The organism is Streptomyces sp. NPDC020489 (assembly GCF_044386545.1).
GTDB lineage: Bacteria > Actinomycetota > Actinomycetes > Streptomycetales > Streptomycetaceae > Streptomyces.
In genome coordinates, this window is sequence record NZ_JBIRUZ010000007.1 from 334,935 (window position 1) to 391,138 (window position 56,204).

General features: G+C 71.4%; 52 protein-coding genes, 1 tRNA gene and 1 riboswitch (2 of these 54 cut by a window edge). Of the genes, 26 read left to right on the forward strand and 27 right to left on the reverse strand.

Annotated features, from left to right (window positions below):
* Both ACH41F_RS21250 and ACH41F_RS21255 read right to left on the reverse strand, forming a co-directional pair.
* A protein-coding gene (locus ACH41F_RS21250; RefSeq protein ID WP_391233507.1) for a low molecular weight protein-tyrosine-phosphatase crosses the window boundary here: on the reverse strand, window positions 1–17 show its beginning. Its footprint begins 481 nt before the window's first position; only the first 17 of its 498 coding nucleotides appear in the window; the start codon lies at window positions 15–17; the stop codon falls past the left edge of the window.
* Between the two features lie 7 nt (window positions 18–24).
* A complete protein-coding gene (locus ACH41F_RS21255; protein ID WP_391233508.1) occupies window positions 25–402 on the reverse strand; it encodes a phage holin family protein in 378 nt (125 codons plus the stop codon).
* A 60-nt stretch (window positions 403–462) separates the two neighbouring features.
* On the opposite strand from ACH41F_RS21255, the gene ACH41F_RS21260 reads away from it, so the two are divergent.
* From ACH41F_RS21260 to ACH41F_RS21275, 4 genes are all read left to right on the forward strand, one after another.
* A complete protein-coding gene (locus tag ACH41F_RS21260) occupies window positions 463–780 on the forward strand; it encodes a cupin domain-containing protein (RefSeq protein ID WP_391233509.1) in 318 nt (105 codons plus the stop codon).
* A gap of 181 nt (window positions 781–961) precedes the next feature.
* Window positions 962–1,174, forward strand: coding sequence for a DUF5326 family protein (locus ACH41F_RS21265; protein WP_190071059.1), 213 nt, complete (start codon window positions 962–964; stop codon window positions 1,172–1,174).
* A 523-nt stretch (window positions 1,175–1,697) separates the two neighbouring features.
* A complete protein-coding gene (locus tag ACH41F_RS21270; protein ID WP_391233664.1) occupies window positions 1,698–2,432 on the forward strand; it encodes an IclR family transcriptional regulator C-terminal domain-containing protein in 735 nt (244 codons plus the stop codon).
* 95 nt (window positions 2,433–2,527) lie between these two features.
* Window positions 2,528–2,965, forward strand: coding sequence for an SsgA family sporulation/cell division regulator (locus ACH41F_RS21275; RefSeq protein ID WP_391233510.1), 438 nt, complete (start codon window positions 2,528–2,530; stop codon window positions 2,963–2,965).
* A gap of 277 nt (window positions 2,966–3,242) precedes the next feature.
* On the opposite strand, the gene ACH41F_RS21280 is transcribed toward ACH41F_RS21275, so the two are convergent.
* Window positions 3,243–5,111, reverse strand: coding sequence for a YibE/F family protein (locus tag ACH41F_RS21280; RefSeq protein WP_398836937.1), 1,869 nt, complete (start codon window positions 5,109–5,111; stop codon window positions 3,243–3,245).
* Between the two features lie 71 nt (window positions 5,112–5,182).
* A riboswitch (TPP riboswitch) is annotated at window positions 5,183–5,372 on the forward strand.
* On the opposite strand from ACH41F_RS21280, the gene thiC reads away from it, so the two are divergent.
* On the forward strand, window positions 5,365–7,170 hold the full coding sequence (gene thiC, locus ACH41F_RS21285) for a phosphomethylpyrimidine synthase ThiC (RefSeq protein WP_398836939.1): 1,806 nt from the start codon (window positions 5,365–5,367) through the stop codon (window positions 7,168–7,170). Its footprint overlaps the riboswitch before it by 8 nt.
* Window positions 7,171–7,348: 178 nt before the next feature.
* On the opposite strand, the gene ACH41F_RS21290 is transcribed toward thiC, so the two are convergent.
* The 3 genes from ACH41F_RS21290 to ACH41F_RS21300 all read right to left on the reverse strand — a co-directional run bounded on the left by ACH41F_RS21290 (window position 7,349) and on the right by ACH41F_RS21300 (window position 10,799).
* Window positions 7,349–8,215: a hypothetical protein gene (locus ACH41F_RS21290; protein WP_391233513.1), complete on the reverse strand. Its 867-nt coding sequence runs from the start codon at window positions 8,213–8,215 to the stop codon at window positions 7,349–7,351.
* A 193-nt stretch (window positions 8,216–8,408) separates the two neighbouring features.
* Window positions 8,409–9,485 (reverse strand): metallophosphoesterase, encoded by a 1,077-nt coding sequence (locus ACH41F_RS21295; RefSeq protein WP_391233514.1) that lies wholly within the window; start codon window positions 9,483–9,485, stop codon window positions 8,409–8,411.
* A 201-nt stretch (window positions 9,486–9,686) separates the two neighbouring features.
* On the reverse strand, window positions 9,687–10,799 hold the full coding sequence (locus ACH41F_RS21300; RefSeq protein ID WP_391233515.1) for a substrate-binding domain-containing protein: 1,113 nt from the start codon (window positions 10,797–10,799) through the stop codon (window positions 9,687–9,689).
* Window positions 10,800–11,196: 397 nt separating this feature from the next.
* On the opposite strand from ACH41F_RS21300, the gene hisC reads away from it, so the two are divergent.
* Window positions 11,197–12,276: a histidinol-phosphate transaminase gene (gene hisC / locus ACH41F_RS21305; protein WP_391233516.1), complete on the forward strand. Its 1,080-nt coding sequence runs from the start codon at window positions 11,197–11,199 to the stop codon at window positions 12,274–12,276.
* Between the two features lie 77 nt (window positions 12,277–12,353).
* On the opposite strand, the gene ACH41F_RS21310 is transcribed toward hisC, so the two are convergent.
* Window positions 12,354–12,728, reverse strand: coding sequence for a cyclophilin-like fold protein (locus ACH41F_RS21310; protein ID WP_391233517.1), 375 nt, complete (start codon window positions 12,726–12,728; stop codon window positions 12,354–12,356).
* 151 nt (window positions 12,729–12,879) lie between these two features.
* Here ACH41F_RS21310 and ACH41F_RS21315 point away from each other — a divergent pair, with 151 nt between their 5' ends.
* From ACH41F_RS21315 to ACH41F_RS21335, 5 genes are all read left to right on the forward strand, one after another.
* Window positions 12,880–14,394 (forward strand): cytochrome ubiquinol oxidase subunit I, encoded by a 1,515-nt coding sequence (locus ACH41F_RS21315; protein WP_391233518.1) that lies wholly within the window; start codon window positions 12,880–12,882, stop codon window positions 14,392–14,394.
* Window positions 14,395–14,412: 18 nt separating this feature from the next.
* The gene (cydB, locus tag ACH41F_RS21320) at window positions 14,413–15,420 is read left to right on the forward strand and encodes a cytochrome d ubiquinol oxidase subunit II (RefSeq protein ID WP_391233519.1); all 1,008 of its coding nucleotides are present in this window, start codon (window positions 14,413–14,415) and stop codon (window positions 15,418–15,420) included.
* 110 nt (window positions 15,421–15,530) lie between these two features.
* Window positions 15,531–19,193 carry a thiol reductant ABC exporter subunit CydD gene (cydD, locus tag ACH41F_RS21325; RefSeq protein WP_398836943.1) on the forward strand — a complete coding sequence of 1,221 codons (3,663 nt, stop codon included), beginning with the start codon at window positions 15,531–15,533 and terminating at the stop codon, window positions 19,191–19,193.
* A gap of 145 nt (window positions 19,194–19,338) precedes the next feature.
* Window positions 19,339–21,039: a GAF domain-containing sensor histidine kinase gene (locus ACH41F_RS21330; protein ID WP_398836944.1), complete on the forward strand. Its 1,701-nt coding sequence runs from the start codon at window positions 19,339–19,341 to the stop codon at window positions 21,037–21,039.
* A gap of 285 nt (window positions 21,040–21,324) precedes the next feature.
* On the forward strand, window positions 21,325–22,380 hold the full coding sequence (locus tag ACH41F_RS21335; RefSeq protein ID WP_391233522.1) for a peptidoglycan DD-metalloendopeptidase family protein: 1,056 nt from the start codon (window positions 21,325–21,327) through the stop codon (window positions 22,378–22,380).
* An 83-nt stretch (window positions 22,381–22,463) separates the two neighbouring features.
* Here ACH41F_RS21335 and ACH41F_RS21340 read toward each other — a convergent pair whose 3' ends face one another.
* On the reverse strand, window positions 22,464–23,333 hold the full coding sequence (locus ACH41F_RS21340; protein ID WP_391233523.1) for a Cof-type HAD-IIB family hydrolase: 870 nt from the start codon (window positions 23,331–23,333) through the stop codon (window positions 22,464–22,466).
* A 622-nt stretch (window positions 23,334–23,955) separates the two neighbouring features.
* On the opposite strand from ACH41F_RS21340, the gene ACH41F_RS21345 reads away from it, so the two are divergent.
* Window positions 23,956–24,858, forward strand: a complete 903-nt coding sequence (locus tag ACH41F_RS21345; RefSeq protein ID WP_391233524.1) for an LLM class flavin-dependent oxidoreductase — start codon at window positions 23,956–23,958, stop codon at window positions 24,856–24,858.
* A 285-nt stretch (window positions 24,859–25,143) separates the two neighbouring features.
* Here ACH41F_RS21345 and ACH41F_RS21350 read toward each other — a convergent pair whose 3' ends face one another.
* From ACH41F_RS21350 to ACH41F_RS21360, 3 genes are all read right to left on the reverse strand, one after another.
* Window positions 25,144–25,299, reverse strand: coding sequence for a hypothetical protein (locus ACH41F_RS21350; protein WP_391233526.1), 156 nt, complete (start codon window positions 25,297–25,299; stop codon window positions 25,144–25,146).
* A 304-nt stretch (window positions 25,300–25,603) separates the two neighbouring features.
* On the reverse strand, window positions 25,604–25,840 hold the full coding sequence (locus tag ACH41F_RS21355; protein ID WP_391233527.1) for a hypothetical protein: 237 nt from the start codon (window positions 25,838–25,840) through the stop codon (window positions 25,604–25,606).
* Window positions 25,841–25,857: 17 nt separating this feature from the next.
* Window positions 25,858–26,463, reverse strand: a complete 606-nt coding sequence (locus ACH41F_RS21360; RefSeq protein ID WP_391233528.1) for a DUF5994 family protein — start codon at window positions 26,461–26,463, stop codon at window positions 25,858–25,860.
* 373 nt (window positions 26,464–26,836) lie between these two features.
* On the opposite strand from ACH41F_RS21360, the gene ACH41F_RS21365 reads away from it, so the two are divergent.
* The 5 genes from ACH41F_RS21365 (at window position 26,837) to ACH41F_RS21385 (ending at window position 29,983) form a co-directional block, all read left to right on the forward strand.
* The gene (locus ACH41F_RS21365) at window positions 26,837–27,274 is read left to right on the forward strand and encodes an STAS domain-containing protein (RefSeq protein WP_391233529.1); all 438 of its coding nucleotides are present in this window, start codon (window positions 26,837–26,839) and stop codon (window positions 27,272–27,274) included.
* Window positions 27,271–28,020, forward strand: a complete 750-nt coding sequence (locus ACH41F_RS21370; protein WP_391233530.1) for an ANTAR domain-containing protein — start codon at window positions 27,271–27,273, stop codon at window positions 28,018–28,020. The genes ACH41F_RS21365 and ACH41F_RS21370 overlap by 4 nt, the downstream gene beginning before the upstream one ends.
* Complete coding sequence (locus ACH41F_RS21375) at window positions 28,017–28,787, forward strand: GAF domain-containing protein (RefSeq protein WP_391233531.1); 771 nt, start codon at window positions 28,017–28,019, stop codon at window positions 28,785–28,787. Before ACH41F_RS21370 ends, ACH41F_RS21375 begins: the two co-directional genes overlap by 4 nt.
* Window positions 28,788–29,022: 235 nt before the next feature.
* Window positions 29,023–29,274: a hypothetical protein gene (locus ACH41F_RS21380; RefSeq protein ID WP_391233532.1), complete on the forward strand. Its 252-nt coding sequence runs from the start codon at window positions 29,023–29,025 to the stop codon at window positions 29,272–29,274.
* Between the two features lie 157 nt (window positions 29,275–29,431).
* Entirely contained in the window at window positions 29,432–29,983 is a 552-nt protein-coding gene (locus ACH41F_RS21385) for a DUF5994 family protein (RefSeq protein ID WP_391233533.1), read from the forward strand.
* A gap of 219 nt (window positions 29,984–30,202) precedes the next feature.
* Here ACH41F_RS21385 and ACH41F_RS21390 read toward each other — a convergent pair whose 3' ends face one another.
* The 4 genes from ACH41F_RS21390 to ACH41F_RS21405 form a co-directional block, all read right to left on the reverse strand.
* Entirely contained in the window at window positions 30,203–30,646 is a 444-nt protein-coding gene (locus ACH41F_RS21390) for a hypothetical protein (RefSeq protein WP_391233534.1), read from the reverse strand.
* A gap of 25 nt (window positions 30,647–30,671) precedes the next feature.
* Window positions 30,672–31,220, reverse strand: a complete 549-nt coding sequence (locus tag ACH41F_RS21395) for an RNA 2'-phosphotransferase (RefSeq protein ID WP_391233535.1) — start codon at window positions 31,218–31,220, stop codon at window positions 30,672–30,674.
* Between the two features lie 122 nt (window positions 31,221–31,342).
* Window positions 31,343–32,290 (reverse strand): MerR family transcriptional regulator, encoded by a 948-nt coding sequence (locus ACH41F_RS21400; RefSeq protein ID WP_391233536.1) that lies wholly within the window; start codon window positions 32,288–32,290, stop codon window positions 31,343–31,345.
* Between the two features lie 343 nt (window positions 32,291–32,633).
* Window positions 32,634–34,361 (reverse strand): SDR family oxidoreductase, encoded by a 1,728-nt coding sequence (locus ACH41F_RS21405; RefSeq protein ID WP_398837049.1) that lies wholly within the window; start codon window positions 34,359–34,361, stop codon window positions 32,634–32,636.
* A gap of 340 nt (window positions 34,362–34,701) precedes the next feature.
* On the opposite strand from ACH41F_RS21405, the gene ACH41F_RS21410 reads away from it, so the two are divergent.
* The 6 genes from ACH41F_RS21410 to ACH41F_RS21435 all read left to right on the forward strand — a co-directional run bounded on the left by ACH41F_RS21410 (window position 34,702) and on the right by ACH41F_RS21435 (window position 38,924).
* Window positions 34,702–35,676, forward strand: a complete 975-nt coding sequence (locus tag ACH41F_RS21410; protein WP_391233666.1) for an ATP-binding cassette domain-containing protein — start codon at window positions 34,702–34,704, stop codon at window positions 35,674–35,676.
* Window positions 35,666–36,574, forward strand: coding sequence for an ABC transporter permease (locus tag ACH41F_RS21415; RefSeq protein ID WP_391233537.1), 909 nt, complete (start codon window positions 35,666–35,668; stop codon window positions 36,572–36,574). The genes ACH41F_RS21410 and ACH41F_RS21415 overlap by 11 nt, the downstream gene beginning before the upstream one ends.
* Window positions 36,571–37,482, forward strand: coding sequence for an ATP-binding cassette domain-containing protein (locus ACH41F_RS21420; RefSeq protein ID WP_391233538.1), 912 nt, complete (start codon window positions 36,571–36,573; stop codon window positions 37,480–37,482). The genes ACH41F_RS21415 and ACH41F_RS21420 overlap by 4 nt, the downstream gene beginning before the upstream one ends.
* A gap of 10 nt (window positions 37,483–37,492) precedes the next feature.
* A complete protein-coding gene (locus ACH41F_RS21425) occupies window positions 37,493–38,212 on the forward strand; it encodes an ABC transporter permease subunit (protein ID WP_391233539.1) in 720 nt (239 codons plus the stop codon).
* Window positions 38,213–38,344: 132 nt separating this feature from the next.
* Window positions 38,345–38,578, forward strand: a complete 234-nt coding sequence (locus tag ACH41F_RS21430; protein ID WP_391233540.1) for a hypothetical protein — start codon at window positions 38,345–38,347, stop codon at window positions 38,576–38,578.
* Window positions 38,579–38,839: 261 nt separating this feature from the next.
* Window positions 38,840–38,924 (forward strand) — tRNA-Ser (locus ACH41F_RS21435).
* Between the two features lie 91 nt (window positions 38,925–39,015).
* Here the strand turns inward: ACH41F_RS21435 and ACH41F_RS21440 are convergent.
* The 9 genes from ACH41F_RS21440 to ACH41F_RS21480 all read right to left on the reverse strand — a co-directional run bounded on the left by ACH41F_RS21440 (window position 39,016) and on the right by ACH41F_RS21480 (window position 49,327).
* Window positions 39,016–39,819, reverse strand: a complete 804-nt coding sequence (locus ACH41F_RS21440; RefSeq protein ID WP_391233541.1) for a Cof-type HAD-IIB family hydrolase — start codon at window positions 39,817–39,819, stop codon at window positions 39,016–39,018.
* Window positions 39,816–41,093 carry a serine--tRNA ligase gene (gene serS, locus ACH41F_RS21445; RefSeq protein ID WP_391233542.1) on the reverse strand — a complete coding sequence of 426 codons (1,278 nt, stop codon included), beginning with the start codon at window positions 41,091–41,093 and terminating at the stop codon, window positions 39,816–39,818. The genes ACH41F_RS21440 and serS overlap by 4 nt, the downstream gene beginning before the upstream one ends.
* A 639-nt stretch (window positions 41,094–41,732) precedes the next feature.
* Window positions 41,733–42,665, reverse strand: coding sequence for a prephenate dehydratase (gene pheA, locus ACH41F_RS21450; protein WP_391233543.1), 933 nt, complete (start codon window positions 42,663–42,665; stop codon window positions 41,733–41,735).
* Window positions 42,666–42,891: 226 nt separating this feature from the next.
* Window positions 42,892–44,184 carry an iron uptake transporter deferrochelatase/peroxidase subunit gene (gene efeB / locus ACH41F_RS21455; protein ID WP_391233544.1) on the reverse strand — a complete coding sequence of 431 codons (1,293 nt, stop codon included), beginning with the start codon at window positions 44,182–44,184 and terminating at the stop codon, window positions 42,892–42,894.
* Window positions 44,185–44,190: 6 nt separating this feature from the next.
* Window positions 44,191–46,380 (reverse strand): copper resistance protein CopC, encoded by a 2,190-nt coding sequence (locus ACH41F_RS21460; RefSeq protein ID WP_398836951.1) that lies wholly within the window; start codon window positions 46,378–46,380, stop codon window positions 44,191–44,193.
* A 13-nt stretch (window positions 46,381–46,393) separates the two neighbouring features.
* Window positions 46,394–46,852, reverse strand: a complete 459-nt coding sequence (locus ACH41F_RS21465) for a copper chaperone PCu(A)C (RefSeq protein WP_391233546.1) — start codon at window positions 46,850–46,852, stop codon at window positions 46,394–46,396.
* Window positions 46,849–47,502 carry an SCO family protein gene (locus tag ACH41F_RS21470; protein WP_391233547.1) on the reverse strand — a complete coding sequence of 218 codons (654 nt, stop codon included), beginning with the start codon at window positions 47,500–47,502 and terminating at the stop codon, window positions 46,849–46,851. Before ACH41F_RS21470 ends, ACH41F_RS21465 begins: the two co-directional genes overlap by 4 nt.
* 93 nt (window positions 47,503–47,595) lie before the next feature.
* The gene (locus ACH41F_RS21475) at window positions 47,596–48,339 is read right to left on the reverse strand and encodes a DUF1775 domain-containing protein (protein WP_391233548.1); all 744 of its coding nucleotides are present in this window, start codon (window positions 48,337–48,339) and stop codon (window positions 47,596–47,598) included.
* Between the two features lie 160 nt (window positions 48,340–48,499).
* A complete protein-coding gene (locus ACH41F_RS21480) occupies window positions 48,500–49,327 on the reverse strand; it encodes a hypothetical protein (RefSeq protein WP_391233549.1) in 828 nt (275 codons plus the stop codon).
* Between the two features lie 232 nt (window positions 49,328–49,559).
* On the opposite strand from ACH41F_RS21480, the gene ACH41F_RS21485 reads away from it, so the two are divergent.
* From ACH41F_RS21485 to ACH41F_RS21495, 3 genes are all read left to right on the forward strand, one after another.
* A complete protein-coding gene (locus ACH41F_RS21485; RefSeq protein WP_391233550.1) occupies window positions 49,560–50,009 on the forward strand; it encodes an ATP-binding protein in 450 nt (149 codons plus the stop codon).
* Between the two features lie 101 nt (window positions 50,010–50,110).
* Entirely contained in the window at window positions 50,111–51,046 is a 936-nt protein-coding gene (locus ACH41F_RS21490; protein WP_391233551.1) for an intradiol ring-cleavage dioxygenase, read from the forward strand.
* Between the two features lie 11 nt (window positions 51,047–51,057).
* Window positions 51,058–51,900, forward strand: a complete 843-nt coding sequence (locus ACH41F_RS21495) for a triphosphoribosyl-dephospho-CoA synthase (RefSeq protein ID WP_391233552.1) — start codon at window positions 51,058–51,060, stop codon at window positions 51,898–51,900.
* Here the strand turns inward: ACH41F_RS21495 and ACH41F_RS21500 are convergent.
* The 3 genes from ACH41F_RS21500 to ACH41F_RS21510 all read right to left on the reverse strand — a co-directional run.
* Window positions 51,872–53,179: an MFS transporter gene (locus tag ACH41F_RS21500; RefSeq protein ID WP_398836955.1), complete on the reverse strand. Its 1,308-nt coding sequence runs from the start codon at window positions 53,177–53,179 to the stop codon at window positions 51,872–51,874. The genes ACH41F_RS21495 and ACH41F_RS21500 overlap by 29 nt on opposite strands.
* 67 nt (window positions 53,180–53,246) lie before the next feature.
* Window positions 53,247–54,596, reverse strand: a complete 1,350-nt coding sequence (locus ACH41F_RS21505; RefSeq protein ID WP_398836957.1) for a PLP-dependent aminotransferase family protein — start codon at window positions 54,594–54,596, stop codon at window positions 53,247–53,249.
* A 133-nt stretch (window positions 54,597–54,729) separates the two neighbouring features.
* On the reverse strand, window positions 54,730–56,204 hold the 3' portion of the coding sequence (locus tag ACH41F_RS21510) for an aminopeptidase P N-terminal domain-containing protein (protein WP_391233555.1). It continues 16 nt past the right edge of the window; 1,475 of the gene's 1,491 nt are visible here — the last part of the coding sequence; its start codon lies beyond the right edge, outside the window; it ends in the stop codon at window positions 54,730–54,732.

The window sequence follows — 56,204 nt, forward strand, 5'->3', positions numbered from 1 at the left end:
CAGACCCGATATGTCATGGAGAGCTCAGTCACCGTCGGGCAGAACGACGTTGAGCGCCCAGGACACGATCGAGATGATCAGGCCGCCGAGGACAGCGGTCCAGAAGCCGTCGACGTGGAAACTCAGGTCGACCTTGTCGGCCAGCCACGAGGTCAGCAGCAGCATCAGCGCGTTCACGACCAGGGTGAACAGGCCGAGCGTCAGGATCAGCAGCGGAAGGCTGAAGAGCTGTACGACCGGCTTGACCAGGAAGTTCACCACTCCGAAGATCAGCGCGACGAGGATCAGGGTGGCGATCTTCTTGCCCGTGCTGTCACCGGTCAGGGTGATCTTGTCCAGCAGCCAGACGGCGACCGCCAGGGCGCCCGCGTTGGCGATCGTCTTGACTACGAAATTCTTCATGTGTCTGATCGTGGCAGACGAGATCGGTTACGAGCAGTGCGACAGAGGCGGACGAGGGCGATGAAGGCATTCCGGCTGGACGAACTGGAGGCGGAGCGCGCCGCGAACGAGGGCGCCTACCTGCAGTTTCTGCGGGAACGGAACATGTCGGTCGGCCTGTACGCGCTGGACGCCGGCGAGCATGATCCACAGAAGCCGCACAATCAGGACGAGGTCTACTTCGTGGTGAGCGGCCGCGCGGCGATCACCGTGGGCATGGAGACCACCGAGGTCGCGCGCGGCAGCGTGGTCTATGTCCCGGCCGGGGTCGCCCACAAGTTCCACCACATCAGCGAGGATCTGCGGGTCCTCGTGGTGTTCTCTCCGCCCGAGAGCTGAGCCGCCACCCCGGGATTCCCTAGGGGATCAGTCAGGGGAGGACAAGGGGTGCGAGGCCCCCGCCGGGGTACCTCCCGGACCTAGCATCGAGTGCAGGACAACAGAGGGATCCGGCATCACGAGCCCGGGTCTTCGACCGGACCCGGCACGAGCGACGGGCGGAGAGGTAAGGACGAGAGCAATGGGAGAGATCTTCGCGGGACTGCCCTGGTGGGTGAAGTGGATCGCGGTGCCGGTCATCGCCCTGGTCGTGTTCGGCGGGCTGATAGCCAGCGTCGTCGGCTTCGTCATCGGCCTGCTCTTCAAGCTGCTGGTCTTCGTGGCCCTGGTCGGCGGACTGATCTACGTGGTGCGGAAGTTCATGTCGAGCTCGTCGTCGCGCAGCGACTGGTGACGGGTGGGGGACGGGTGGGGTGTCCGGCGGGGTGCGGTGACACCCACGAGCGTGTCGCCGTATGACGTCCCGACCTCCCCACGCCCCCACGCCCGGCGTCCGACGTCCCGGCGTCCGACGCCGCGGGACCGGCGATCGGTAACAGGAATCACCGGTTCCCTCGGGCGGGGGAAGTTTTCGGCACAGGCTGAGTGCGAGCGGTGACGGACGGTTAAAGTCCGGAATTCGACGCGGGGACGATCCCCCGTGAGCGGCGCACACCCCTCCCGTGTCCCCCCGCGCGGGCGGCCCCCTCGCGCTTCGGGAGTGACCCTTGGCCACGGTTGACACCGCACCCGCACAACCCCTCACGGCACCCACAACATCCCTCACGGCACCCGGCCCGGCCCGGGCTCCCGCCCCGTCATCGACTTCCCGCCCCCGGCCCCCGGAGCAGCCTGTACGCGCGAGTCGGCCCCGCCCGGAGACGCCTCCGTCGCCGACGCGGACCGACGCGCCAGAGGCACCGCACCCTACGACCCTCATCGGGTCCGTGCAGCGCGCCATGCGCCTGCTGGAGTCCGTCGCCGGCCACGAACACGGCGCCCCGGCCAAACAGCTGGCCCGCGAGACCGGCCTCGCCCTGCCCACGGCCTACCACCTGCTGCGCACCCTGGTCCACGAGGGCTATCTGCGCCGGGAGAAGGGGCTGTTCTTCCTCGGTGAGGCGGCGGAGCGGCTCGGCAGCAGCGGAGCCCGGCAGAAACGTCGCAGCACGGTCGCCGAGACACTGGCCCACTGGCGCGACGCCCTCGGCGTGCCCGTGTACTACGCGCTCTACCGGGACGGCGAGATCGAGGTCATGTGCGTCTCCGACACCCCCGGCAACCCGGCGGTCGAGGAATGGGCCGACTTCCGTGAGACCGCGCACGCGCACGCCATCGGACAGTGCCTGCTGTCCCAGCTGGACGAGCAGGCCCGGCGCGACCACCTGGAGCGCTACCCCGTGCAGGCCATCACCCCGTACACCGTGCGGGACGACCACACGCTGCTGCGGCGCCTGGACCGGACGCCGCGCATGGAGCCGGTCTTCGAGCGGCAGGAGTACGCGCTCGGGACGGTGTGTGCGGCGATTCCCCTCACCGTGGGCACCACCGCCGCGACGATGGCCATCTCCCTGCCCGTCCATCAGGCCGACCGGCTGCCCGAGGCCGCCCGTCAGCTACAGAGCGAGGTGGGGCGGCTCCTGGGGTCGTTGGCGATCTCTATCAGTATCTGAAAACTCACTCCTTGTGATCTCTCGTGTACGTTAAGCAAACTTCGACCACAGTCAGAGGGATCATTCCCGGCCAGCGGCAGATGACGGGGTAGACGATGGGTGAGTCCGTACAGGCAGAGGTCATGATGAGTTTTCTCGTCTCCGAGGAGCTCTCCTTTCGCATCCCGGTGGAGCTGGGTTACGAGACCCACGATCCCTACGCCGTGCGGCTCACCTTCCATCTGCCCGGAGACGCGCCGGTGACCTGGGCGTTCGGGCGTGAGCTGATGATCGACGGCGTGGGGCGCCCGTGCGGCGACGGTGACGTGCGCATCGCGCCGGCCGAGGTGGACACGCTGGGTGAGGTCCTGATCCGTCTTCAGGTAGGCGCCGACCAGGCCCTGTTCCGCTCCTCGGCGGCGCCCCTCATCGCCTTCCTCGACCGCACCGACAAGCTGGTGCCGCTCGGCCAGGAGGGTGCGCTCGCGGACTTCGACGCGCACCTCGAGGAGGCGCTGGACCGGATCCTGGCGGAGGAGCAGAGCGCCGGCTGAAGCGTTACGGCACGGAGGGGGCGTAACGCTTCAGCGCGGGCGTGGGGCTCGCGCAGGAACGCTTCTCCTTCGGCGGGGCCTGGGTCTGCCTCGGCCGGGGGCGGGGCCCCTCCGGCGCGGTCGGAGCGGGCCCCCTCCGGCGCGGCCGGCCGTGCCTTGAAGTCGCCCAGGGCCGCGCCATGGTTGCTGCTTCGAGGAGGCTCCTTCGGGGTGCTCTTCCCGGCGGCTGGCACGGCGGCCCTACGGTGCCCCCCGCACGGCAGTCCGGTCAGTCCGGTCAGCGCTTGCGCCGTCGGCCCCGTCCGCCTCGCACCACCGGGATCGGCTGGGTGCCCGACGAGCCCGGCCGGACTCCCGCCGCACTCAGGTCGCCACCCGCGGGGGCGGTCGGGGCGCCCGGAGCGGAACCCGACCCGGACCCTGACCGGTCGGCCGAGACCACCAGCGCCGCGAGGGCGGTCGTGACCGGCACCGATGCGACCAGGCCGATCGAGCCGACCAAGGTGCGCACGATCTCCTCCGCGACCAGCTCGCTGTTGGCGACCGTCCCGACGCTGCTCTGTGCGATGGAGAACAGCAGCAGCAGCGGTAGCGCGGCGCCCGCGTAGGCGAGGACGAGCGTGTTGACGACGGATGCGATGTGGTCGCGGCCGATACGGATGCCTGCGCGGTACAGACCTCGCCAGCCCATCGACGGGTTGGCCTCGTGCAGCTCCCAGACCGCCGACGTCTGAGTGACCGTCACGTCGTCGAGGACACCGAGCGATCCGATGATGACGCCGGCGAGCAGGAGGCCGCTCATGTCGATCGACGGGTACAGGCCATGGATCAGACCGGTGTTGTCGTCCGTGTTGCCGGTGAGCGCGGCCCAGCCGATGAAGAGCGAGCCGAGAATGCCGATCAGCAGCAGTGAGATGAGTGTGCCCAGCACCGCCACGGATGTTCGCGCGGACAGTCCGTGGCACAGGTACAGGGCGATGAGCATGATGGCGCTCGCCCCGACCACGGCCACGACCAGCGGGTTCGAGCCTTGCAGGATCGCGGGCAGGATGAAGAAGTTCAGGATCAGGAAGCTGATCGCCAGCGCGACCAGCGCCATGAGACCTCGCAACCGCCCGACGACCACGACGGCGAGCGCGAAGATACCGGCGAGCAGCCCCATGGGGAGCCTGCGGTTGACGTCGGTGACCGAGTACTGGAGGTCCTTGGGCGCGGAGGGCTCGTACGCGACCACGACTTCCTGGCCCTGACGCAACTGCCGCGACTGGTCCGGCTGCACGATCTCGGTGAACGTACGGCCCTTGTCCTTGCCGGTGTCGACCCGGATCGTCGCCTTCTTGCAGTCGCCCTCAGCCTGCTGCTGGGCGGAGGACCCCTCGGCGGTGGAGGTGTCGCCGGTCGGGGTCTCGCCAGAGGCGTTCACCGACTTGCAGCTCACGCTCACGACCTTGGTGACCGTGGCCTGTTGGGTCTGCCGGTCGAAGCCGACGCCGGTGCGCTCGTGTCCCGGCGCACCCCCCGGCCACAGCACGGCGAGCCCGACGATCACGGCGACACCGAACGGGATGAGGACGGCCGCGATGACCTTGCGCAGATGCTGGGAGACGGGGGCCGCGGGTCCGTGACTGTGGCTGTGGGAGTGACCGTGCCCGCCACCGCCCCGGCCGATACCGTCGCCGCCCCGGCCGCCATCGCCACCGTCACCGCCCCGGCCGCCGCCACCCGAGCCGCCGCCGGAACCTGAGCCGTCACCGGAACCCGAGCCACCGCCGAAACCCGGGCCACCCCTCTGCCCATGCCCCGGGCCGCCGTGCCCGTCTCCCCGATCGTGCCCATGCCCATGCCCATGCTCACGCCCACCACCGGCGTCGTGCCCGTGCCAGTCGTCAGAACCGGAACCGGAACCGGAGCCGTACCCGGCGCCGGAGCCGTACCCGGCAGGACCGAACCCAGGCGCCTGGTCGTACCCAGGTCCTTGGCCGCCCCCAGGCGCCTGGCCACCCCCGGCTCCTTGGCCACCCCCCGGCCCACGGCCGTACCCCGGCTCCGGCCGGCCCCCCGGTCTCGGGCCGTTGCCCGGCCCGCTTCCGGGGCCGGGCCTGCGCGGGGGCTCGGGTGGGTACGGGGGCTGAGGTGTCGTGGTCACCGACCGATCATCGCAAGAACGACAGGGGCCCTCTGTTCACCGCGCCCGAATTGACGCTAGCGTGGGGGCACCTTTGTACACGCGGGAGCTCGGAGCACCGGGCTGAGAGGGCGCTGACCTCCGTCCCAGCGATGTTTCACGTGGAACATCGTCACCAGCGAGTGACGTTCCACACGAAACGTCGGCAGACGGAAGCCGCTGCGTCGACCGCCGAACCTGTTACCGGGTAATGCCGGCGTAGGGAGTAGGTCTCATGACCATCGAGGACGCACGCACGCCTGCCTCCAGCCAGGACGAAGCGCTCATTCAGGGTGAAACGTCAGCAGAAGGCGGGAAGTCCATCGGCTGGCACAAGGCGTATGTCGAGGGCTCGCGCCCCGACCTGCGGGTGCCGGTCCGTCAGGTGCATCTCACCAACGGGCAGTCGGTCACGCTGTACGACACATCGGGCCCGTACACCGATCCCCTGGTCGATACCGACGTCCGCCGTGGCCTGGCGCCGTTGCGGGAGAACTGGATCATCGCCCGGGGTGACACCAAGGAGTACGCGGGCCGTCCTGTCCGCCCCGAGGACGACGGCATCAAGCACACCTCGCCGCGCGGCGGCAATCTGCGCAACCTCGACGCGGTCTTCCCGGGGCGCCCCCGGCTGCCGCGTCGCGGCCGCGACGGCGTGGCGGTCACGCAGCTTGCCTACGCCCGCCGCGGCGAGGTCACGCCGGAGATGGAGTACGTGGCTCTCCGGGAGAACGTGTCCCCCGAGGTCGTCCGGGAGGAGATCGCGGCCGGCCGCGCGGTGCTCCCGGCCAACGTCAACCACCCGGAGATCGAGCCGATGATCATCGGCAAGCGGTTCCTGGTGAAGGTCAACGCCAACATCGGCAACTCGGCGGTCACCTCCTCCATCGAGGAGGAGGTCGAGAAGATGACCTGGGCGACCCGCTGGGGCGCCGACACCGTGATGGACCTGTCCACGGGGCGCAACATCCACACCACCCGCGAATGGGTGCTGCGCAACTCCCCCGTGCCCATCGGCACGGTGCCGCTCTACCAGGCGCTGGAGAAGGTCGACGGCCGCGCCGAGGAGCTGACCTGGGAGATCTACAAGGACACGGTCATCGAGCAGGCCGAGCAGGGCGTGGACTACATGACGGTCCACGCGGGCGTCCGGCTGCCGTACGTCCCACTGACGGCGAACCGCAAGACCGGCATCGTCTCGCGCGGCGGCTCGATCATGGCCGCCTGGTGCCTGGCCCACCACAAGGAGTCGTTCCTGTACGAGAACTTCGAGGAACTCTGCGAGATCCTCGCCGCCTACGACGTCACGTACTCGCTCGGCGACGGCCTGCGGCCCGGTTCGATCGCGGACGCCAACGACGAGGCGCAGTTCGCGGAGCTGCGCACGTTGGGCGAGCTCAACACGATCGCCAAGAGCTTCAACGTACAGACCATGATCGAAGGCCCGGGGCACGTCCCGATGCACAAGATCAAGGAGAACATCGACCTCCAGCAGGAGATCTGCGAGGAGGCGCCGTTCTACACCCTCGGCCCGCTGACCACGGATGTCGCCCCGGCGTACGACCACATCACCTCGGGCATCGGCGCCGCGATGATCGCGTGGTGGGGCACGGCGATGCTCTGCTACGTCACGCCCAAGGAGCACCTGGGCCTGCCCAACCGTGACGACGTGAAGACCGGCGTGATCACCTACAAGATCGCGGCCCATGCGGCGGACCTCGCCAAGGGGCACCCCGGCGCACAGGAGTGGGACGACGCGCTGTCGGACGCCCGCTTCGAGTTCCGCTGGGAGGACCAGTTCAACCTGGCCCTCGACCCCGACACGGCCCGCGAGTTCCACGACGAGACCCTGCCCGCCGAACCGGCCAAGACAGCCCACTTCTGCTCGATGTGCGGGCCGAAGTTCTGCTCCATGAAGATCTCCCAGGACATCCGTCGTCGGCACGGCGGCAGTCAGGAGGAGATCGAGGAGGGCATGGCCCAGAAGTCGAAGGAGTTCGCGGCGGCGGGGAACCGGGTCTATCTGCCCCTCGCCGATTGACCGCCGGCTCCCGCTGATCGGATCCGCGGCTGGGCCGAGCCGCGGATCCGGCGCACGGGGCGTCGGACGCCCCGCCGCGGATGCGCACGTCGTAGGAGTGCTCGGCGTCCCGAGCCGGACGGCCGGCTTGCGCCCCTCGCCCGGCGGAACTCGCCGACGGAGGCGCGCAAGCCGGGGGTCACTCCGGCTGGTGCTCCGGGCCGCCGAAGTCCGGGCTGGTGTAGTCCGGGCTCGTGAAGCTGGGCCGGGGGCTGGCGGGGCCGTCGTCCGGACTGGTGAAGCCGGGGCGGTCGTAGCCGAGCTGCGGCATGCGGCTGGTCGGTGCGGGCGGCGCCGGGCGGTGCAGGGCGGCCGCCGTACCAGGATCGGCGAGCGCGTCGCGCAGGAACGGCAGCACACCCCGCTCCAACAGGGCCTCGCACCAGGCTTCCCTGGCCCGGGACACCTCCCCACTCAGCTCGCCGTACGGCCCGGTGTCGAGCGAGGGCCGGTTGCGCAGGGCGGTGAGCAGCAGGCCGACCGCGGCGACCAGGATGGCGATCGCGGTCACCGCGCCGAACACCCAACCGGTGGTCAGCATGGTCTGGGCGAACGCCGGCTGGGGGTCGAGCATCTTCAGGATGTAGCCCACCAGCAGGAAGATCGCCGCGGCGGTGCCGGCGAGGACGGGAGCCAGGACCGCGACGACGGCGACGGCGCCCGCGCCGGCAGTCTCGGCGACCTCTCCCATGGTGGCGGCGAGTCCCACCGCGCCCGAGCCCGACTCCGGGGAGCCGGTCTCGCGCACGGACGTCGGGGTGGACGGCGCCGGCCGGCGCAGTTCCTCGCGCACCTTGACGTAGTGCTGGTACTCGGTCGCCGCTGCCGCCGTGATGATCGCGGTGGCGTTCAGCGCCATGGTGCGCAGCTGTTCGGGATTGAGCCGCTGTCCCACAGCGGCCAGTTCCGGGCGGTGTGGTGCGGAGCGCAGCGCCTCATCGAGGATCCGCTCGTAATCCTGGCGGTCCTCGCTCAGCAGGTGCTGCGGAACGCTGTTCATGTGCATCCCCCGATGCTCCGTAGGGCTTGGGGCTCGCATGACTGTGAGCCGTCGGGCAGAAACGGAGGGGAGCCTGCTACGGATAAGCCGATGGTAGAGCGGCGACGGCACACGTCGACAGGGGGTTTCCAGAAATTGGGCCCTGGCCTGCGCCGTTCCTGCTTGGTCCGGGACGGGGGATCGTCTGCCCGGTGGAGGTTCAGATATCCAGGGGAAGTTGCTGGACCAGCAGTTTTCCGGCCATGGTCACACCGCCGTCCATGGCGATGGCCAGCCCTTCGGCGTAGACGTGCGGTCCTTCGACGTGGGGGCCCGAGGAGTCCTCGCCGTCCTCGGAGCCGACCTCACCCAGCAGATAGGGGATCGGGCTGTGCCCGTGAACGATCCGGGTGCCGCCGTACGTGTCGAGCAGGGAGCGCACATGGTCGGCGCCGCCCTCGTCGCGGAAGGAGAAGCGCTTGGTGAACTTCCGGAACAGGTCCCAGACCTCGTCCGCGTCGTTGCGTGTGATCGTCTCGCGGACGGTGTCGTTGACCGCCTCGATCGAGTCGCCGTAGTCGAGGTAGGCGGTGGTGTCGGAGTGCACGAGCAGATGGCCGTCGACCGACTCGATGGCGTCCAGGCGGGCCATCCACTGCAGGTGGTGGTCCTGGAGACGGTCCATGTCGGTCTTCTGCCCGCCGTTGAGCAGCCAGGCCGCCTGGAAGGTGGCGGTGCCCGCGCCGGAGTTGACGGGGGTGTCGCCGAACCGCTTGGCGCCGAGCAGCAGCAGCTCGTGGTTGCCCATGAGGGCCTTGCAGTAGCCGCCGGCCGCGGCCGCCTCCGCGGACAGCCGCATCACGAGGTCGATGACGCCGATGCCGTCCGGCCCGCGGTCGGTGAAGTCACCGAGGAACCACAGCCGGGCGGTCCCCGCGCACCAGTTGCCCGCGGCGTCGATGAGGCCCTTCTCCTGGAGGGCCGCCACCAGCTCGTCGAGATAGCCGTGCACGTCACCGACGACGAACAGCGCGCCCGGCCCGGGGCCGGAGGCCGGCTGCGGGACGGCCGAGGGGTCCACGGTCACCTGAAGCGTGTCACCGCGGTTGACGATCGGCAGGTCGCGCTCGGTGGGCGTGTACCCGTCGGGGAAGTCCGCCTCGTGCGGCGGCACGACGTCACCGGGGTGCGCGCTGTGGCCGTACGGACCGGTCTCGTGGACGTACGCGGGTACCCGGAAGTCGCGCAACGTCGCCGTCCGCTCCGCCTCGGGTCCCTGACCGGCCCCCTGAGTCATCAGACCCCTCCACCATCACGCCGCATCTGCACCGCTTCGGACTGCCTGGTCGCAGCGGCCCGCGGTGTCGTGGGCCCATCATAGGAATGCGGATCGCGCCATGTGATGACCCAGGGGTGGTGAATCGGAGCACGACACCTGTTCATCGCGGCATTCGCCCCGATTGGGTCGGGCTTCTGCCGTTGCTGACGGCTTCCGTTTCTACTCCTCCTCGGACGACCGGGGCGGGCTGACGGTCGTCCGGGGCGCACGCCGCTGGGACGACGTGCGCACGATCAGCTCCGTCGGTATCACCTGCTCGACCGGTTGGTCCGATTCGACCCCCTCGATGGCGTCGATGAGGAGCTGGACGACGGCCGTCCCGATGCGCCGCGGCTTCAGGGACAGCGTGGTGATGGGCGGTTCGGTGCTGGCGTAGACGGTGGACTCGGAGCAGCAGACCAGAAGCAGGTCTTCCGGTACGCGCAGTCCGTAGCGGCGGGCCGCGGCGAGCAGATCGGTGCCGTTGGGGTCGAACAGTCCGTAGACCGCGTCGGGGCGGTCGGGCCGGGCCAGCAGCCGGTCGGCGGCGACGGCGCCCGCGCACGGGTCGTGCGCCGGGTAGGCCTCGTAGACCGGGTCCTGGCCGACCCGCTCGCACCAGCGCAGATACGCGGTGGTCGACAGGTGGGTGTACGTGTCGGTCGTGGTCCCGGTCAGCAGGCCGATGCGGCGGGCGCCGGCGTCGGCCAGGTGGTCGAGGATGCCGAGGACGGCGGCCTCGTGGTCGTTGTCGACCCAGGCGGTGACCGGCAGCGCGCCGGCCGGGCGGCCGTCGGAGACGACCGGCACCCCCTGCCGGACCAGTTCGCTGACCACCGGGTCCTGGTCGGAGGGGTCGATGACGACCGTCCCGTCCAGGGCCACGTTCGACCACACGTCGTGGCGTGAGGTGGCGGGCAGGATGACGAGCGCGTAGCCGCGGGCGAGCGCGGCCGAGGTGGCGGCCCGGGCCATCTCGGCGAAGTACGCGAACTCCGTGAAGGTGAAAGGTTCATCCCCGTACGTCGTCACGGTCAGGCCGATGAGGCCCGATTTGCCGGTACGGAGGGTTCGGGCGGCGGCTGACGGGCGATAGCCCAACCGGTCGGCCACCTCGCGGACATGGCGGCGGGTGGCGTCCGGGAGCCGCCCCTTGCCGTTGAGGGCGTCGGAGACGGTCGTGATGGAGACTCCGGCGGCGGCGGCAACGTCTCTGATGCCCGCACGACCCGGCCGGCTGCCTCGACGTGAGGTTTCCGCGCGGCTCACCTGGTGCTTCCCTGCTGCTGTCATGGCGAGCCGATAGTAGGGCTCCGACGGTGGGGTAGGGCGGACGCATATGCACGCGTTGACAGGCACGTTTCTGCATGGTCAAAACCCGTCAATCCCCTTTGAAAGAAAGGGAGTTGAACGATGCAATGGCACTACGTGACTTGTCGACACGGATAGGCCTGCCAAGTCCCCGATGTTTCGAAGAGGTCTCAACTCACCTTCACGGGGGATGCGCGCCACGGCGCGAGCCACCGGCGCGTAGATATATGTGAGCGCGCCCTGTGATTCGTCTGTCTTCGTACGGTGATGCCCCTGATGCCGGTGGGACGGATGAGGTGACGTTCCACCTGTTCGCACAGACGCCCAATCCTCATAAGGTGTGGAGTATTGGATGCCGGTGGTCATGAGGAGGACTGCGGTGAGCGAGACGAGCCCCAAGCTGCGCGCCGAGCTGGAGGGTATCCCCACCTACAAGCCGGGCAAGCCCGCAGCGGCCGACGGCCCGGTCGCCTACAAGCTGTCCTCCAACGAGAACCCCTATCCGCCGCTGCCGGGCGTGATGGAGAGCGTCGCGACCGCGGCCGCCTCCTTCAACCGCTACCCGGACATGGCCTGCACCGGCCTGATGAACGAGCTGTCGGAACGCTTCGGCGTCCCGCTCTCCCACCTGGCCACCGGCACCGGCTCGGTCGGTGTCGCCCAGCAGCTCGTCCAGGCGACCTCGGGACCGGGCGACGAGGTCATCTACGCCTGGCGGTCCTTCGAGGCCTACCCGATCATCACGCAGATCAGCGGGGCGACCTCGGTGAAGGTGCCGCTGACGCCGGGCGATGTGCACGACCTGGACGCGATGGCCGAGGCCATCACCGACCGGACCCGGCTCGTCTTCGTCTGCAACCCCAACAACCCCACGGGCACCGTCGTCAGGCGGGCCGAGCTGGAGCGCTTCCTCGACCGGGTGCCGAGTGACGTCCTCGTGGTGCTGGACGAGGCGTACCGCGAGTTCATCAGGGACCCCGAGGTGCCGGACGGCGTGGAGCTCTACCGGGACCGGCCTAACGTCTGTGTCCTGCGGACCTTCTCCAAGGCGTACGGACTCGCCGGCCTCCGCGTCGGTTTCGCGATCGCCCATGAGCCGGTGGCCGCGGCGCTGCGCAAGACCGCGGTGCCCTTCGGGGTCAGCCAGCTCGCGCAGGACGCGGCGGTCGCCTCGCTGCGGGCCGAGGACGAACTGCTCGGCCGGGTCGGCTCGCTGGTGTGCGAACGCCGGCGGGTGGTCGAGGGGCTGCGCGCCCAGGGCTGGACCGTGCCCGAGACCCAGGCCAACTTCGTGTGGCTGCGCCTGGGGGAGCGCACGGTGGACTTCGCGGCGGCCTGCGACAGGCATGGCGTGGTGGTCCGGCCGTTCCCCGGCGAGGGTGTGCGGGTGACGATCGGCGAGACCGAGGCGAACGACATCTTCCTGAAGGTGACGGAAGAGTTCCGTAAGGAGCTCTAGCTGTTCAGCCCCAGCTCTTGGCTCCGGCTGTTCGGCCCAGCCCTTGGCTCCGGCTCTTCAGTTCCAGCTCCTCAGCTCTAGCTCTCCACGAGTTCGACGCGGACGGGGTCGCCGTCCCGCACCGTCGACAACAAGTACGGGTCTCCGTCCAGGCGGCCCAGGACATTGCACGGGCTCGCGAGGCGGCATTCGTCGCCTCGCGAGATCGGGGTGGGGCCGTAGGGGAGCGCGAGGGCGTCCCCGTCGGTCCAGAAGGCCACGGTGCCCGGCTCCACCACCTCTCGCGCGCCGGTTTCACGTGAAACCGAGACGCCGGTGTCGAAGTAGACCTCTTCACCCCAGGTGTGCGCGGTGGAGACCAGCGGCAGAGCCTTGGTGAGCGCCAGGGTGGTCGGGGTGTCGTCGAGGGTCGCGGTGAGGTGACCCGAGGGCCACGAGATTCGTATCTGCACGACCTGGAATTCAACAATGTGTTGAAGTTTTTGCCAAGGGGTGGACGTGAGGCAGAAGACACCGACCCCCCGTCGTTCGTCGAAAAACAGTGCGGCATACTGGAGCTTGTGAATGTGAACGCGTTCACAAGCGCGTAAGGAGACTGACGACGTGGACCTGGCTCTGGCGCCGGAGACACTGGCGCGATGGCAGTTCGGCATCACCACCGTCTACCACTTCCTCTTCGTCCCCCTGACGATCTCCCTGGCCGCCCTCACGGCGGGCTTGCAGACCGCGTGGGTGCGGACGGAGAAGGAGAAGTACCTCAGGGCGACGAAGTTCTGGGGCAAGCTCTTCCTGATCAACATCGCGATGGGCGTGGTCACCGGCATCGTGCAGGAGTTCCAGTTCGGCATGAACTGGTCCGACTACTCACGCTTCGTCGGTGACGTCTTCGGCGCTCCGCTGGCTTTCGAGGCCCTGATCGCCTTCTTCTTCGAGTCGACGTTCATCGGCCTGTGGATCTTCGGCTGGGACAAGCTGCCCAAGAAGATCCACCTGGCCTGCATCTGGATGGTCTCGATCGGCACGATCCTGTCGGCGTACTTCATCCTCGCGGCCAACTCGTGGATGCAGCACCCCGTCGGCTACCGCATCAACGAGGTGAAGGGGCGGGCCGAGCTCACCGACTTCTGGCTGGTCCTGACCCAGAACACCGCGCTCGCCCAGGCCTTCCACACCCTGTCCGCCGCGTTCCTCACCGGCGGCGCGTTCATGGTCGGCATCTCCGCCTTCCATCTGCTGCGCAAGAAGCACATCAGCGACATGAAGACCTCGCTGCGGCTCGGCCTGGTCACCGTCGTCATCGGCGGTCTGCTCACCGCGATCAGCGGTGACACCCTCGGCAAGATCATGTACGAGCAGCAGCCGATGAAGATGGCCGCTGCCGAGGCACTCTGGGACGGCGAGAAGCCGGCGCCCTTCTCGATCTTCGCCGTCGGTGACGTCGACAAGGGCCACAACCGGGTCGCGATAGAGGTCCCGGGCCTGCTGTCCTTCCTCGCCAAGGACGACTTCACCTCGTACGTCCCGGGCATCAACGACGTCAACAAGGCCGAGCAGGAGAAGTACGGGCCCGGGGACTACCGGCCGAACATCCCGGTCGCCTACTGGGGCTTCCGCTGGATGATCGGCTTCGGTATGACGTCCTTCGCCATCGGCCTGCTCGGGCTCTGGCTGACGCGGAAGAAGTTCATGCTGCCGCAGTCCCTGAGGGTCGCGGACGACGAGATCCCGCATCTCGTGCTGCTCCCCCAGGGCAAGAAGCCCCTCAGCCCGAAGCTGACCCTGTGGGCCTGGCGCGTCGCGGTCCTCACCATGGGCTTCCCGCTGATCGCCAACTCCTGGGGCTGGATCTTCACCGAGATGGGCCGCCAGCCGTGGGTCGTCTACGGCGTGCTGCGGACCCGGGACGCGGTCTCCCCCGGCGTCTCCCAGGGCGAGGTCCTCACCTCGATGATCGTCTTCACCAGCCTGTACGCCATCCTCGCGGTCGTCGAGGTCAAGCTGCTCGCGAAGTACGTGAAGGCCGGCCCGCCCGAGCTCACCGAGGCCGACCTCAACCCGCCCACCAAGATCGGCGGCGACGAGCGGGACGCCGACAAGCCGATGGCTTTCTCGTACTAGGCAGAGGGGGATCGAGTCATGGAACTTCACGACGTCTGGTTCGTGCTCATCGCCGTCCTGTGGACCGGCTACTTCTTCCTGGAGGGCTTCGACTTCGGCGTCGGTGTCCTCACCAAGCTGCTGGCCCGCGACCGGCCCGAGAAGCGGGTGCTGATCAACACCATCGGCCCCGTCTGGGACGGCAACGAGGTCTGGCTGCTCTCGGCGGGCGGCGCGACCTTCGCCGCCTTCCCCGAGTGGTACGCCACGCTCTTCTCGGGCTTCTATCTGCCGCTGCTGCTGATCCTGGTCTGTCTGATCGTCCGGGGCGTCGCCTTCGAGTACCGGGTGAAGCGGCCCGAGGAGAACTGGCAGCGCAACTGGGAGAACGCGATCTTCTGGACCTCGCTGCTGCCGGCGTTCCTGTGGGGCGTGGCCTTCGGCAACATCGTCCACGGCGTGAAGATCGACCAGAACTTCGAGTACGTCGGGAACGTCTGGGACCTGCTCAACCCGTACGCGCTGCTCGGCGGGGTGGTGACGCTGACGCTGTTCACCTTCCACGGGGCGGTGTTCACGGCGCTCAAGACCGTCGGCGAGATCCGGGAGCGGGCACGGAAGCTGGCCCTGCAGGTCGGCCTCGTGGCGGCCGCGGCAGCCCTGCTCTTCCTGCTCTGGACGCAGGTCGAGAGCGGTGACGGCAAGAGCCTGGTCGCCATGGTCGTGGCGGTCACGGCCCTGGTCTCCGCCCTGGTGGCCAATCAGGCAGGTCGTGAGGGCTGGTCGTTCGCGCTGTCCGGCGTCACGATCGCGGCCGCCGTGGCGATGCTCTTCCTGACGCTCTTCCCGAACGTCATGCCGTCCTCGCTCAACGAGGACTGGAGCCTCACGGTCAGCAACGCCTCATCCAGCCCGTACACCTTGAAGATCATGACCTGGTGCGCGGTGATCGCCACGCCGATCGTGATGCTCTATCAGGGCTGGACCTACTGGGTGTTCCGCAAGCGGATCGGTACGCAGCACATCGCGGCGGATGCCGCGCACTGACCCGGAGGTGCTCCGCGCCGCCTCCGGGCGCCGGGTGCCGTGTCCGATGTGGGGTGTGTTTCACGTGAAACATGCCTCTTGGACCCTGCTGAGAAGAGGGTGTGTTTCACGTGAAACCGATCGACCCGCGTCTGCTCCGATACGCCCGTGCCACCCGCCTGTTCATGGTGGCGGTTGTCGGCCTGGGCGTCGTCGGGGCGGCGCTGGTCATCGCTCAGGCGATGCTCATCGCCGAGGTGGTGGTCGGTGCCTTCCAGCACGGTCTGTCGGTCTCTGAACTCCGTTCTCCCCTGCTGCTGTTGGTCGCCGTCGCGGGCGGGCGGGCACTGGTCGCCTGGTTCACCGAACTCGCCGCGCACCGGGCGAGCGCGGCGGTGAAGTCCGAGCTGCGAGGCCGGCTGCTGGAGCGGACCGCGGCGCTCGGCCCGGGGTGGCTGAGCGGGCAGCGGACCGGGTCGCTGGTCGCGCTCGCCACGCGAGGTGTCGACGCTCTCGACGACTACTTCTCCCGCTACCTGCCGCAGTTGGGGCTGGCGGTGGTCGTCCCGGTGGCGGTGCTGGCGCGCGTCGTCACCGAGGACTGGGTCTCGGCGGCCATCATCGTCGGCACCCTCCCCCTCATCCCGATCTTCATGATGCTCATCGGCTGGGCCACGCAGTCCCACATGGACCGCCAGTGGAAGACGCTGTCCCGGCTGTCCGGGCACTTCCTGGACGTCGTCGCCGGGCTGCCGACCCTGAAGGTGTTCGGGCGGGCCAAGGCACAGGCCGAGTCCATCCGGCGTATCACCGGCGAGTACCGGCAGGCCACCATGCGCACGCTGCGGATCGCCTTCCTCTCCTCCTTCGCCCTGGAGCTGCTCTCGACACTGTCGGTGGCCCTGGTCGCCGTGACGATCGGCATGCGACTCGTCCACGGGGAGATGGACCTGTACATCGGCCTGGTCATCCTCGTGCTGGCGCCTGAGGCGTATCTGCCGCTGCGCCAGGTGGGAGCGCAGTACCACGCGGCAGCGGAGGGGCTGGCCGCCGCCGAGGAGATCTTCCAGGTGCTGGAGACGCCGCTGCCGGCGGCGGGCACCCGTGCCGTGCGGGCCGGTGCGCTGACCTTCGAGGGCGTCACCGTCCGCTACCCCGGCCGCTCCGGGGACGCTGTCTCCGGGGTGTCCCTCGCTGTCGAGCCCGGGGAGACGGTCGCCCTGGTGGGGCCGAGCGGGGTGGGCAAATCGACGCTGCTGAACGTGCTGCTGGGGTTCGTGCCGCCGACCGAAGGACGGGTGCTGGTCGGGGGAGTCGACCTCGCCGAGGCCGACCTGGAGCAATGGCGGTCGCAGGTCGCGTGGGTGCCGCAGCGGCCGCACCTGTTCGCCGGGACGATCGCCGAGAACGTGCGACTGGCACGGCCCGACGCGGACGGTGACGCCGTACGGCGGGCGCTCGGGGACGCGGGGGCGCTGGAGTTCGTCGACGCGCTGCCGCAGGGCGCCGACACCGTGCTCGGCGAGGACGGGGCCGGGCTGTCCGCCGGGCAGCGCCAGCGGCTCGCACTGGCCCGGGCGTTCCTCGCTGACCGGCCCGTGCTGCTGCTCGACGAGCCGACGGCAGCGCTCGACGGGGCCACCGAGGCGGAGGTCGTGGCGGCGGTCCGGCGGCTGGCCGTGGGGCGGACCGTGCTGCTCGTGGTCCATCGTCCGGCGCTGCTGGGGGTGGCGGACCGGGTGGTACGGCTGGAGGAGCCCACGCTCGCCGCACCCTCGCAGGCCGATACTCCCGCCGCACCCGCACGGGCCGAAGCTCCCGCCGGACCCGCGCAGGCCGACCCTTCCGCCGGAGTCGTGGAGCTCGCCGCTCCCGGCGCACCTGCCGAGTCCGCGGCCTCGACCGCACCTGCGGAGCACACCGCTTTCACCGCCCCCGCGGAGCCCGCGGCCGTCCAGGCCGGGGTGGGCGAGGCCGGTCCTGCCGCACGCGAAGTGCCCGGCACCGTACGGGACATGACGTCGACCCCGGCCACGGGGAGGACAGGCGGTGTCCTCGCTCGGGTCCGGGCCATGTCCGGCGCCCGGCGGGGTCGTCTCGTGCTCGCCCTGCTGCTCGGCAGCCTCGCTCTCGGCAGTGCCGTAGGGCTCATGGCCACCTCTGGATGGCTCATCTCGCGGGCCTCGCAGCAGCCGCCCGTGCTGTATCTGATGGTGGCCGTGACGGCGACGCGGGCTTTCGGGATCGGGCGGGCCGTCTTCCGGTACGCCGAGCGGCTCGTGTCGCACGACGCCGTGCTGCGGATGCTCGCCGACACCCGCGTGGCCGTGTACCGGCGCCTTGAGCGCCTGGCGCCCGCCGGACTGCGCCGCACCCGACGGGGCGACCTGCTGTCGCGGCTCGTCGCGGACGTCGACGCCCTCCAGGACTACTGGCTGCGCTGGCTGCTGCCCGCCGGTGCGGCCCTCCTGGTGTCGGCCACCTCCGTCGGCTTCACCGCGTGGCTGCTGCCCGAGGCCGGCGCCGTGCTGGCCATCGGTCTGCTGGCGGCCGGGGTCGGGGTACCCCTGCTCACCGGGGCCGTGGCCCGGCGTGCGGAACGGCGACTGGCCCCCGCACGCGGCGTGCTGGCGACCCACGTGACCGACCTGCTCACCGGGACAGCCGAACTGGCAGTCGCCGGCGCCCTGCCGACCCGCACCGCCGAGGCGCGGCAGGCCGATGGGGTGCTCGCGCGGATCGCCTCGCGCGCCGCCACCGCGACCGCCCTCGGCGACGGACTCACCGCACTGGTCTCCGGCCTGACCGTCGCCGCGACCGCCCTCGTCGGCGCCCAGAGCGTCATCGACGGACGGCTGGGCGGGGTCGCGATGGCCGTCGTGGTCCTCACTCCCCTGGCCGCCTTCGAGGCCGTCCTCGGCCTCCCGCTCGCCGTGCAGTACCGCCAGCGAGTCCGCAAGAGCGCGGAGCGGGTGTTCGAGGTGCTGGACGCCCCGGAGCCGGTGCGGGAGCCGGAGCGGCCGCGGGAGGCGCCCGCGGCACCGTTCCCGCTCTCCGCGCAGGGACTGTCCGCCCGGTACGCGGGGCAGGACCGGGACGCCCTGGCCGGGTTCGACCTGACACTCACGCAGGGGCGCCGTGTCGCCGTCGTAGGCCCGTCGGGGTCCGGCAAGACGACCCTGGCGCAGGTGCTGCTGCGGTTCCTGGACGCGGAGACCGGCTCGTACACGCTGGGTGGCGTGGACGCCGGCGCGCTGGACGGCGACGACGTACGGCGGCTCGTCGGACTGTGCGCGCAGGACGCGCACCTCTTCGACAGCTCCCTGCGGGAGAACCTGCTCCTCGCCAGGAAGGACGCCACGGAGACGGACCTGCGCGACGCCCTGCGGCGGGCCCGGCTGCTCGACTGGGCCGACGCCCTGCCCGACGGTCTGGACACCTTGGTCGGCGAGCACGGGGCTCGGTTGTCCGGGGGGCAGCGACAGCGGCTGGCGCTCGCCCGCGCGCTGCTCGCCGACTTCCCCGTCCTCGTGCTGGACGAGCCCGCCGAACACCTCGACCTGCCCACCGCGGACGCGCTCACCGTCGATCTGCTGGCCGCCACCGAGGGGCGTACGACGCTGCTCATCACGCACCGGCTGGCCGGGCTGGAAGCGGTGGACGAGGTGATCGTGCTGGACGAGGGGCGGGTCGTGCAGCGGGGTGCGTACGCCGAGCTGGCCGCGGTGGCGGGGCCGCTGCGGGGGATGGTGGAGCGGGAGGCGGAGTCGGAGGCACTGACCCTGACGGCGTGAGCGTCGCACGAAGCGACGCCCACCGGTCCTCCGGGCCCACCAGTCCTCCAGGCCGACCGATCCTCCCGGCCCGCCGATCCTCCCGGCCCACCAAATCCTCTCCTCCCGACTTTCTGGAATAAAGGGGACTAATTACGCTCACCTCATGTCCGACGAACCGGCCTTCGGCCGCCTGCCTCCGGCCCCTCCGCCCCGGTCCACCGAACTGGCCGCGCGGGTGCCGCAGTTGCTGGAGGCGATGCGCTCCGTCGGCAGCGGTCTGGAGCTGCACTCCACGCTGGACCGGATCTGCGAGACCGCGGCGGCGCTGACCGAGGCCCGCTATGCGGCGATCGGGGTCGTCGACGAGGACGGCCGAGGCCTCGCCGACTTCGTCTTCCACGGTGTGGACGAGGCGACGGCACGGCGCATCGGACGCCTGCCGGACGGGCACCGGGGGCTGCTCGGTGCGCTGATCCGGGACCCGGAGCCGGTGCGGCTGGCGGATCTGGCGGCCGATCCGCGGTCCTGCGGCTTCCCCGAGCACCATCCGCCGATGCGCGGCTTTCTCGGCCTCCCGATCCGCGTCCAGGGCGAGGTCTTCGGAAACCTGTACCTGACGGAGAAGCGCGACGGGGAGCCGTTCGACGACTACGACCTCGACGTGGTCCGGGTGCTGGCCACGGAGGCCGGTATCGCCATCGGGAACGCCCGGCTGTACGAAGCCGCCCAGCAGCGTGAGCGCTGGATCGACGGCTCGGTCGCCGTCACCACCGCCCTGCTGTCGGGCGGGGACACCGACGACGCCCTCCAGGTCGTCGCGGAGCAGGCCCGCCGACTGTCCGGGGCGACGGCCGGCATCGTGCTGCTGCCCGCCGACGAGGGCGGCCTGGAGATCGCGGCGGTCGCCGCCGACCGGCCGTCGAACGTCCTGGGCACCGTCGTCCCGCCGGAGAGCAAGGTCGTCACCGAACTCCTCGACGGGCACGCCGTGTTCGTGGACGACGCAGCCACCGACCCTCGCGTGATCACGAGTCTGGCCCACGGGTACGGGCCGACCATGATGCTGCCCCTGCACAGCGACGGCCGTGTTCTGGGTGCCCTGGTCACACCGCGCGAGCGAGGAGAGCGGCCCTTCACCGAGACGGAACGCACGCTCGCGACCCAGTTCGCCTCACAGGCCGCGCTGGCGCTGATGATGGCCGGCGCACAGCGGGACCGGGAACGCCTGGCCGTCTATGAGGACCGTGACCGTATCGCGCGTGACCTGCACGACCTGGTCATCCAGCGGCTGTTCGCGACCGGGATGATGCTGGAGAGCGCGCAGCGCGGGTCGGCCGTGCCCGAGGTGCGCCAGGGCGTCGGCAGGGCCGTCGACGAACTCGACGTCACCATCCAGGAGATCCGGACCGCGATCTTCGCGCTCCAGCAGGGGCCCACGGAGATGCCCGCGGGGCTGCGCACGCGTGTGCTGCGGGAGATCAACACCGCTGCCGTGCCGCTCGGCTTCAAGCCCTCCCACCGTTTTGTCGGCCCGGTCGACGCCGCCGTGAGCGACCCGGTCGGCAAGAACCTCATCGCGGCGCTGCGCGAGGCCCTCTCCAACGCCTTTCGGCATGCCGGGGCGTCCCGTATCGACGTCGTCGTCGACGCCGACGTCACCCTGCCGGACGGGCGGCGGGCCGTACGCCTGACCGTCGCGGACGACGGCGTCGGCATTCCCGAGGGCGGGCGGCGCAGCGGTTTGAGGAACCTCAGACGGCGCGCCGAGTCGCTGGGCGGCGACAGCCGGCACGGGCCGGGGATCGGGGAGAACGGCGGTGGTACGACGGTGGTGTGGGAGGCACCGCTCGACTGGAGGCCCTGACCGACGAGGGGGTCGTGCGCGGCGCCCGGCCCGACCGCACGGCCACCGCCGGCCGCCACGCTCGGCTGACGAGACACGGCTCGATTGGCGAGGAACGCTGCCGAAGGGCCGCTCAGCCGGCGGCACTCCGCCTGACTGACGGAGGGGGCCGACGATGACGTCTCGTCAGCATCAAGTCAACGGCCCCCCGTTCAGTCGTACGACTGCGCCAAACGGTGCCGTCATTCCCCCGGCTGTACGCCCTGGACATGCCCCCCTCCCGCCTTCGGAGCCACGATCGCTGACATGCGACTGTCCCGCCGCCACCCCTTGTTCGTCCCGGTCGTGCTGTGCGCGCTCGCCGTGCTCATGGCCCGCCCCACCGACGCCGCCGAGAAGCGGCGGGACGGCGGTGACTCCGGGATCAGCGCGCAGGTGGCGCGGCTGTACGAGGACGCGGCCGTCGCGACGCAACAGTACGAGCAGGGGCGGCAGGAGGCGGAGGCACAGCGGGCGGAGGCGCAGCGGCTCGAGGAGTTGCTGGACCGGGAGCGGCAGAAGATCGCCGTCATGCACGAGGACCTGGGCCGGATCGCGCGTGCCCAGTACCGCAACGGCGGCGACCTTCCGCTGACCGCGCAGATCCTCCTCGCTGGCAGTCCGGAGGGGCTGATGCGTGGTCAGCAGGTGTTCTCCCAGGCGAACCTGGCCGTGAACAACGCCATCGACAAGAGCCGACGGGCCGAGGCGCGGCTTGCGAAGGACGAGGCGAGGGCCGCCGCGGCGTGGGAGTCCCTGGAGCAGCGCAACGTCGAACTCGCCTCTCTGAAGAAGGGCATCGAGCAGAAGCTCGAAGAGGCCCGTCAGCGGTTGCAGGGGCAGGCGGACGCGTCGGCCGCGGCGGGTGCGTGCCGTGGCGCGGTCCGGCTGGACCAGCCTCCGACGCAGGTCACGGGCGCCTGGGTCGCACCGGTGGAGACCTACGAGCTCTCCGCCGGGTTCGGCAGCGGCGGCTCGCGGTGGGCGAACCGGCACACCGGGCAGGACTTCGCGGTGCAGATCGGCACGCCGGTGCGGGCGGTGGGCGCGGGCCGGGTGGTGAAGGTGTCCTGCGGGGGCGCGTTCGGCATCGAGATCGTGATCGAGCACGCGGGCGGCTACTACACGCAGTACGCGCACCTTGCCGCGGTCACCGTCGACCAGGGGGACCGGGTGGTGCCGGGGCAGTGGATCGGCCAGTCCGGTACCACCGGCAACTCCACCGGACCGCATCTGCACTTCGAGGTCCGGGTGACCCAGGAGCTGGGTTCGGGGGTGGACCCGGTGCCGTGGCTGGCGGCGCGGGGCGTACCCCTCGGCTGACCGGGGCGTATCCCTCGGCTGACGGGGGCGTATCCCTCGGCTGACCGAGGCGTGCCCCTAGCTGACCGGGGCGGACGTTCCGGTTACGGGCGTCGGGCCAGCAGCCGCTCGATCACGACCGCCACGCCGTCCTCGTTGTTGGCGACCGTACGGCCCGAGGCGGCGGCGATCACGTCGGGGTGCGCGTTGCCCATGGCGTACGACTGGCCGGCCCAGGTCAGCATCTCGACGTCGTTCGGCATGTCCCCGAAGGCGACGACCTCCTCGTGCGAGATGCCGCGCTCGGCGCAGCACAGCGCGAGGGTGCTGGCCTTGGAGACGCCGGGCCCGCTGATCTCCAGCAGGGCGCTGGGGCTGGAGCGGGTGACGTTGGCGCGCTCGCCGATGGCGAGGCGGGCGAGGGTGAGGAAGGCGTCCGGGTCGATCGTGGGATGGAAGGCGAGGATCTTCAGAACCGGCTCGTCAGCGCCCGGACCGTCCGCTGCCAGCAGCTTCTCGGCGGGCTGGAGCTCGTCGGGGATCTCCATGTGCAGCTTGGGATAGTCCGGCTCCTGGTGGAAGCCGTACGTCTGCTCCACCGCGTAGACCGTGCCCGGCGCCGCCTCCCGCAGCAGCTGTACGGCGTCCAGCGCGTTCTCCCGGGCCAGTTCCCGCACCTTCACGAACCGGTGGGCGCCGGGGCCGCCGTGCAGGTCGACCACGGCGGCGCCATTGCCGCAGATCGCCAGGCCGTGGCCGTGGACGTGGTCGCTGACGACGCCCATCCAGCGGGCGGGGCGGCCGGTGACGAAGAAGACCTCGATGCCCGCTTCCTCGGCGGCAGCGAGGGCCGCGACCGTGCGGGGGGAGACGGACTTGTCGTCGCGCAGCAGGGTGCCGTCCAGGTCGGTGGCTATGAGGCGGGGCGGGACGGTGGAGGCCGGGGTCTCGGGCTGTCGAGTCGCTGAGGTCACCCGTTCATTCTCCCGCATATGCCTGCACGGCCGTGCGGGAGCGTGCGCAGGTGAGTGGTTACCGCCCCCACCGGGCCGCTCACTCTCTGTTGCCCTGGTCCGGCTGTGCGGTCGCCTCGGTGGCGCTCTGATCGAGGACCTTCTCCGTACGCGGCGGCGTCCGGGGCGGGTCCGGCGCGTGCCTGACGATCGCCGCGAAGCCCAACTCCCGGTGCCCGCCCGCGAAGTCGACGGAGACGTCGGGCGACCGCGGTGGGCGGGTGCGGTCGGGGATGGATCCGGTGGGGAGGATCTTGTCGGGACCCTATGTGTCACGGTCGATCTCCGCGCGGGCGTCGGCGGGCTTCTCGACGTGTCCGCGAATGGCTTGAATCGACTGTTCAGAAGTGCCGTACTTGTACAGCCTCGGTCCTCGGCGGCCGCCCACGCCGTCCTCGGCGGTCGCCGCGCCTGCCCGTACCGCGCGGCGAGCCGCAGCCCGCGCGACCCGTCGCCGCCACCGCGAAGCCACCGTGACCGGGCCGGAAGTCCAGGGCGGTGGTCCGATGTCCCCAGAGGTGGGCAGCCCCATGCCGAGCGCCTCCCCCTGGACACGGGGAGTGGCGCCGTAGGCTTGTGAGCCATGAGTATGCGCCTGAGCACCGTGATCCTTCCGTACCGCCGCTGGCATGAGGGGGGCCGTGCCGCATGGCGGCGCGCGGAGGAGCTCGGGTTTCACACCGCGTACACCTACGACCACCTCTCCTGGCGGTCGTTCCGGGACGGCCCGTGGTTCGGCGCGATCCCGACGCTGACGGCTGCGGCGGGCGTCACGGAGCAGATGCGCTTGGGTTCGCTCGTCACATCCCCCAATTTCCGGCACCCGGTGACCCTCGCCAAGGAGCTGATCTCCCTCGACGACGTCTCCGGCGGCCGCATCACCCTCGGCATCGGCGCGGGCGGCACCGGCTTCGACGCCACGGTCCTCAGCCAGGACCCGTGGACGCCGCGCGAGCGCGCCGACCGGTTCGGGGAGTTCGTGCAGCTGCTGGACCGGCTGCTGACCGAGGACTCCGTCTCGTACGAGGGCGACCACTACTCGGCGCACGAGGCCCGCAACATCCCGGGCTGTGTGCAGCGGCCCCGGCTGCCCTTCGCGGTGGCGGCGACGGGCCCGCGCGGGCTGCGGCTCGCCGCGCGGTACGGGCAGGCGTGGGTGACCACCGGGGACCCGAAGCTGTACGAGAACGGCACTCCAGCGCAGTCGCTTCAGGCCCTTCGCGGACAGACTGAACGACTGGCCGACGCGTGCGCCGAGATCGGGCGGGACGCGAACGGTCTCGACAAGATCCTCCTCACCGGATTCACCCCGGACCGCGGTGGGCCGCTTCAGTCGCTCGACGCGTTCGTGGACTTCGCGGGGCGCCATCGGGAGGTGGGCTTCACGGAGATCGTCGTGCACTGGCCCATCCCCGACTCGGACTTCGCCGCGGACGAGAAGGTCTTCGAGCAGATCGCCATGGAGGCCCCGGCGCAACTGCGCTGAGCGGTCCCCGGCTTCCGTCTGCGCAGCTCAGTCGGCGATTCGCGAAGAGGCGTGATCGGCACGCAGTTCTCCTGGGCGGGCCGTGCGGTGGTCGTCAGTCTGGTCGCTGGGTGCGGCTCTCGTGGGCGAGGCCGTCCCGGTGGGCGGCCGTGTCCGGGCCGGTGGGCAGGACCAGGGCTCGCAGCGTCACGGGGTCCGTCGGGCGGAGGGCCGTGGGATCCGGCGGCCTGCGCAGGGTCCCGACGCGTCCCTCGCCCTGTGCCGGGTCCGGGGGGAGCGGGGCCGTCACGGCGCACCGCCCGCGGTGGCGGGGCTGTCGTACCGGGAGACGTTCGGCTTGAGGCGGTCGGGCCGGGAGACGTTCGGCTCGGGGCGGTCGCGCCGGCGGACGTTCGGCTTGGAGCGATTGCGCCGGGAGACGTTCGGCTGAGGAAGGGGCATGGCTCCTCGGTTCGATGTGTCGGTCGGAGATTCCGTGAGGTGGGGCCGGGGCGGGTCCGTGCGGCGTTCCGCGGCTCCGCGCCTGGCGGGCTGGTCCGGGAGGGGTGGTGTTTCCGGGCCGGGGCAGTTTCGGACGGGCCGGAGCAGCCTCGGACGATTCGAGGGACGCAGGATGCGGGAGGCCCCCGACCTGCCCTGTGCGGTGCTGTGGTCGGGGGCATGGGCTGCGGACTGTGCTGTCGCTTGCGGCCGTCTGTCGGATCGGTTCAGTGACGGGCTGGGCGGGCGCGTCGGAGCAGTGTGCTCACCCCGCTGCCGTACGACTGCGGCGCCGAGGGCGAAGCCGCCCGCGCCCGCCCAGGTGGCGCCTGTTGGTGCCGCTCGCCCCCGCCCCGCGCTGAACCGGCGAGTCCGGTCCCGGGGCCGGCAGCCCGGAGCGGCTGTAGTGGACGGCGGACAGGCCTTTGCCGTGCTGCGAGTTGAGCAGGTGGATGATCACCACTCCGAAGGCGATCACCGCCACGATCACGGTCACGGTCACGAACGTCTCCACCGTGCTCACCGCCCCACCGGCTGGTGCGATGGCCTGGCGATCACCGCGGGGATCCTCGGACGGGCGGCCGGATCGAATGCCTCGTGCCCGCCCTCGGAGTCCCAGATGGCTTCCACGGCACGGTCCGCCTCATACACCGTGCGCAGACTCGCGGCCTCCTCCATGAGCCGGCTCGCGGTCGAGGTGCCCAGCGGGTCGCTGGCGGCGGCCATCAGCCAGGCGGCCGTGTGGGGAGGCGTCTGCGGCGGCACCACCAGGAGGTTCCAGCGGCCCATCCGGTAGGAGAGCAGCAGCAGTTCGTGCGGATCCTGCTCGGCCAGGAACCAGCCCACCTTCAGCACGTGCCCGGCGACGGGCACCCTGCGCGGGAGGGCCGGCCAGTGGGTGGGGTTCACGGTGACCCGGGTGATCCGCCCCCACAGCGGGTCAAGTGCCGCGGTCAGGGAGGGGAGTTCCGCCCCGAGATCGCGGGAGCGGGGCCACCAGGCGCCGTCCAGCAGAGCCGGTGCGGGACCGGCGGGAGCCAGCGACAGCCGTAGCGGGGACGAGGAGGACGCGGAGGACCGGTCTTCGGCTTCGGGCGTCGGCGAGGGGGAGATGGGCGCAGTCATGACGCGGACCCTGCCCCGGGCCGACTGCGACCGGCCCGGCATATTCGATCGCCGAAAACGACACGGGCGTGGAAGCCGGTGCGCGAAATATCCTCGGTCCTTCCAGCGTACTCCCCGGGCAGGCACAACGGACCGTACGGAGGAAACAGCCCCCGCGTTCCGGCCGGACAGCCGTGCCGATGCGGCAATCGCCCAGTAGCGGGGGATGTTCGACAATCCCGTCAATAACCGGAGAACAGGCTCGCCCCTCCCCCCCGGCAGTAGGTTGGCTCTACGGTCGCCCATGACCCTGGCCCTCTCCGTGACGTCCTTTCCGCGCAACAGAGGCCCTGCGCAAGGCGAAAGCCATCCCTGACAGAGGAGATGCGCGCCCATGGGCCGCTGTCCCGACCTGTTCGAAGAGTGCCGTGTGGTCCGCTCCGGCGGTGAGCTGGACCTGACGACCGCCCCGTCCTTCGCACGCGACCTGGAGGCGACCCGCCACGGCAGCGGCCGACTGTTCCTGATCGTCGACCTCGGCGGGGTGACGTTCATGGACGGCAGCGTCCTGGACCCGCTGTGCGCGGCATGGCACGACTGCGACCGGCGGCACGGCTGGCTGCGTGTCGTCCACACCCGGCAGGGGGCGGGTCTGGTGTTCCTGGCCGGCGGCCTGGCGGAGAGGTTCCCGCGCTACGCGAGCGCCCAGGACGCCTGGCAGGGCATACTCGCGGACCGTGCGGTGGCCGTCCTGGCACCGCACAGGTACGGCGCAGGGCGAACGGCGCTCCATCCTGGGGTGTTCCGGCCGCCGCGGAACGGAGACAGGTGATCAGCGACGGCATGGCCGAGGTCCTGCGGTCGCTGCGTCTCGGCGGGGCCAAGGACCTGGCGCAGGCGGCCGCGGGGGCGCTGGACGCCGAGGGTGTCGCGCTGTCGCTCCTGGTCGGACCGGCTCGGGTCGCCGAGCCCGTCTGGTGCCATCCCGAGACGAGCGCGCGGTTCGAGGAACTCCAGTTCACGTTGGGTGAGGGCCCTGGGCCGGACGCCGTCCGCACCGGGGTGCCCATCATGACGCCGGACCTGGACCGGGTGCGCGCGGAGCGGTGGCCCGCGCTGCTGCCGGCCGCGCGGGAGCTGGGGGTGCACGGCGTGTGCTGTTTCCCGCTGGGAGTCGGGGCCATCCGGATCGGCGTCCTGACCGTGCTCTGCGACGAGAAACGGCGACTGAGCGAGCAGCAGTACACGGACGCCACCGCCCTGACCGCCGCCCTGACCAGCGCCTTCCTGGACGGCGGCCCCCGCGCCGGGGACGGCGGCGGCCCTGGCCCCGGCAGAGTCCCGGAGCCGCCGTCGGGACTGCGCCGCGCGGTCGTGCACCAGGCCACGGGGATGATCAGCGTCCAGCTCGGTGTGTCCATGGAGGAGGCGATGCTGCGGCTGCGGGCTCATGCCTACAGCAGTGAGCGTCCCCTCGGCGAGGTGTCGGCGGACGTGGTCGCTCGCAGACTGCGCTTCGACGAAGACTTCGATGACGATGTGAGCGGGCCGTATTCGCCCGACGGTGGAAAGGGATGATCGGAATGGCCCGGGAACAGCGTCTGACCGAGGTCTTCGTGGAGGTGACGGACTCCCTCGTGGAGGACTTCGACGTGATCGAACTGCTGCAGCGGCTGTCCGCGCGTTGCGTCGAGCTGCTCGATGTCTCGGCGGCCGGGATCCTCCTCGCGGACGTGCACGGTGAGTTGCAGGTCATCGCCGCCTCCGACGAGCACACCCGGCTGCTGGAGCTCTTCGCGCTCCAGCACGACCAGGGGCCGTGCGTCGAGTGCTACCGCTCGGGCACCGCCCGGACGAACATCGACCTGACGCGGCCGGAGGCGACCGCGGGCTGGCCGCGTTTCGCCGCGCGGGCCCGCGAGACGGGGTACGCGACCACCCACGCCATTCCGCTGCGCCTGCGCAGCCGGATCATCGGCGCCCTCAACCTCTTCCACACCACCCCGCAGCACCGCCTCGGTGACGGCGACGTCGCGCTCGCCCAGGCGCTCGCCGACGTGGCCACGATCGCGATCCTCCAGCAGCGCACGCTGGAGCAGCCCCATGTCGAGAACGGCCAGCTGGAGGCCGCGCTGACCAGGCGGGTGCTGGTCGAGCAGGTCAAGGGCGTGTTGGCGGAACGCTGGAACACCTCCGTCGACGACGCCTTCGCCGCGTTCCGGTCCTACGCCCGCGCCCATCACCTGTCTCTGTCGGACCTGGCCGCTCACGTCATCTCGGGCGTGGTCGACACGTCCGCCTTCCCGGCGCCCGCGACGGCCACGCCCAGGAACCGCCTCGGCTGACCGCCGCTCATGTCCGTGATGACGCGCGCTGGGTGCCGATCCCGGTGGGGAGCGGGTCCCGGGGCGCGTGCCGGTGCGGGTTCCGGGGCTGGTGGCGGTGCAGGTCCCGGGGGCGGTGGCGCGCGGGTTCGGGTGCCGGTGACGGACGGCAAGCCACAATGGGGCCCGTGGGACACGGAGTAGAGTGAGGGACCCAGTCCGTCCCCCCGCCAGGGCACCGAACTCCGAGGTCACCATGCAGTCCACGCAAGCAGCCTCGGACGGGCACGCCGAGGTCCGCATCATCGCCGCCTCGCCCGAGGTCGCGCGCCGGGTCGCGGAGGCCCTCCGCCACAGCTTCGCCACCACCGAGCAGCGCAGCTACCCCTCGGGCGCCGACGGAGGAACCCGCCTCGACCTCACCGTGGACACCACCCGCGCGGCACAGCCCGTACGGTCCTGGCTGGAGACCAGCCGGTCCGCGGAGGACGACCACCGGCACGAGTGAGCCGCCGTCCCGGAACGGCCCGTCCGGACCCTGCGGGGAGTAGCGTGACCCCATCGGGAGCACTTCGCGCACCGGCCTCGATGCCGGTGCCGTTCCCGGTGAGCGACGACCTCGGGCGCTTGCCCCCACCGCAAGGGTCCGGAGACGGGTTTGCGCGATGTCCGCGATCCTTTCCCCTCATTCCCCGCTGCGTGCCGTCCCGTTCAGGGCCCCGACCACGCGCCTCGCGCTGAAGTCCGAGAGTCATTCCGCGGGCCCCGCCGAGCTGGACGGCGCCTGGTGGCCTCGCTCACGTGACCTGCCCGGCGAACTCGCCGCGCTGGCGGACGTGCTGGATCCGCTGTGGGGAAGGATCGACCGGATCGCGGCGAACCCCCGCAACTGGCCGGTCCTCCCGTCCAGGATCTTCGTCAACGGCCATCCGCTGAACGTCGGTTGGTTCACCTCCGAGCTGGACCCGCACGCCATCCTGCTGCTGTCCTCCACCACGGGGCGCTGGAACCTCCTGGTGATCCCGCCGGAGACAGGCGCCGTGTCGGCCGCACAGCTGATGGCCGCCGCCAGCGCGGACACCGGCCCGCCGAGGACCGCGACCGCACTCATGACGGCCGAACAAGTCCGCCTCGCGGCGCCGATGGCCGGGATCGACAGGGGCGGCGGTGTCCTCCTGTCCCACGACCGGGATCAGCGACGCGCCGTGGGGGTGTGACCGCCATGGTCACCGCCTTGGTCGTCAGCGTCGTGCTCATCCTGGCCGCCGCCGCGACCCGCCTGGTCCACCGGTTCGAGCCGCCGGACCCGTCACGGCTGACGGTTTGCCGTGGCCGCCGCGGCCGCCGCGTGCGGTTCCGCACCTTGGGCGGTCGCATCCAGAGGCGTACGGAGGTATGCGGCTGCGGTCGGTTTCACGTGAAACAGTGACCGCCCGTCAGCGTGCGCGGCCACTGAGCCATGGGCTGAGGCCGACGAGGATGAACTCCTTGTGCACGCGGTCGCCCGGCAGCGGGACCATCAGATAGTTGCCCGGCGGGAAGCGGCGCGTCTTGACCCAGGCATGGCCGTCGTAGAGGGCGCGCAGGAAGGCGGGCACGTCGTCACGGGCGACATCCGGGCACTCCACGCCATCGACGGTGATCAGCGCGTCGTCGTCAGGGAAGAGCCGCACGTCCACCTGGGGCCGGCCGCCGAACTCGACGTAGGCCTCATGGGGCAGGGAGCCGTCCGGGTCCGCGGTGACGCCGATGCCGGCGGCGGTGCGGCGGGAGGTCTGGTCGGCGCCGATGTCGTGCGTGACCTCGATCTCGAGGGCGTACTCGGCGGCGAGTGCGCGCAGCGCGATGACGGCGGCCTCGGTGGTGGGGAGGTGGTCCATACCACTGATCATGCCGGGAAGAGGGTCAGTGCGGCTCGGGAAAGCGCAGATAGCGCGGCGGCACGGCCTTCGTCAGCCACACCCCGTTCGCGCTGACGTGGAAGACGTGCCCGTCGCGGTGCATCGCCCCGGAGTCCACGGAGAGCACAACCGGCCGGCCGCGGCGGGCGCCGACCCGGGTCGCCGTCTCGCGGTCGGGGGAGAGATGGACGTCGTGCCGGTTCATGGGCCGGAGGCCCTCCGCGCGGATGGCGTCCAGGTGGTGGGCGACGGTGCCGTGGTAGAGGTACGCCGGCGGGGTGGCCGGGGGCAGTCCGAGGTCGACCTCGATGCTGTGGCCCTGGCTGGCGCGGATGCGGGTGCCGTCTACCGCGAAGCGCTTCTTGTCGTTGGCGGCGACGACGTGGTCCAGCTCGTCCCTGGTGAACCGGAAGCCGTGTGCGGTGGCCGCGGCGATCAGTACGTCGATCTCGACCCAACCGGCCTCGTCGAGCGTGAGCCCGATCCGCTCGGGTTGATGGCGCAGGTGCTTCGAGAGGTACTTCGACACCTTCACGGTGCGTCTTTCGTCCATCGGCTCAGCATGGCGGGAGAGACGCGGATCACGCACTCGGTTTTGACTCGCAGGTTTGATCCACAACCAACTGTAGTTATCCACAGGCTACTTGGCGTTTCTGTGGACAACTCACCCCCGTGTCAGCCCTCTTCGTCAAGATCAGCCGGGGGGCGCCACTTTGACGTGAGCGCGTCCAACCCCCGTGCCCGCACCTCCCGTTCAGCAGCCAACGACACGAACTCTGCCACCCCCTCCGCCCCAACCAGCCCCTCAACCGCCCGAATTGTCTCCTCGGGCAACGTCACAGAACGTGACCCAACCCGGTCTACCCCGCCCTCACCATCCCCCAGCCGCCCACGCAGCTGCCGCACCGCCAACAGGCGCATGGCGCGCGCGAGTTCCGCGTCCACCGTCTGCTGGGCGAGAGGCCGCAGGCGGCGGACGAGCAAGGCCGCCTCGGCGGCGTCGGCGTCGCTCGGAAGGTGGGGACCGTCGAGGTAGCGGGCGAAGACGTGCTCGGTGGTGAACTCCAGGAAACGGGCGGCGATGTGCTCGACCTGCCCCCTCAACTCCCGCAGATGGCCAGAGATCGCGGACAGCGGCACCCCTGCGCCATGCAACTCGACGGCCACGGCCAGCTCTTGAGGGCTCGGCACGACGAAGTGGTCCCCGTCACCGGGCACCGGCTCCAGTACGCCGAGTTCCACGGCGTCGGCGATCGCCGCGTCGTCGGGCGTGCCGCCGAACTGCTCCTCCAGCTCGGCGCGCGAGATCCGTACCGCCTCCTCGTCGCTCCACGGCCCGTCGACCTCGGCGACCAGTCCCAGCACCCCGCCCAGGCCGCGGCCCGTGTCCCAGGCCTCCAGGAGGTCCCTGATGGCGGCCAGGGTGTAGCCGCGGTCGAGGAGGTCGGCGATCTGGCGCAGGCGGACGAGGTGGGCGTCGGAGTAGAGGTTGGCGCGGCCGTGGCGCTCGGGGCGGGGGAGGAGGCCGCGGTCCTGGTAGGCGCGGATGGTGCGGACGGTGGTGCCGCTGAGGTGGGCGAGGTCCTCGATCCGGAGCGGTGGCGCGTCGTGGGGGCGGCTCATCCGCGCGTCCGGCACACCGCCGGTTGGGCCGTCTCCCGGTCCGCCGGTCGCAGCGGCCCCCGCGCTACGGGCGGGGCTGTGCCCCACGCTGCCGGTCGGGCTGTCCGCCCAGCTGCCGGTCGGGCTGTCCGCCCAGCTGCCCGTCGGGCCGTGCCCCCCGCTGCCCGTCGGACCGCCCGCCCCGCTACCCGTCGAGCCGTGCCCCCCACTGCCCGTCGGGCCCTGCGCCACCTCACCGAACCCCCGCCCCACGCCACCCCACCCCGCACCTCACCACGCCACGACCACCCCGCACCTCACCACGACCACCCCACCCCTCACCACGCCCCGACCACCCCCCACCTCACAGCGGTGGCTCCACCCGGGCGATCGCCCGCAGGGCCCGGGGTGCGAACCGGGACAGCAGGTGGGCCGCGCGGGCCTCGGGTGTGACCGGCACCACCGCCTCGTTGCGCACGACCGCGCGCAGGATCGCGTCGGCGACCTTCTCCGGCGGGTAGTTGCGCAGCCGGTACAGCCGCGCGCTCTTCTTCTGGCGCCGCTTCTCCTCGTCGGCGTCGACCCCGGCGAATCGCGCGGTCGAGGTGATGTTGGTGTTGACGAAGCCGGGGCAGATCGCGCTCACCCCGATCCCCTGTCCGGCCAGCTCCGCGCGCAGGCACTCGCTGAGCATCAGCACCGCGGCCTTGGAGGTGCTGTAGGCGGGCAGTGCCTTGGAGGGCTGGTAGGCCGCAGCCGAGGCGGTGTTGACGATGTGGCCGCCCTGGCCGCGTGCGGCCATCTGCCCGCCGAACAGCCGGCAGCCGTGGATGACGCCCCACAGGTTGACGTCGAGGACCTTCTTCCAGTCCTCGGGGGTGGTGTCGAGGAAGGAGCCGCCCAGACCGATGCCGGCGTTGTTCACCAGGACGTCCACCACGCCGTACTCGGCGGCGACCTTCGCGGCGAGTTTCTCCATGGCCTGTTCGTCGGAGACGTCGACCGTCTCGGCCCAGGACGCGGGGGAGCCGAGCAGGCGGGACATCTCGGCGGTCTGGGCCGCGGACTCCGGGTCCCGGTCGACGGCGACCACGCGCGCGCCGGCCTCCGCGAAGGCGTACGCGGTGGCCCGTCCGATGCCGCTGCCCGCGCCGGTGACCAGCACCAGCTGTCCGCCGAAGCGGTCGGCGTACTTGCCGGTGACGGTGGCGGGTCGGGGTCCGCCGCCTTCGACGGACGTCACGAACTCGCCGATCCAGGAGGCCAGCAGGTCGGGCCGGGTGCGCGGTACCCAGTGCCGGGCCTGGAGGGTGCGCCGGGTCAGCTGCGGGACCCACTGCTCCAGGTCGTCGTAGAGCCGCTCGGAGAGGAAGGCGTCGTCCAGGGGCGTGATGAGCTGCACGGGCGCGTGCGCGTACGCGTCGTCGCGCGGGCGGCGCAGCCGGGCCCGTACGTTGTCGCGGTACAGCCATGCCCCGTGGGCCGCGTCCGTCGGCAGGGACGCGGTCGGGTAGTCGCCGCGGGGGATCCGCTCCGCGCGCTCCAGGAGGCGCGGCCACGCCTTGCCGAGGGGGCCGCGCCAGGCGAGTTCGGGCAGTACGGGCGTGTGCAGGGCGTACACGTACCAGGACTTGGCGCCCTGGCTGAGGAGCTGGCCGACCCGGCGGGGGGTGGGGCGCCGTACGCGGCTGTCGATCCAGTGTCCGAAGTGGTCCAGGGACGGTCCGGACATCGAGGTGAAGGAGGCGATGCGTCCCTCGGTGCGGCGGACGGTGGCGAACTCCCAGCCCTGTACCGAGCCCCAGTCGTGCCCGACGAGGTGCACGGGCCGGCCGGGGCTGACCGCGTCCGCGACGGCGAGGAAGTCGTCCGTCAGCTTCTCCAGGGTGAACCCGCCCCGCAGCGGACGCGGTGCGGTCGAGCGGCCGTGGCCCCGGACGTCGTAGAGCACGACGTGGAAGCGGTCCGCGAGCCGTGCGGCGACCTGCGACCACACCTCCTTGCTGTCCGGGTAGCCGTGCACCAGGACGACCGTCGGCCGGGACGGGTCCCCGAGTTCCGCGACGCACAGCTCGATGCCGCCGGTGCGTATCCGGCGTTCGCGTGCGCCCTCGAGCCTTGCCCCGGTCGCCTCTGCGCGCGCCCTCCCCGTGCCCTTCCTGCGCCCTCGCCCCGGCAGCGTCACTAGCCCTCCGTCCAGCGCCGCACCTGCGGCAGTTCGCGACTGCGCTACGTGTCCGTAACGTGACATCAGCGAATGTGACAGTCGTTGGAGTCAGCGTCAATAGGGGGTGCCGGCCTGTGGACAACCCGCCGCGTAGCCCTCAGGCATGGCATCCCCTACGGGCCCGTACGCCTGGAGGCTGACCCCAAGACAGCTCTGGGGTGTGACGACCGGCGTGGTCCGCGTCACTACCGTCTAGGACGTGACTGTGATCGCGACCGAAAGCCTGAGCAAGCGGTTCCCCCGGGTGACCGCGCTGGACCGGCTCTCCGTCGACGTCGGACCCGGTGTGACCGGGCTCGTCGGCGCCAACGGAGCCGGCAAGTCCACCTTGATCAAGATCCTGCTGGGTCTGTCCCCCGCCACGGAGGGCCGCGCCGAGGTCCTCGGACTCGACGTCGCCACCGAGGGCGGTGCCATCCGTGAGCGCGTCGGGTACATGCCGGAGCACGACTGCCTGCCGCCCGACGTCTCGGCGACCGAGTTCGTCGTCCACATGGCGCGCATGTCAGGGCTGCCGCCCGCCGCGGCCCGCGAGCGCACCGCGGACACCCTGCGCCACGTGGGGCTCTACGAGGAGCGCTACCGCCCCATCGGCGGCTACTCGACCGGCATGAAGCAGCGCGTGAAGCTGGCCCAGGCCCTGGTCCACGACCCGCAGCTGGTCTTCCTGGACGAGCCGACCAACGGCCTGGACCCGGTGGGCCGCGACGACATGCTGGGCCTCATCCGGCGCATCCACACCGACTTCGGCATCTCGGTCCTGGTCACCTCGCACCTGCTGGGCGAACTGGAACGCACCTGCGACCACGTCGTCGTCGTCGACGGCGGCAAGCTGCTGCGCTCCAGCTCCACCATCGACTTCACCCAGACCACGACCACCCTCGCGATCGAGGTCACCGACACCGACGCGCACCCCGACGGCACCCGCGCGGTGCGCGAAGCGCTCCACGCGCGCGGGGTGGAGGTTCTCGACGCCAACCGTGCCCTGCCGGGCGCCGGCCACATCCTGCTGCTGACCGCGCAGGGCGAGGAGACCTACGACGTCGTCCGGGACACGGTCGCCGACCTCGGTCTCGGCCTGGTGCGCATGGAGCAGCGCCGGCACCACATCTCCGAGGTCTTCACGGACGACCAGGACACCAACGAGCAGCGGAAGGAGGCCGTCGGCCATGGCAGTTGAGCACCCCGTAGCCGGGACCCAGGGCGACCAGACCCGCATCCACAACATCGGCTACCGCACCTACGACGGCCCGCGCCTCGGCCGTTCCTACGCCACCCGCTCGCTCTACTCGCAGTCCCTGCGCGGCGCCTACGGCCTCGGCCGGTCGGTGAAGTCGAAGGTGCTGCCGATGCTGCTGTTCGTGGTGATGTGCGTGCCAGCGGCCATCATGGTGGCCGTCGCGGTCGCCACCAAGGCCAACGACCTGCCCGTCGACTACACGCGCTACGCGATCGTCATGCAGGCCGTCATCAGCCTCTACGTCGCCTCCCAGGCACCGCAGTCCGTCTCGCGCGACCTGCGCTTCAAGACCGTGCCGCTGTACTTCTCCCGGCCGATCGAGACCGCCGACTACGTCCGCGCGAAGTACGCGGCGCTGGCCTCGGCCCTGTTCATCCTGACCGCGGCCCCGCTGCTGGTGCTCTACGTCGGCGCGCTGCTGGCCAAACTGGACTTCGCCGACCAGACCAAGGGGTTCGCGCAAGGACTCGTCTCCGTGGCACTGCTCTCCCTGCTGTTCGCCGGACTCGGCCTGGTCATCGCCTCGGTCACCCCGCGCCGCGGCTTCGGCATCGCGGCCGTGATCGCCGTCATGACCATCTCCTACGGCGCGGTCTCCACCCTCCAGGCCATCGCCGACGTCCAGGGCAGCAGCAGCGCCATTCCGTGGATCGGACTGTTCTCGCCGGTCACGCTCATCGACGGACTCCAGAGCGCGTTCCTCGGCGCGAGCTCGGCGTTCCCGGGCGGCGTCGGCCCGTCGAACGGTGAGGGCGTGGTCTACGTCCTGGCCGTTGTCGGCCTCGTCGCCGCCTGCTACGGCCTGCTGATCCGCCGCTACAAGAAGGTGGGACTGTGACCACGCTCCAGATCGACCACGTCTCCCGCTGGTTCGGCAACGTGGTCGCCGTCAACGACATCACCATGACGATCGGCCCCGGTGTCACGGGCCTGCTCGGCCCCAACGGCGCCGGGAAGTCCACCCTGATCAACATGATGGGCGGCTTCCTCGCCCCCTCCACCGGCACCGTCACCCTCGACGGCGAGCAGGTGTGGCGCAACGAGGCGATCTACCGGCACATCGGCATCGTCCCCGAGCGCGAGGCGATGTACGACTTCCTCACCGGCCGCGAATTCGTCGTCGCCAACGCCGAGTTGCACGGTCTGGGCGCCAAGGCCGCCCAGAAGGCGCTGGCCACGGTGGAGATGGAGTACGCGCAGGACCGCAAGATCCAGACGTACTCCAAGGGCATGCGCCAGCGCGTGAAGATGGCGTCCGCCCTGGTCCACGACCCCTCCCTGCTCCTGCTCGACGAGCCCTTCAACGGCATGGACCCGCGCCAGCGCATGCAGTTGATGGACCTGCTGCGGCGCATGGGCGACGAGGGCCGCACGGTTTTGTTCTCGTCCCACATCCTCGAAGAGGTCGAGCAACTCGCCTGGCACATCGAGGTCGTGGTGGCCGGCCGGCACGCGGCCAGCGGCGACTTCCGCAAGATCCGCCGCCTGATGACGGACCGCCCGCACCGCTACCTGGTGCGTTCCAGCGACGACCGCGCCCTCGCGGCCGCGCTGATCGCGGACCCGTCGACGGCCGGTATCGAGGTCGACCTGGCGGAGGGCGCGTTGCGCGTCCAGGCCGTCGACTTCGGCCGCTTCACCACGCTGCTGCCCAAGGTCGCCCGCGACCACGGCATCCGGCTGCTCACGGTCTCGCCGTCCGACGAGTCCCTCGAGTCCGTGTTCTCGTACCTGGTCGCGGCGTAGGAGGCCCAAGATGTACGACCCCACAGTCGCCCGACTCACCTACCGGGCCCTGCTCGGTCGGCGCCGGGCCCTCATCCTGGGCGCCCTGCCCGTCCTGCTGATCGTGATCGCGGTGATCGTGCGCGCCCTGGTCGGCGCCGACGACCAGACGGCCTCCGACCTCCTCGGCGGACTCGCGCTCGCCACGATGGTGCCGATCATCGGCGTCATCGCCGGCACCGGCGCGATCGGCCCGGAGATCGACGACGGCTCGGTGGTGTACCTGCTGTCCAAGCCGATCAAACGCCCCACGATCATCTTCACCAAGCTGATCGTCGCGATCGCGGTCACGATGGTCTTCTCGGCCCTGCCGACCCTGATCGCGGGCTTCATCCTCAACGGCAACGGCCAGCAGATCGCCGTCGCCTACACGGTCGCCGCGCTGGTCTCCTCCATCGCCTACGCCGCGCTGTTCCTGCTGCTGGGCACGGTGTCCCGGCACGCGGTGGTCTTCGGCCTGGTCTACGCCCTGGTCTGGGAGGCCCTGTTCGGTTCCCTGGTCGCCGGGGCGCGCACGCTCAGCGTCCAGCAGTGGTCGCTGGCCGTGGCCCACAAGGTCGCCGGCGGCGAGTTGGTCACCTCGGACGTCGGACTGCCGACGGCGACGGTGCTCCTTGTCCTGGTGACGGTCCTCGCGACCTGGTACGCGGGCCAGAAGCTGCGGACGCTGAAACTGGCGGGCGAGGAGTAGCCCTCCCGGGCGGGCAGCCCGCCCGGTGCAGTCGCCGGGCGGGCTGCCCGCACCACCCGCTTGTTGACGGGGGCTTGACCTCTGTCCGGCCACACTGGGACTTCGGGGACGCACCTGCTGGGAGGAACGGGGATGGCGGACGCGCACGACGACGCTCGGGCCCGGTCCGGGGACGACACCTGGGACGACCTCGTCCTGGACGAGGCCTTCATACGCTCCGCGGAGACCTCCGAGCCGTCCGCCCGGGCCCGCATGCTCGCGGCCCGCTGGCGCGCCGAGGAGCCCGAGCCGCAGCCGTGGCGCTCCGACGAGCCGCCCGCGGGCTGGTTCTTCAGCAAGGCGCGCCGCAAGTGGTGGCGGCGCTGACGCAGTCGTACGGCTCTTTTATTCGGTGGCGCCCAACTCGGCCTACGGGCAGGATGGTTGTGTCCACGAGGCCGGGATGATCCGGCGCCATCGACTGGGGAGGTGTTCGGCGATGTCCATGCACGACAGTCTGTCGAGCACCCTGCAGGGCAGTCCGCGGCGGGTTCCGGTGTAGTTACGCCACCGTCGAACCCGCGCACGGGCACTGCCCGGGCGGCCGCTTCGAGCACGCGACGTCGCTCTCGCGTGGGCCGCCCACCCGGAGGATTGGCCGAGTGGCAAGGCACCGGCTTGCTAAGCCGTGGTCGGGGGAAACCCCGCGCACGTTCGATCCGTGCATCCTCCGCAACACGTCGAAACACGCGGGACCGGACCCACCCAAGGGGCGCGGGGCACCGCGCGACCAGCCACGAACGGCCCGCAGTCGCCCCACGACCTCAACCCAGCAGACGCTCCACGACCACCGCGATCCCGTCCTCCTCGTTCGAGGACGTCACCTCGTCGGCCACCGCCTTCAGCTCCTCGTGCGCGTTGGCCATGGCCACACCCCGGGCCGCCCACCCGAACATCGGGATGTCGTTCGGCATGTCGCCGAAGGCGATCGTGTCCGCGGCCTTCACCCCCAGCCGGCGCGCGGCCAGCGACAGCCCCGTCGCCTTCGACAGGCCCAGCGGAAGCAGTTCGACGATGCCCGCACCGGCCATCGCGACCGTCACGAAGCCACCGGCGGCCTGCCGCGAGGCCTCCGCCAGCTCGTCGTCGGACAGCTGAGGATGCTGTATGTAGATCTTGTTCAGCGGGGCGGACCACAGATCCGCCGGGTCCGTGAACGGAGTCGCGGGCAGCTCGCCGGTGAGCGCGTAGCCCTGCCCCACCAGCACCTCACCCTCCAGCCCGTCCCGGCTCGCCGCGAGGTACAGCGGCCCGACCTCCGCCTCGATCTTCGCGAGGGCGACCCCCGCCAGCTGCCGGTCCAGGGTCACGGACGTCAGCAGGCGGTGCTCGCCGGCGTGGTAGACCTGCGCGCCCTGTCCGCAGACCGCGAGGCCGTCGTAGCCGAGGTCGTCGAGGATGTGCCGCGTCCACGGCACCGCGCGGCCGGTGACGACGATGTGCGCCGCACCGGCCTCGGTCGCCGCCGCGAGGGCGTCACGGGTGCGCTGCGAGACCGACTCGTCGGAGCGCAGCAGCGTTCCGTCGAGGTCGGTCGCGATCAGCCGGTAGGGGAAGGGCGCGGTCACTTGGCGACCGGCTCGAGCACGTCCCGCCCGCCCAGGTACGGACGCAGCACCGGCGGCACGTACACGGTGCCGTCGGCCTGCTGGTGGTTCTCAAGGAGCGCCACGATCGTGCGCGGTACGGCGCACAGCGTGCCGTTCAGCGTCGCGAGCGGCTGGACCTTCTTGCCGTCGCGCTGGCGCACCGACAGGCGGCGGGCCTGGAAGCTGTCGCAGTTGGAGGCCGAGGTCAGCTCGCGGTACTTGCCCTGGGTCGGGATCCACGCCTCGCAGTCGTACTTGCGGGAGGCGGAGGCGCCCAGGTCGCCCGAGGCCACGTCGATGACCTGGAAGGGCAGCTCCAGGCCGGTCAGCCACTGCTTCTCCCAGTCCAGGAGCCGCTTGTGCTCGTTCTCGGCGTCCTCGGGGGCGACGTACGAGAACATCTCGACCTTGTCGAACTGGTGCACGCGGAAGATGCCGCGCGTGTCCTTGCCGTAGGTACCGGCCTCGCGGCGGAAGCACGGCGAGAAGCCGGCGTAGCGCAGCGGCAGCTTGTCGGCCTCGATGATCTCGTCCATGTGGTACGCGGCGAGCGGGACCTCGGAGGTGCCGACCAGGTAGTAGTCGTCCTTCTCCAGGTGGTACACGTTCTCCGCGGCCTGGCCGAGGAAGCCGGTGCCCTCCATGGCGCGCGGGCGGACCAGCGCGGGGGTGAGCATCGGGATGAAGCCGGCCTCGGTGGCCTGGGCGATCGCCGCGTTGACCAGGGCGAGCTCCAGGAGCGCGCCGACGCCGGTGAGGTAGTAGAAGCGCGAGCCGGAGACCTTCGCGCCGCGCTCGACGTCGATGGCGCCCAGCGCCTCGCCGAGCTCCAGGTGGTCCTTGGGCTCGAAGCCCTCGGCGCCGAAGTCGCGGATGGTGCCGTGCGTCTCCAGGACGACGAAGTCCTCCTCGCCGCCGACGGGGACGTCGGGGTGGACGAGGTTGCCGAGCTGGAGGGCGAGGCGCTTGGTCTCCTCGTCGGCGTCGTTCTGCGCGGCCTCGGCGGCCTTGACGTCGGCCTTGAGCTGCTCCGCCTTCTGGAGCAGCTCGGCGCGCTCCTCCGGAGTGGCCTTGGGGATGAGCTTGCCGAGCGCCTTCTGCTCGGAACGCAGCTCGTCGAAGCGGACGCCGGACGACCTGCGCCGCTCGTCGGCAGACAGGAGGGCGTCGACGAGCGCGACGTCCTCTCCACGGGCGCGCTGCGAGGCGCGCACTCGGTCGGGGTCCTCACGGAGCAGGCGAAGGTCAATCACGCGGCCAAGGCTACCGGTGCCTGGTGAGGGCCCACGACTCACTATTCCGAACTACGCCTTACATACCGTTATGGGGGAATTGCGTGCCGTGTCAATATGGGGCGGTCCACTCCCTGGAACGGATCAGGTTCCGGGCGCCGCGTTGACCGGAATCCCTTGCGGAGAACGGGACTTGGAGACGTCTCCATCCACAGCAATCCACAACCCGAATGAGTTATCCACAGCCTGTGCGAAAGATCTGTGGACGCCGGAGTCGATCATTCCGATTCGGGTGTGCGGGACGAGAAATTCCCCGGCCAAACCCTCTCTGCGCCCACTTTCGGGTGGAAATGGGTCGCTCCAAAGGATTGATCGAGGGAAACAGGTGGACGAAGGGTGACCTGTGGGGCTGTGGACGAGGTTGGGTGCTGTAGGCCGATTTGTCGACTAGGTGGCACTTCCGTGTCGACTTGTCCCCAGGTCGAGATGCCAGCCTGTGGATAACTCCTGTGGATAACTAAAATATGCAGGTAGGAACGGACGGAAACGCTCCCCCACGACGTCGCGAACGCCGCCCGACCACGCCGGAAACGCCGCCCGACGATGCCGGAAACGCTCCCTGACGAGGGCGGCAACGCTCCCTGAACCGGGCGGGACGGGCTAGAAGCGTCCGTCCTGGCAGCGCGCCACCCAGTCCGCCGCCGCCACGAACTCCTCGTCCGAGGTCCCGCGCAGGGGCGCCCGCACATCGGCCGCGGTCACATCGGCACGCGGGTACGAACCGAGGAACCGCACATCGAGGCAGATCCGCTTGAGCCCCATCAGGGCCTCGGCGACCCGGCGGTCGGAGATATGGCCCTCGGCGTCGATGCAGAAGCAGTAGTTGCCGATGCCGGCACCGGTGGGCCGGGACTGGAGCACCGTCAGGTTGATGCCGCGGGTGGCGAACTCGCCGAGCAGGTCGCGCAGGCCACCGGGGTGGTCGTCACGCTGCCACAGCACCACGGAGGTCTTGTCGGCGCCGGTGGGGGCCGCGGGCCGGGCCGGCCTGCCGACCAGCACGAAACGGGTCTGCGCGTTCTCCGCGTCGTGGATCCCCGTCTCCAGCGCCTCCAGGCCGTACCGCGCGGCGGCGAACTCCCCGGCGAAGGCGGCGTCGTACTGGCCCTCCTGGACCAGTCGGGCGGCGTCCGCGTTGGAGGCGGCGGACTCCCAGTGGACGTCCGGGAGGTTCTTCTTCAGCCAGTTGCGCACCTGGGGCTGGGCGGCCGGGTGGGCGGAGACCGTCTTGATCTCCGACAGCGCGGTGCCGGGCCGGACGAGCAGGGCGAAGGTGATCGACAGCAGCACCTCGCGGTAGATCATCAGCGGGGTGCCCGCGACCAGCTCGTCGAGGGTGGTGGTGATGCCGCCCTCGACGGAGTTCTCGATCGGCACGAACGCGGCCTCGGCCTCACCCGCGCGGACCGCGTCGAGCGCGGACTGCACGGACACGTACGGGATCAGCTCCCGGGTGGCCGTCTCGGGAAGGGTGCGCAGGGCGACCTCGGTGAAGGTGCCCTCGGGGCCGAGATACGCGTAGCTCGCTGGCATGACCTCACCCTAATGGGCCTTGCCAAACCCGGGGCACGCGTCCTGTCACGGCCCCACCGCTGAGTGAACCGGCGTGACCCCGGGCGGCCCCGGACGTTCGCGTGAACGGGACAGGGGCGCGCCCTCCCGCCCTCGCTCTCGCGGCCCGCGCCGCCCGTACGCGCGGCTCTCGCGGCCCGCGCCGCCCGTACGCACCACCGCCGCGACCCCCGCCCCCCACCCGCCCTCACCCCTCCAGCAACCCCTGCCCCACGTACTCCCCCTCCGCCGCCCCGCCGGGCACCGCGAACAGGCCGCTCGACTCGTGCCGGATGAACCGGGACAGGGCGTCGCCGCGGTCGAGCTTGCGCTGCACGGTGACGAAGCCGCGCAGTGGGTCGGCCTGCCAGCAGACGAAGAGCAGCCCCGCGTCGGGCATCCCGTCGGGGTCGATGCCGTCGTGGAAGGAGAACGGGCGCCGCAGCATCGCCGCGCCACCGTTCTGGTCGGGCCGGGTGATCCGCGCGTGGGCGTTGATCGGGACCACCAGGTCGCCCCGGGAGTCCGTCTTCTCCAGGTCCATCTCGGCCGTCTCCGAACCCCCGGACAGCGGCGCCCCGTTCGCCTTGCGGCGCCCGATGACGTTCTCCTGCTCGGCGACCGACAGCTGCTCCCAGTCGTCGAGGAGCATGCGGATCCGGCGGACGACGGCGTAGGAACCGTTCGCCATCCACGCCGGGGTCCCGGAGGCGGGCACGAAGATCCGCTGGTCGAAGTCGGACTCGCTGGGCTTCGGGTTGCGCGTGCCGTCGATCTGGCCCATCAGGTTCCGGGCCGTCATGGGGTGGGCGGTGGCGCCCGGGGTGCGGTTGAAGCCGTTCATCTGCCAGCGGACCTTGGCCGCGCCGACGGCGTCCTTCTGGATCGCGCGCAGCGCGTGGAAGGCCACCAGGGCGTCGTTCGCGCCGATCTGCACCCACAGGTCGCCGTTGCTGCGCGCCTTGTCGAGGTGGTCGGAGGAGAAGTCGGGCAGCGGGTCCAGGGCGACCGGGCGCTGCTTCTCCAGACCGGTCCGGGCGAAGAAGCTGTGCCCGAAACCGAAGGTGATCGTCAGCGAGCAGGGCCCGGCGTCACGGGCGACGTCCGTGTCCCTCGAGGCCGTTGCCTCGCCGGCCATCAGTCGCCTGGCCGTCTCCGACCAGCGGCGCAGCAGCGCGGCAGCGCCCTTGCGGCCCGCGCCGGCCGCCAGGTCGAAGGCGACGAGGTGGCCGCGGGCCTGGAGGCCCTGGAGGATGCCGGGCTGATGTTTCCCGTGAAACATCACCTCGTCCGCGCCGACCGACGTCAGCGGGGTGGCCTCGGCGGGCCGGGCGGCGTACCCGACGGCCCCGCCGGCCGCGCCGAGGACGAGCCCGGCGGCACCGGCGGTCCCGAGCAGCCGGCGCCGCGAGACGCCCTCCTCACGGGGGGCCGTCTTCGAGGCGCCGTCATCACGTGGCGTCTCGGGAGTGAGGGCCTCCGGGGTGGACTGGTCAGCCATGGTGGTTCAGCCGATCTGCGCGTTCTTGGAGACGGTGGTCTGGTCGATGTCGGAGGTCCGCACGGTCACCGAGATCTTCCAGTCGCCCGCCATGGGGAGCTGGATGCCGCTCGCCGCCCAGTGACCGGTGGTGATGTGGTCGGGTGCGACGGGCAGCGGCCCGATGTCCTTGGACTCCAGGGTGAAGGAGACCTTCACCTCGGGTACGTCGAAGCCGCGCCCGTTGGGGCGTTCCACGTAGACGTGCATCTGGTTGGCGCCCACGCGCGCGGGGTCGATGTCGATGCGCGCGATGCCCTTGCCGTCCTCGCCGCCGGTGTCGAACGGCATGTCGAGCGTCAGGGCGCCCGAGGACGAGGTGTCGGCCGGGGAGGAGGACGACGACGTGGCCGCCTTGGCCTCCTCCTCGGTACGGCCCGGCTCGGTCTGGGTGAGCACGGTGGTGATGGCGAGAAGGACGACGGCGACGCTCGCCTCGGCGAGCACCGAGCGGCGCAGCCCGAACCGGCCGGGGTCGGCGTCCCGCTGCCGCTTCTGCCGTGCCGTGTCGACCGCGGCCCGCTGCCGGGCGAGCTGGGCGGCACGGGCGGGGTCCACACCCGCGGCCCCGGCGCCGACGCGCTCCTTCTCCCGCTCCAGCGCGGGCTCCCGCTCCAGCGCGGGCTCCCGCTCCAGCGCGGGCTCCCGCTCCAGCGCGGGCTCCCGCTCCAGCGCGGGCTCCCGCTCCAGCGCAGGCTCCCGCGCCGGCTCCGGCTCCCGCTCCTCGGCCCGCCGGGAGTCCCGTTCCTCCGCCCGCCGAGGCTCCGACGCCGAGCCCTTCCTCAGGTCCTCGGCGGACACCGCGTCGGTCACGTCCTCGGCGGACACCGCGTCCGCGTCCTGGGCGGACTCCGCGTCCGTCCCGTCCTCCGCGGACACCGCCTCCGCCCTTTCCTGGGCGGACTCCATATCCGTCCCGCCCTCGGCCGACCCCGTCTCCGCCAGCCGCGCGGTCCACCGTCGGGAGATCCACGCGATGCCCACCAACAGCGTCACGAGTCCGATCTTGACGAGCAGCAGCTGCCCGTACGTGGTGTCGGTGAAGGCCGACCAGGAGCCGAGCTGGCGCCAGGACTGGTAGACGCCGGTGGCGACGAGGGTGAGGACGCTGCTGAAGGCGAGGCGCGAGAAACGGCGTACGGCGGTGCGTTCGATCGGGGTGTCCGCCCGGTACAGACTCACCAGGAGCGCGGTGAGCCCGCCCAGCCAGGCGGCGACCGCCAGGAGGTGCACCACGTCGACGGGCATCGCGATCGCGGTCTGGAGCCCGGTCGAGGCGTGCTCGGCCATCGCCCAGCTCGCGGCGAGCCCGGCGGCCACGACGGTGCCGCCGATCGCGAGCCCGAAGGTGAGGTCCCGCTTCTCCTGGCCCTCGCGTTTGTCGTACGCCCCGAAGAGCACGGCGATGAACAGCGCGGCGGCGGCGAGCAGCAGCAGCCGGGAGACCAGGGAGGCGCCCGTCTTGGTCTGCAGGACCTGGCCGAGCAGGTCCAGGTCGAAGACGTCCGCGACCTTGCCGGTGCCGGTGTACGAGCCGCGCAGGAGCAGCAGCGCGAGCGTGGCGGAGGTGAGCGCGAGCCATCCGGCGACGACGAGCCGTTGCAGGGCCCGTACGCCGGAGCCGCGCTGCCAGCAGGCCAGGACGAAGGCGGCGCCGCCGACCATGACGATGAACCCGGCGTAGGAGACGTAGCGTCCGAGGCCGTAGAGCCAGCCGACGACCCCGCCGCCGGCGGTCGCGCCGGAGACCGAGACGGTCGTCTTCGACGGCGCGCCGACGGAGAAGGTGTAGGCCCCGGCGACCGGGTGGCTGTCCTCGGAGACGACCTGGTAGGTGACGGTGTAGGTGCCGTCGGGCAGTCCGCTGTGCAGTCCCACGGAGTACGTGGTGCCGCTGACGTTGGACGGCTTGCCGCTGTCGACGCGCTTGCCCTTGGGGTCGAGGATCCGCAGGGAGTCCTCGGACATCGCGACCTTCTCGGAGAAGGTGAGCGAGACCTGGGTCGGTGCCTTGTCGACCACCACCCCCTGCTGGGGGTCGCTGCCGGTGAGCGCGGCGTGCGCGGAGGCCGGTCCGGCACCGGCGAGAAGCAGTCCGGTGGCCGCCAGGAGCAGCAGTACCAGGATCCGGACGCGGGGGGCGATGGTCTGCGTCAAGGTGGTCCCTCCCTCAGTGCCCGGTCTTCGGGGTGTACGTGGCGGGCTTGACCGGCATCGCGACGGTGACCGGGTCGGACTGCGCGAAGTGCAGCTCCACGGAGACCGTCTCGCCCTGCTGCGGCTTCCGCTTCAGTTTCTCGAACATCAGGTGGCTGCCGCCGCTCTTGAACACGAGTCGACCGTGGGCGGGCACGGTGAGGCGCTTGACCTCACGCATCGCGGAGTCGACCGTCTCGTGGACGGTGACCTCGCCGAGGTCGCTGGTGACGGAGGTCAGTTCGGCCTTCGTGCCGCCCCTGTTGGTGAGGGTGAGGAAGCCCGCGGCCATGTCGTCGGAGACCGGCTGGGGCATGTAGGCGGCGCTGACGGACAGTTCGGCGTGGGCGTCGCCCGGGTCGGCGGAGTCCGAGCAGCCGGCCAGGGCCAGGGCGCCGGCCAGGGTCAGGGCGGGGAGCGCCGGGGACCTCACGGGTTCTCTCCCTTGATGAGCTTGGGGAGGTCCTTGGTGTAGTCGTCGACGGTGGCGTCCTCGCCGTAGAGGACGTATCCGCCGTCGTTCTTCGGGGAGAACGCCACGACCTGGGTGCCGTGGGTCGAGACGATCTTGCCGTTCTTGTCCTTGTGCGGCGGCTCGATGGAGATGCCGAGGGTGCGGGCGCCGGCCTGGATGGTGGCGAAGTCGCCGGTCAGGCCGACGATCTGGGGGTCGATGCCCTTGAGCCAGGTGCCGAGTTCCTTCGCGGTGTCCCGCTCGGGGTCGGTGGTGACGAACACGACGCGCAGCTTGTCCTGCTGGGCCTTGTCGAGCTGCTTCTTGGCGACGGCGATGTTGTTCATCGTCAGCGGGCAGACGTCGGGGCAGTTGGTGTAGCCGAAGTAGATCAGCGTCGGGCGGCCCTTGGTCCGCTCGCGCAGGTCGTACTTCTTGCCGGTGGTGTCGGTGAGGACGAGGTCCGGCTTCTCGAACGGCTTGTCGAGGATGGTGGCGGCCTTGTCGGGGCCGCTGTCCTCGGAGACCACGGCGACGGGCGAGTCGCTGTCGTCACCGCTGCCGCAGGCGGTCAGGGTCAGGGAGGCGGCGGCGAGCAGCGCGGCCGCGGCGAACGTCTTCTTGCGCATAGAGAAATGTCCCAGATGTGAGGGCTCCGGGGTGCACCGGGGGCGTACGGGCAGGGTGTGCGCCCCCGGTGCACCGCGCGGACGGGGTGGACCTCAGGCGTCGGCGCCGGTGCGGCGACGGCCGGCGAGGACGCCGTACCCGACGCCGAGCACGCCGAGGGCGATGCCGACGACGCCGAGCACGCGCGCGGTGGTGTCGCTGCTGTCGGCGGGGGCGGCCGTCTCGGTGGCGGCCTTGTCGGTGTCGTCCTTGTCGTCGGAGGCCTCGTCGGCCGCCGCGCCGCCGTGGTGGCCGTCCTCGGAGGCGGCCGAGAGCGCCAGCACGGGGGCCGGGTTCTCGGGCTCCTCCTGGCCCTCCTGTTCGACCTCGATCCAGCGGACGACCTCCTTGTTGGAGTACGTCTGGATCGCCTTGAAGGTGAGTTCGTCCGTGTCCTCGGGCAGCGTGCCCACCGAGACGGGGAACTTCTCGAAGAAGCCCGGCTGGATGCCCTTGCCGTCGGCGGTCCAGGTGATCTTGGAGACGGCCTCGGAGATCTTCTTGCCGTGCAGCTCGATGGGCTTGGTCAGCGTGGACTTGGTGACCTTGATGTCCCAGCCGTTCACCGGCTCGGGCATGGCGGAGGCCAGCGGGTGGTCGGTGGGGAAGGTGACCTCGAGCTTGGTCGTCGAGGCGTTGTCGCGCTCGTTGGGCACCTTGAAGTCGATGACCGCGTAACCGCCCTTGGCGGCGGTGCCCTCGGGCTGCACGGTGACGTGCGCGAACGCGGGGGAGGACACGACGACGACAGCGGCCGCGGCGAGGGCGCCGGTGGCGGCGAGACGAGAAGCCTTCATGAAAGGGAGCACTCCTGCTTCGTTTGGGTTTCCGGAGGTGAAGAGGGGCACGCGCGCGTGGAGGTGCCCGATCGGTCGGAACACGGGCACGCGCGTGTGTGGCCGCACGACGGCGGCGCCTCTTCCTCGGTGTCCCGGGGAAGCGGGGGCTCGCGTCGTGTCAGGCGGCGAGGACGAGACCGTCGGCGGCCGGCGGGCCGCGCCGGATCACCGCGTGCCGGAGCGCGGCGGTGCGGGGCGCGGGCGGCGCGAGCAGGCCGGTGCGCGGCGGACGCGGGCCGGCGGCCGGGGCGCCCGGCAGTCCGGCTCGCAGGGCGCGCACCAGGGCGAGCGCTGCGCGCAGGGACCGGACGAGCGCCGCTTCGGCCACCCCGTGCGCCGACAGTTCGCTCAGGCGCAGCAGGGCCAGGTCGCCGTGGCGCAGCAGCCATCCGGCGGCGAGGGCCGCCAGAACGTGGCCGAGCAGCATCGGCAGGGACGGCAGCAGCGCGGTGGACGAGCCGGTGGTCACGGTGTCGGCCACGTGGCGCGTGTGCGGTGCCGGGTCCGGGTAGAGGCGTGCCTCGGTGAGGATCCGGGTCGCCTGGGCCGGGCTGATCGCGGCCGCGGTGGTCCCGCAGACCAGCCGAGCGGCCTGCTCCACCAGGGAGGCGTCGGAGACCGTGGCCGCCATGGACGGCATCCCCGACGTCGGCGACACGGAGGACTGCGCCGTCGTGCCGTGCTGTCCCAGGCCGAACAGGGCGTGCAGCACGGTCTGTCCGACCGTCAGCAGCGCCGCGGTCCCCGGCAGCGAGCGCACCCGCCCGGCGAGCGGTGCCACGACCGCGAGGACCCCGAGGAACCCGGCGCCCAGCGTCCACAGCGGGACGGCGGCGCAGGCGGCCATCGTGTGCCCGGCCGCGGCCAGCACGACACAGACCGCGGCGAAGACCGCGGCCCGCGGGAGCCGGAGATCGGCTCCGGTGCGCTGGTGGGGGGCAGACATGGCGGGCTCATCATCGCACTGGCCCTACGGCGGCCATACGGCAGGTCCACTAGATGACGTACGAGTTGTACGACCGAAAGATCACCCTCTGATCCGAAACGCACCCACATACCCCATGGGCGGCCCGATACGCATCGCCCATATGGGCGGTGTCACGTCAACCGTGTGCTTACACACGACCACGGGCGGCAATACGTAACGGTATGTCGAGCCGCGGCCGGGAGGCTGGAGCATGAGCATCTGGTGGTCACTCCATCTGCGCCGCGAAGCCGCGAGCGTTCCGCTCGCCCGACGGCTGCTGCTCGGCACGATGGAGACCGCGGGCGTCGACCCCGACGTCTCCTACGACCTCTCCGTCGCCCTCAGCGAGGCCTGCGCGAACGCCGTCGAGCACGGCGGGGACGCCGGGCACGAGGGCACCTCCGAGGCGTATCGCGTCACCGCCTACCTGGACGGCGAGAAGTGCCGTATCGAGGTGGCCGACTCCGGCCCGGGCTTCGGCCGGCCCTCCCCGGCGGTGCGGCCCGCGCCCAGCGAGGCGGAGAACGGCCGCGGGCTCTGTCTGATCCGGGAACTCGCCGACCACGTCCACATCGGCAACAAGCCGGGCCGGGGCGGCGCCGTGGTGAGCTTCGACAAGATCCTCAAGTGGAAGAAGGACGCTCCACTGATGGCGGTCTGAACGGGGGCGAACGGCACGGAATTCCAGCTTCCGCAGTATTCACAGCCGGCTCCCAGCCTCCCCCCACCTCCCTGACGGACGGCGTCCCTACGTTCCCGTTCATGACGGGAAACCACAGGGACAAGACGATCACCAGGCGCCGAGCGATCGCCGTGACCGGCGGCACGGTCGCCGCCGGCGGCCTCGCGTTCGCCGGTTACCAGTCGGCCTTCGCCGACACCGGGACCACCGCCGACGCGGCCACCGCCTCGGCCACGAGCACCGACAGCGCGTGCATGACGCTGATGACGAGCGTCACCGAGGGGCCGTACTACCTCGACGGGGCGCTGGTCAGGAAGGACATCACCGAGGGCAAGAGCGGCGTCCCGCTGACCCTGCGCCTGACCGTCGTCGACGCCACCGACGGCTGCACCCCGGTGCCGGGCGCGGCCGTGGAGATCTGGCACTGCGACGCCTGGGGCTACTACTCCGGCTACACCACCGCCAACCCCGGCGGCTCGGCCCCCGCCGAGAGCGAGGACGGCTCGACCGCCGACGACCAGACGTACCTGCGCGGGTACCAGGTCGCCAACGCCCACGGCGTCGTGAAGTTCGAGACGATCTTCCCCGGCTGGTACACCCCGCGCACCTGCCACATCCACGTCAAGGTCCACACCGGCGGCGAGAAGGAGGACGGCACCTACGAGGGCGGCAAGGTCAACTACACCGGCCAGTTCTTCTTCGACGACGCCATAGCCGAGGAGATCTTCACGCTGGAGCCCTACGCGCGGCACTCCGGCAGCTACACCACCCTGGACGACGACATGGTCTACGACGGTGGCGGCGCCGCCAGTGGCCTGCTCACCCTCAAGGCCGTCCACAAGAAGGACCCGTCCAAGGGCTACAAGGGGTTCCTCACCCTCGGCATCGACCCGGACGCCGAGAACACGGGAGCCGGCAGCGGGGGCGGCGGCGCGGGCGGGACCCCGCCGAGCGGTGCCCCGACGGGTGAACCGCCGACCGGCGGCGCCTCCCCCTCGGCCTCGGCGTCCTCGTAGGGTACGGGGCCATGAGCAGCCGCCAGGACGAAGCGCTGGCGCAGGCCGCCGTGACCGCGCTGACCGGGCAACTGGCCCTGGCCCCCAAGCCGGGGCTGCCCGATCCGCGTGACCTCGACGCCCGCGTCACCCGCCGGGACCACTGCTCGCTGCGCTGGTCGGCCAAGGCCCTCGTGCCCGGCCTCGCCGCGATGGCCGCCGCCGCCCGCCGAACCGGCGAACCCACCCCGGAACTGCGCGCCGAACTGGGCGCGATCGGCCGCTGCACCGAGCACTCGGTCGCTCTCGCGGGCGGCGGACACCGGGGCGCCACCTGGACGCTCGGCCTGCTGGTCGCCGCGGCCGCCCAGCACCCGGGGGCCGGGGCCGCCGACATCGCCCACGCCGCCAAGGGCATCGCCCGGCACACCGACAGACGTGCCCCGCGCAGGCCCTCCCACGGCTCGTCGGTGTCGGCGAAGTACGGCGCCGCCGGGGCCCGCGGCGAGGCACGCGCCGGATTCCCGCACGTACGCCGCGCGTTGGACGCCCTGGCCGCCGCCCGCGCGGCCGGCGCCGACGAGACCGAGGCCCGCCTCGACGCCCTGCTCACCGTGATGTCCACCCTCCAGGACACCGAACTGCTGTACGCCGCGGGCCCGCTGGGCCTGCGCCACGTCCAGGCGGGCGCCCGCGGGGTCCTGGAGGCGGGCGGCACCTCCACCGAGGCGGGCGCCGCGGCCCTGGTCGCCTTCGACGAGGACCTCCACACGCGCGCGTGGAGCCCCCGTGGCAGCGCCGGGCTGCTCGCGGGGGCCCTGTTCCTGGACTCGCTCCCGGTGGAGGTCAGTTCACGAGCACCGGTCGCGGCCTGACCTCCGGCTGGGAGGCGGTGCCGCGGCGCGCCACCGGACCCATGGCGTACGACGCCGCCAGCGTCACCCCTCCCAGCAGCAGCCAGCCCGCCGTCCCCCACCCGATGAGCAGCGTGGTCACCACGAGCGGGCCGAGCGTCCGCGCCACGGTCACGCCCGTTCCGAAGAACCCCTGGTACTCGCCGACCCGGTCGGCCGGTGCCAGGTCGAAGGAGAGCTGCCACGATCCGGCCGACTGCCCCATCTCCGCGACGGCCTGGAGGACGGCCCCGGCCACCAGCACCCCGGCGGCGACCCACGGCGGCGCGCCCGCCGACAGCGCGAACACCGCGCACGCCGCCAGCATCACCCACCCCGACCTCCGCACCGCGCGCGTGGCCGACGCCGGGCCCGTGACCCCGCGCGCCATCCGCACCTGGAACACCATCACCGCCCCGGTGTTGAGCACGAACAGCGCGGACACCAGCCAGGTCGGCGCCTGCGTCCGCTCGGCGATCCACAGCGGCAGCCCGAGGCTGAGCAGCGGCATCCGCAGCAGCAGCACGGTGTTGAGAAGCGTGACGGCGACAAAGCGGCGGTCCCGCACGACCCCGAGCCGCCGAACCTCGCGCGCCTCTCCCGAGGACACCGGCACCGACGCCCCCGCGACCGACGGCAGCCGTCCAGGCACCCCCGCCACCGACGGCAGCCGCCCAGCCACTCCCGCCACCGACGGCAGCCGCCACAGCACCCCCGCGCACGCCACGAACGTCACCGCGTCCATCGCGAACACCGCCAGATACGCCTCTCGCGTCCCCGCCTGGATCGCCAGCCCGCCCAGCCCCGCACCCACCGCCAGACCGGCGTTGAAGGCCGACTGGAGGTACGCCAGCGCCCCCGTCCGCTGCCCGGCGGGCACCAGGGACGCCAGCAGCGTCTGCCGGGCCGCCGACAGTCCCGACTGCGCGGCGGCGTACGCGCACGCGATGACGACGAACGGCAGGAAGGCGCGAACGAAGAGGAACCCCGTCACCGCGAGCCCCGCGGCCAGCGCCAGCAGCACGGCCGTACCGCGCGCCCCGCGCCGGTCCGCGAGCCGTCCCAGCGGCACCCCGGCCACCGACCCGAGCGCCCAGCCGAGGGTCAGTCCGAGCCCCACGCGCGCGGGCGAGAGCCCGACGACGTCTGTGAAGTAGAACGCGGAGGTCACCAGGTAGGCGCCGTCACCGACGGCATTGGTCAACTGGGCCAGGGCCAGGACGCGTCGCGGACCCGCGGGCGGGACGAGGGAGTTCGTCATGACTACGACGGTAGAAGCGAACTGGACCCCGCCACAGACCCAATGACCGCCCACTTCAGTGGCCCAATCACCGGCCTGATCCGTCCAGGACCTTCCCCAGCGCCTCCAGCGCCTCCGGATACACCCGCTCCCGTGGCGTCCCGTAGCCCACCACGAGCCCCTGAGGCCGCCCCTGGGCGTCCGGCGCGTGCCAGTGGTCCCCGAGGTGCCCGACGGCGAGTCCCTCCGCCCCAGCGCGCGCCAGGGCCTCCTTCTCGTCGGCGACCTCCACCAGCGCGTGCAGCCCGGCCGCGATCCCGCGCACCGGCCGCCGTGCCCCGAGCCGGTGCAGCAACTGGTCCCGGCGGCGCCGGTAGCGCAGCCGGCAGGCCCGCACATGACGGTCGTAGGCGTGGCTGCCGATGAGGTCGGCGAGCGCCAACTGTCCGATGGACTCGGTGTGGTGGTCGCTGTGCAGCTTGGCGTCGGCGACCGCGTCGACCAGCTGCGGCGGCAGCACCATCCAGCCGAGCCGCAGCGCGGGACCCAGCGTCTTGGAGGCGGTGCCCAGGTACACGACGTGCCCCGGAGCCATCCCCTGGAGCGCGCCGACCGGCTGCCGGTCGTACCGGAACTCCCCGTCGTAGTCGTCCTCGACGATCAGCCCGCCCCGCGCGCGTGCCCAGTCGGTGAACGCCCGGCGCCGCTCGGGATGCAGCGTCACACCCGTCGGGTACTGGTGGGCGGGTGTGAGCACGACCGCCGCGGGCTCCCCCAACTCCTCGGCGCGGGCCCCTCGTTCGTCCACCCGCACAGGCACCACGGTCCCGCCGCCGCGCCGTACGACCTCCCGGTGGAAGGGCAGCCCCGGGTCCTCCATGGCGATCTCGCCGCCGTCCAGCACGCGCGTGAGCAGCGCGAGCCCCTGGACGTATCCGGAGGTGATCACGATCCGCTCGGGCGGCGCCACCACCCCGCGGGCCCGGCCCAGATACCCCGACAACGCGGTGCGCAGCTCGATGCGCCCGCGCGGATCGCCGTAGTCGTACGCCAGGGAGGGCGCCGTCGCGATCGCCCGGCGCAGCGACCGCAACCAGGCCGCCGCCGGGAAGGACCCGACGTCCGGGCTGCCGGGCCGCAGGTCGAAACGCGGGGCACGCGTGCGTGCGGACGCCTCCGGTGGCTGCTCGTGGACCGACGGCAGGGAGGCGACCTGGGTGCCGGAGCCCTGCCGGGCGGTCAGGTACCCCTCGGCGACGAGCTGGTCGTAGGCCGACTTCACGGTCCCGCGCGAGACGCCGAGTTCGGCCGCCAGCCGCCGGGTGGCGGGCAGCCGGGCCCCGGGCGCGAGCCGCCCCTCCCGCACGGCATCCCGCAGGGCGCGCTCGAGCCCGGCGCGCCGCCCCTCGACAGAACCGAGCTCGATATGCAGGTCCACATCCACTCCCAGGAGGCACGGGGCCGTGCCGATGTGCGGCTACCGCCGCGTGGGCGCGACCAGCCCCCCACCGCCCCGCCGACCGCAGCGAAAGGCCGGGCACCCCGCTGGTACCCGGCCGTCGGTCCCCACGTCAGCCCTTGAGCGACGCCATCCACGCCTCGACCTCGTCCGACCGCCGGGGAAGCCCCGCCGACAGATTCCGGTTCCCGTCCTCCGTCACGAGGATGTCGTCCTCGATGCGCACACCGATGCCCCGGTACTCCTCCGGCACGGTCAGGTCGTCGGCCTGGAAGTACAGTCCGGGCTCGACGGTGAGGACCATGCCCGGCTCCAGGGTGCCCTCGACATACGTCTCGGTGCGCGCGGCGGCGCAGTCGTGGACGTCCATGCCGAGCATGTGGCCGGTGCCGTGCAGCGTCCAGCGGCGTTGCAGCCCCAGCTCCAGCACCCGCTCGACGGGCCCTTCGACCAGGCCCCACGCCACGAGCTTCTCGGCCAGCACACGCTGCGCGGCGTCGTGGAAGTCGCGGTACTTGGCGCCGGGCCGCACCGCCGCGATACCGGCCTCCTGGGCCTCGTAGACGGCGTCGTAGATCTTCTTCTGGATCTCGGTGTACGTGCCGTTGATCGGCAGCGTGCGGGTGACGTCCGCGGTGTAGAGCGTGTGCGTCTCCACGCCGGCGTCGAGCAGCAGCAGGTCCCCGGAGCGCACCGGGCCGTCGTTGCGCACCCAGTGCAGTGTGCAGGCGTGCGGGCCGGCGGCGCAGATGGAGCCGTAGCCGATGTCGTTGCCCTCGACACGCGCGCGGAGGAAGAAGGTGCCCTCGATGTACCGCTCGGAGGTCGCCTCGGCCTTGTCCAGGACCTTCACGACGTCCTCGAAGCCGCGGACCGTGGAGTCGACGGCCTTCTGCAGCTCGCCGATCTCGAAGTCGTCCTTGACCAGCCGGGCCTCGGAGAGGAAGACCCGCAGCTCCTCGTCGCGCTCGGCGGTGACCTTGTCGGTGAGCGCGGCCTCGATGCCGGCGTCGTGACCGCGCACGACGCGCACCGGACCGGTCGCCTCGCGCAGCGCGTCCGCCAGTTCGCGCACGTCGGAGGCGGGGATGCCGTACAGCGCCTCGGACTCCGCCAGGGAGTGCCGGCGGCCCACCCACAGCTCGCCCTGCCCGGAGAGCCAGAACTCGCCGTTCTCCCGGTCGGAGCGCGGCAGCAGGTAGATCGTCGCCTTGTGGCCGTCGGCGACCGGCTCCAGCACGAGCACGCCGTCCTCGGTCTGGTTGCCGGTGAGGTACGCGTACTCCACGGAGGCCCGGAAGGGGTACTCGGTGTCGTTCGAGCGGGTCTTCAGGTTGCCCGCGGGGATCACCAGCCGCTCGCCCGGGAAACGCGCCGAGAGCGCGGCACGGCGGGCCGCCGTCCGGTCGGCCTGGGGGATCGGCCGCAGGTCGTGCAGCTCGGTGTCGGCCCAGCCGGACCTCATGCTCTCGGCCAGCTCGTCGGACACACCCGGGTACAGCCCGTTCTTCCGCTGCTTGATCGGCTCCTCGGACTCGGTCTCCGGGCCCGCTGCGGTAGCAGCGATCGGCTCGGCCGGATTGAGCT

What these genes read in the sequence shown, in the direction of transcription:
- ACH41F_RS21255 (WP_391233508.1), bottom strand. Translation starts at nt 402, where the DNA reads ATGAAGAATTTCGTAGTCAAGACGATCGCCAACGCGGGCGCCCTGGCG.
- ACH41F_RS21260 (WP_391233509.1), top strand. Translation starts at nt 463, where the DNA reads ATGAAGGCATTCCGGCTGGACGAACTGGAGGCGGAGCGCGCCGCGAAC.
- ACH41F_RS21265 (WP_190071059.1), top strand. Translation starts at nt 962, where the DNA reads ATGGGAGAGATCTTCGCGGGACTGCCCTGGTGGGTGAAGTGGATCGCG.
- ACH41F_RS21275 (WP_391233510.1), top strand. Translation starts at nt 2,528, where the DNA reads ATGGGTGAGTCCGTACAGGCAGAGGTCATGATGAGTTTTCTCGTCTCC.
- thiC (WP_398836939.1), top strand. Translation starts at nt 5,365, where the DNA reads ATGACCATCGAGGACGCACGCACGCCTGCCTCCAGCCAGGACGAAGCG.
- ACH41F_RS21290 (WP_391233513.1), bottom strand. Translation starts at nt 8,215, where the DNA reads ATGCACATGAACAGCGTTCCGCAGCACCTGCTGAGCGAGGACCGCCAG.
- ACH41F_RS21295 (WP_391233514.1), bottom strand. Translation starts at nt 9,485, where the DNA reads ATGACTCAGGGGGCCGGTCAGGGACCCGAGGCGGAGCGGACGGCGACG.
- ACH41F_RS21300 (WP_391233515.1), bottom strand. Translation starts at nt 10,799, where the DNA reads ATGACAGCAGCAGGGAAGCACCAGGTGAGCCGCGCGGAAACCTCACGT.
- cydB (WP_391233519.1), top strand. Translation starts at nt 14,413, where the DNA reads ATGGAACTTCACGACGTCTGGTTCGTGCTCATCGCCGTCCTGTGGACC.
- ACH41F_RS21330 (WP_398836944.1), top strand. Translation starts at nt 19,339, where the DNA reads ATGTCCGACGAACCGGCCTTCGGCCGCCTGCCTCCGGCCCCTCCGCCC.
- ACH41F_RS21335 (WP_391233522.1), top strand. Translation starts at nt 21,325, where the DNA reads ATGCGACTGTCCCGCCGCCACCCCTTGTTCGTCCCGGTCGTGCTGTGC.
- ACH41F_RS21345 (WP_391233524.1), top strand. Translation starts at nt 23,956, where the DNA reads ATGAGTATGCGCCTGAGCACCGTGATCCTTCCGTACCGCCGCTGGCAT.
- ACH41F_RS21350 (WP_391233526.1), bottom strand. Translation starts at nt 25,299, where the DNA reads ATGCCCCTTCCTCAGCCGAACGTCTCCCGGCGCAATCGCTCCAAGCCG.
- ACH41F_RS21360 (WP_391233528.1), bottom strand. Translation starts at nt 26,463, where the DNA reads ATGACTGCGCCCATCTCCCCCTCGCCGACGCCCGAAGCCGAAGACCGG.
- ACH41F_RS21365 (WP_391233529.1), top strand. Translation starts at nt 26,837, where the DNA reads ATGGGCCGCTGTCCCGACCTGTTCGAAGAGTGCCGTGTGGTCCGCTCC.
- ACH41F_RS21375 (WP_391233531.1), top strand. Translation starts at nt 28,017, where the DNA reads ATGATCGGAATGGCCCGGGAACAGCGTCTGACCGAGGTCTTCGTGGAG.
- ACH41F_RS21380 (WP_391233532.1), top strand. Translation starts at nt 29,023, where the DNA reads ATGCAGTCCACGCAAGCAGCCTCGGACGGGCACGCCGAGGTCCGCATC.
- ACH41F_RS21385 (WP_391233533.1), top strand. Translation starts at nt 29,432, where the DNA reads ATGTCCGCGATCCTTTCCCCTCATTCCCCGCTGCGTGCCGTCCCGTTC.
- ACH41F_RS21390 (WP_391233534.1), bottom strand. Translation starts at nt 30,646, where the DNA reads ATGGACCACCTCCCCACCACCGAGGCCGCCGTCATCGCGCTGCGCGCA.
- ACH41F_RS21395 (WP_391233535.1), bottom strand. Translation starts at nt 31,220, where the DNA reads ATGGACGAAAGACGCACCGTGAAGGTGTCGAAGTACCTCTCGAAGCAC.
- ACH41F_RS21400 (WP_391233536.1), bottom strand. Translation starts at nt 32,290, where the DNA reads ATGAGCCGCCCCCACGACGCGCCACCGCTCCGGATCGAGGACCTCGCC.
- ACH41F_RS21415 (WP_391233537.1), top strand. Translation starts at nt 35,666, where the DNA reads ATGGCAGTTGAGCACCCCGTAGCCGGGACCCAGGGCGACCAGACCCGC.
- ACH41F_RS21425 (WP_391233539.1), top strand. Translation starts at nt 37,493, where the DNA reads ATGTACGACCCCACAGTCGCCCGACTCACCTACCGGGCCCTGCTCGGT.
- ACH41F_RS21430 (WP_391233540.1), top strand. Translation starts at nt 38,345, where the DNA reads ATGGCGGACGCGCACGACGACGCTCGGGCCCGGTCCGGGGACGACACC.
- pheA (WP_391233543.1), bottom strand. Translation starts at nt 42,665, where the DNA reads ATGCCAGCGAGCTACGCGTATCTCGGCCCCGAGGGCACCTTCACCGAG.
- efeB (WP_391233544.1), bottom strand. Translation starts at nt 44,184, where the DNA reads ATGGCTGACCAGTCCACCCCGGAGGCCCTCACTCCCGAGACGCCACGT.
- ACH41F_RS21470 (WP_391233547.1), bottom strand. Translation starts at nt 47,502, where the DNA reads ATGCGCAAGAAGACGTTCGCCGCGGCCGCGCTGCTCGCCGCCGCCTCC.
- ACH41F_RS21475 (WP_391233548.1), bottom strand. Translation starts at nt 48,339, where the DNA reads ATGAAGGCTTCTCGTCTCGCCGCCACCGGCGCCCTCGCCGCGGCCGCT.
- ACH41F_RS21480 (WP_391233549.1), bottom strand. Translation starts at nt 49,327, where the DNA reads ATGTCTGCCCCCCACCAGCGCACCGGAGCCGATCTCCGGCTCCCGCGG.
- ACH41F_RS21485 (WP_391233550.1), top strand. Translation starts at nt 49,560, where the DNA reads ATGAGCATCTGGTGGTCACTCCATCTGCGCCGCGAAGCCGCGAGCGTT.
- ACH41F_RS21490 (WP_391233551.1), top strand. Translation starts at nt 50,111, where the DNA reads ATGACGGGAAACCACAGGGACAAGACGATCACCAGGCGCCGAGCGATC.
- ACH41F_RS21495 (WP_391233552.1), top strand. Translation starts at nt 51,058, where the DNA reads ATGAGCAGCCGCCAGGACGAAGCGCTGGCGCAGGCCGCCGTGACCGCG.
- ACH41F_RS21500 (WP_398836955.1), bottom strand. Translation starts at nt 53,179, where the DNA reads ATGACGAACTCCCTCGTCCCGCCCGCGGGTCCGCGACGCGTCCTGGCC.